General features: G+C 58.5%; 47 protein-coding genes and 6 tRNA genes (1 of these 53 running past the window's edge). 20 read left to right on the forward strand and 33 right to left on the reverse strand.

All coding sequences use genetic code 11. From position 1 onward, the window contains the following. Nucleotides 1-130: 130 nt before the first annotated feature. The 15 genes from ACQRAQ_RS04040 to rpsF all read right to left on the reverse strand — a co-directional run bounded on the left by ACQRAQ_RS04040 (nucleotide 131) and on the right by rpsF (nucleotide 17621). A complete protein-coding gene (locus tag ACQRAQ_RS04040; RefSeq protein WP_427794018.1) occupies nucleotides 131-547 on the reverse strand; it encodes a molybdenum cofactor biosynthesis protein MoaE in 417 nt (138 codons plus the stop codon). Nucleotides 548-690: 143 nt separating this feature from the next. Next, on the reverse strand, nucleotides 691-1383 hold the full coding sequence (locus tag ACQRAQ_RS04045; protein WP_427794019.1) for a class B sortase: 693 nt from the start codon (nucleotides 1381-1383) through the stop codon (nucleotides 691-693). Between the two features lie 354 nt (nucleotides 1384-1737). Then, a complete protein-coding gene (gene purE, locus ACQRAQ_RS04050) occupies nucleotides 1738-2202 on the reverse strand; it encodes a 5-(carboxyamino)imidazole ribonucleotide mutase (RefSeq protein ID WP_427794020.1) in 465 nt (154 codons plus the stop codon). Nucleotides 2203-2785: 583 nt separating this feature from the next. After that, nucleotides 2786-6100, reverse strand: a complete 3315-nt coding sequence (gene carB / locus ACQRAQ_RS04055; protein WP_427794021.1) for a carbamoyl-phosphate synthase large subunit — start codon at nucleotides 6098-6100, stop codon at nucleotides 2786-2788. A 1-nt stretch (nucleotide 6101) separates the two neighbouring features. Beyond that, nucleotides 6102-7547, reverse strand: coding sequence for a glutamine-hydrolyzing carbamoyl-phosphate synthase small subunit (carA, locus tag ACQRAQ_RS04060; protein ID WP_427794022.1), 1446 nt, complete (start codon nucleotides 7545-7547; stop codon nucleotides 6102-6104). Nucleotides 7548-7958: 411 nt separating this feature from the next. Continuing rightward, on the reverse strand, nucleotides 7959-8924 hold the full coding sequence (locus ACQRAQ_RS04065) for a hypothetical protein (protein WP_154516741.1): 966 nt from the start codon (nucleotides 8922-8924) through the stop codon (nucleotides 7959-7961). 19 nt (nucleotides 8925-8943) lie between these two features. Continuing rightward, nucleotides 8944-10713, reverse strand: a complete 1770-nt coding sequence (locus ACQRAQ_RS04070; RefSeq protein ID WP_427794023.1) for an ABC transporter ATP-binding protein — start codon at nucleotides 10711-10713, stop codon at nucleotides 8944-8946. Between the two features lie 82 nt (nucleotides 10714-10795). Next, on the reverse strand, nucleotides 10796-11491 hold the full coding sequence (locus ACQRAQ_RS04075; protein WP_427794024.1) for an NUDIX domain-containing protein: 696 nt from the start codon (nucleotides 11489-11491) through the stop codon (nucleotides 10796-10798). Between the two features lie 21 nt (nucleotides 11492-11512). Further along, on the reverse strand, nucleotides 11513-12817 hold the full coding sequence (gene purD, locus ACQRAQ_RS04080; protein WP_427794025.1) for a phosphoribosylamine--glycine ligase: 1305 nt from the start codon (nucleotides 12815-12817) through the stop codon (nucleotides 11513-11515). Between the two features lie 120 nt (nucleotides 12818-12937). Further along, a complete protein-coding gene (locus ACQRAQ_RS04085) occupies nucleotides 12938-14224 on the reverse strand; it encodes an adenylosuccinate synthase (protein WP_427794026.1) in 1287 nt (428 codons plus the stop codon). Nucleotides 14225-14316: 92 nt separating this feature from the next. Beyond that, entirely contained in the window at nucleotides 14317-15714 is a 1398-nt protein-coding gene (gene dnaB, locus ACQRAQ_RS04090; RefSeq protein ID WP_427718155.1) for a replicative DNA helicase, read from the reverse strand. A 218-nt stretch (nucleotides 15715-15932) separates the two neighbouring features. Beyond that, nucleotides 15933-16472, reverse strand: coding sequence for a 50S ribosomal protein L9 (gene rplI / locus ACQRAQ_RS04095; protein WP_427794027.1), 540 nt, complete (start codon nucleotides 16470-16472; stop codon nucleotides 15933-15935). 15 nt (nucleotides 16473-16487) lie between these two features. Continuing rightward, nucleotides 16488-16754 (reverse strand): 30S ribosomal protein S18, encoded by a 267-nt coding sequence (gene rpsR, locus ACQRAQ_RS04100; RefSeq protein WP_006235829.1) that lies wholly within the window; start codon nucleotides 16752-16754, stop codon nucleotides 16488-16490. A 72-nt stretch (nucleotides 16755-16826) separates the two neighbouring features. Further along, nucleotides 16827-17279, reverse strand: coding sequence for a single-stranded DNA-binding protein (locus ACQRAQ_RS04105; protein ID WP_006235830.1), 453 nt, complete (start codon nucleotides 17277-17279; stop codon nucleotides 16827-16829). 48 nt (nucleotides 17280-17327) lie between these two features. Continuing rightward, nucleotides 17328-17621, reverse strand: coding sequence for a 30S ribosomal protein S6 (rpsF, locus tag ACQRAQ_RS04110; RefSeq protein ID WP_006235831.1), 294 nt, complete (start codon nucleotides 17619-17621; stop codon nucleotides 17328-17330). Between the two features lie 493 nt (nucleotides 17622-18114). On the opposite strand from rpsF, the gene ACQRAQ_RS04115 reads away from it, so the two are divergent. The 4 genes from ACQRAQ_RS04115 to ACQRAQ_RS04130 all read left to right on the forward strand — a co-directional run bounded on the left by ACQRAQ_RS04115 (nucleotide 18115) and on the right by ACQRAQ_RS04130 (nucleotide 20661). Further along, nucleotides 18115-18205, forward strand: a tRNA-Ser gene (locus ACQRAQ_RS04115). Between the two features lie 48 nt (nucleotides 18206-18253). Continuing rightward, nucleotides 18254-18344, forward strand: a tRNA-Ser gene (locus tag ACQRAQ_RS04120). A 297-nt stretch (nucleotides 18345-18641) separates the two neighbouring features. Further along, nucleotides 18642-19331 carry a trimeric intracellular cation channel family protein gene (locus ACQRAQ_RS04125; protein ID WP_427794028.1) on the forward strand — a complete coding sequence of 230 codons (690 nt, stop codon included), beginning with the start codon at nucleotides 18642-18644 and terminating at the stop codon, nucleotides 19329-19331. 184 nt (nucleotides 19332-19515) lie between these two features. Further along, entirely contained in the window at nucleotides 19516-20661 is a 1146-nt protein-coding gene (locus tag ACQRAQ_RS04130) for a polymer-forming cytoskeletal protein (protein WP_427794029.1), read from the forward strand. A gap of 104 nt (nucleotides 20662-20765) precedes the next feature. Here the strand turns inward: ACQRAQ_RS04130 and typA are convergent, their stop codons facing one another. From typA to ACQRAQ_RS04200, 14 genes are all read right to left on the reverse strand, one after another. After that, nucleotides 20766-22604, reverse strand: coding sequence for a translational GTPase TypA (gene typA / locus ACQRAQ_RS04135; protein ID WP_427794030.1), 1839 nt, complete (start codon nucleotides 22602-22604; stop codon nucleotides 20766-20768). A 118-nt stretch (nucleotides 22605-22722) separates the two neighbouring features. Next, nucleotides 22723-23172 carry a hypothetical protein gene (locus ACQRAQ_RS04140; protein WP_154516767.1) on the reverse strand — a complete coding sequence of 150 codons (450 nt, stop codon included), beginning with the start codon at nucleotides 23170-23172 and terminating at the stop codon, nucleotides 22723-22725. 30 nt (nucleotides 23173-23202) lie between these two features. Continuing rightward, nucleotides 23203-23592: a hypothetical protein gene (locus ACQRAQ_RS04145; protein ID WP_427717929.1), complete on the reverse strand. Its 390-nt coding sequence runs from the start codon at nucleotides 23590-23592 to the stop codon at nucleotides 23203-23205. Further along, complete coding sequence (locus ACQRAQ_RS04150) at nucleotides 23593-24093, reverse strand: bifunctional nuclease family protein (protein ID WP_427794031.1); 501 nt, start codon at nucleotides 24091-24093, stop codon at nucleotides 23593-23595. A 258-nt stretch (nucleotides 24094-24351) separates the two neighbouring features. Further along, a tRNA-Ile gene (locus tag ACQRAQ_RS04155) sits at nucleotides 24352-24428 on the reverse strand. Between the two features lie 4 nt (nucleotides 24429-24432). Continuing rightward, nucleotides 24433-24508: transfer RNA gene (locus tag ACQRAQ_RS04160), tRNA-Ala, on the reverse strand. A 67-nt stretch (nucleotides 24509-24575) separates the two neighbouring features. Beyond that, a tRNA-Ile gene (locus ACQRAQ_RS04165) sits at nucleotides 24576-24652 on the reverse strand. Nucleotides 24653-24835: 183 nt separating this feature from the next. Then, entirely contained in the window at nucleotides 24836-27547 is a 2712-nt protein-coding gene (gene gyrA / locus ACQRAQ_RS04170; RefSeq protein ID WP_427794047.1) for a DNA gyrase subunit A, read from the reverse strand. Nucleotides 27548-27732: 185 nt separating this feature from the next. Beyond that, nucleotides 27733-29763, reverse strand: a complete 2031-nt coding sequence (gene gyrB, locus ACQRAQ_RS04175) for a DNA topoisomerase (ATP-hydrolyzing) subunit B (RefSeq protein WP_427794032.1) — start codon at nucleotides 29761-29763, stop codon at nucleotides 27733-27735. 104 nt (nucleotides 29764-29867) lie between these two features. Further along, entirely contained in the window at nucleotides 29868-30431 is a 564-nt protein-coding gene (locus tag ACQRAQ_RS04180; RefSeq protein WP_427794033.1) for a DciA family protein, read from the reverse strand. Beyond that, a complete protein-coding gene (gene recF / locus ACQRAQ_RS04185) occupies nucleotides 30418-31524 on the reverse strand; it encodes a DNA replication/repair protein RecF (protein WP_427794034.1) in 1107 nt (368 codons plus the stop codon). The genes ACQRAQ_RS04180 and recF overlap by 14 nt, the downstream gene beginning before the upstream one ends. A 9-nt stretch (nucleotides 31525-31533) precedes the next feature. Beyond that, nucleotides 31534-32637 (reverse strand): DNA polymerase III subunit beta, encoded by a 1104-nt coding sequence (gene dnaN / locus ACQRAQ_RS04190; RefSeq protein WP_427794035.1) that lies wholly within the window; start codon nucleotides 32635-32637, stop codon nucleotides 31534-31536. 238 nt (nucleotides 32638-32875) lie between these two features. After that, nucleotides 32876-34579: a DnaA ATPase domain-containing protein gene (locus ACQRAQ_RS04195; RefSeq protein WP_427794036.1), complete on the reverse strand. Its 1704-nt coding sequence runs from the start codon at nucleotides 34577-34579 to the stop codon at nucleotides 32876-32878. A 15-nt stretch (nucleotides 34580-34594) separates the two neighbouring features. Further along, nucleotides 34595-35971: an ATP-binding protein gene (locus tag ACQRAQ_RS04200; RefSeq protein WP_427794037.1), complete on the reverse strand. Its 1377-nt coding sequence runs from the start codon at nucleotides 35969-35971 to the stop codon at nucleotides 34595-34597. A gap of 345 nt (nucleotides 35972-36316) precedes the next feature. Here ACQRAQ_RS04200 and rpmH point away from each other — a divergent pair, with 345 nt between their 5' ends. From rpmH to ACQRAQ_RS04245, 9 genes are all read left to right on the forward strand, one after another. After that, nucleotides 36317-36451, forward strand: a complete 135-nt coding sequence (gene rpmH, locus ACQRAQ_RS04205) for a 50S ribosomal protein L34 (protein WP_019127408.1) — start codon at nucleotides 36317-36319, stop codon at nucleotides 36449-36451. Between the two features lie 20 nt (nucleotides 36452-36471). After that, the gene (gene rnpA, locus ACQRAQ_RS04210) at nucleotides 36472-36810 is read left to right on the forward strand and encodes a ribonuclease P protein component (RefSeq protein ID WP_154516785.1); all 339 of its coding nucleotides are present in this window, start codon (nucleotides 36472-36474) and stop codon (nucleotides 36808-36810) included. After that, nucleotides 36807-37031 carry a membrane protein insertion efficiency factor YidD gene (yidD, locus tag ACQRAQ_RS04215; protein WP_154516787.1) on the forward strand — a complete coding sequence of 75 codons (225 nt, stop codon included), beginning with the start codon at nucleotides 36807-36809 and terminating at the stop codon, nucleotides 37029-37031. Before rnpA ends, yidD begins: the two co-directional genes overlap by 4 nt. A gap of 29 nt (nucleotides 37032-37060) precedes the next feature. Next, nucleotides 37061-37831 (forward strand): YidC/Oxa1 family membrane protein insertase, encoded by a 771-nt coding sequence (locus tag ACQRAQ_RS04220; RefSeq protein WP_154516790.1) that lies wholly within the window; start codon nucleotides 37061-37063, stop codon nucleotides 37829-37831. Between the two features lie 44 nt (nucleotides 37832-37875). Beyond that, a complete protein-coding gene (locus ACQRAQ_RS04225; RefSeq protein WP_154516793.1) occupies nucleotides 37876-38445 on the forward strand; it encodes a protein jag in 570 nt (189 codons plus the stop codon). 96 nt (nucleotides 38446-38541) lie between these two features. Then, nucleotides 38542-39279 carry a 16S rRNA (guanine(527)-N(7))-methyltransferase RsmG gene (gene rsmG / locus ACQRAQ_RS04230; RefSeq protein ID WP_427794038.1) on the forward strand — a complete coding sequence of 246 codons (738 nt, stop codon included), beginning with the start codon at nucleotides 38542-38544 and terminating at the stop codon, nucleotides 39277-39279. A 130-nt stretch (nucleotides 39280-39409) separates the two neighbouring features. Next, complete coding sequence (locus ACQRAQ_RS04235) at nucleotides 39410-40210, forward strand: ParA family protein (protein WP_427729019.1); 801 nt, start codon at nucleotides 39410-39412, stop codon at nucleotides 40208-40210. 19 nt (nucleotides 40211-40229) lie between these two features. After that, nucleotides 40230-41108, forward strand: coding sequence for a ParB/RepB/Spo0J family partition protein (locus tag ACQRAQ_RS04240; protein ID WP_427794039.1), 879 nt, complete (start codon nucleotides 40230-40232; stop codon nucleotides 41106-41108). Beyond that, nucleotides 41098-41352, forward strand: a complete 255-nt coding sequence (locus ACQRAQ_RS04245; RefSeq protein WP_154516796.1) for a hypothetical protein — start codon at nucleotides 41098-41100, stop codon at nucleotides 41350-41352. The genes ACQRAQ_RS04240 and ACQRAQ_RS04245 overlap by 11 nt, the downstream gene beginning before the upstream one ends. A gap of 192 nt (nucleotides 41353-41544) precedes the next feature. Here ACQRAQ_RS04245 and rlmN read toward each other — a convergent pair whose 3' ends face one another. Further along, entirely contained in the window at nucleotides 41545-42597 is a 1053-nt protein-coding gene (gene rlmN, locus ACQRAQ_RS04250) for a 23S rRNA (adenine(2503)-C(2))-methyltransferase RlmN (protein ID WP_427794040.1), read from the reverse strand. A gap of 85 nt (nucleotides 42598-42682) precedes the next feature. Here rlmN and ACQRAQ_RS04255 point away from each other — a divergent pair, with 85 nt between their 5' ends. After that, entirely contained in the window at nucleotides 42683-43648 is a 966-nt protein-coding gene (locus tag ACQRAQ_RS04255; protein ID WP_427794041.1) for a D-alanine--D-alanine ligase family protein, read from the forward strand. After that, complete coding sequence (locus tag ACQRAQ_RS04260) at nucleotides 43642-46536, forward strand: helicase C-terminal domain-containing protein (protein ID WP_427794042.1); 2895 nt, start codon at nucleotides 43642-43644, stop codon at nucleotides 46534-46536. Before ACQRAQ_RS04255 ends, ACQRAQ_RS04260 begins: the two co-directional genes overlap by 7 nt. On the opposite strand, the gene ACQRAQ_RS04265 is transcribed toward ACQRAQ_RS04260, so the two are convergent. Continuing rightward, on the reverse strand, nucleotides 46533-47450 hold the full coding sequence (locus ACQRAQ_RS04265; RefSeq protein ID WP_427717887.1) for a helix-turn-helix transcriptional regulator: 918 nt from the start codon (nucleotides 47448-47450) through the stop codon (nucleotides 46533-46535). The genes ACQRAQ_RS04260 and ACQRAQ_RS04265 overlap by 4 nt on opposite strands. Then, nucleotides 47437-48459, reverse strand: coding sequence for a helix-turn-helix transcriptional regulator (locus ACQRAQ_RS04270; protein ID WP_154516810.1), 1023 nt, complete (start codon nucleotides 48457-48459; stop codon nucleotides 47437-47439). Before ACQRAQ_RS04270 ends, ACQRAQ_RS04265 begins: the two co-directional genes overlap by 14 nt. Before the next feature lie 198 nt (nucleotides 48460-48657). Here ACQRAQ_RS04270 and ACQRAQ_RS04275 point away from each other — a divergent pair, with 198 nt between their 5' ends. After that, complete coding sequence (locus ACQRAQ_RS04275) at nucleotides 48658-51768, forward strand: hypothetical protein (protein ID WP_427794043.1); 3111 nt, start codon at nucleotides 48658-48660, stop codon at nucleotides 51766-51768. A gap of 20 nt (nucleotides 51769-51788) precedes the next feature. Next, a complete protein-coding gene (locus ACQRAQ_RS04280; RefSeq protein WP_427717880.1) occupies nucleotides 51789-52007 on the forward strand; it encodes a hypothetical protein in 219 nt (72 codons plus the stop codon). Between the two features lie 62 nt (nucleotides 52008-52069). Here ACQRAQ_RS04280 and ACQRAQ_RS04285 read toward each other — a convergent pair whose 3' ends face one another. After that, on the reverse strand, nucleotides 52070-55501 hold the full coding sequence (locus tag ACQRAQ_RS04285; protein ID WP_427794044.1) for an MSCRAMM family protein: 3432 nt from the start codon (nucleotides 55499-55501) through the stop codon (nucleotides 52070-52072). A gap of 298 nt (nucleotides 55502-55799) precedes the next feature. Between ACQRAQ_RS04285 and ACQRAQ_RS04290 the strand changes: the two genes are divergently transcribed. The 3 genes from ACQRAQ_RS04290 to ACQRAQ_RS04300 all read left to right on the forward strand — a co-directional run. Further along, nucleotides 55800-55874: transfer RNA gene (locus tag ACQRAQ_RS04290), tRNA-Gly, on the forward strand. 194 nt (nucleotides 55875-56068) lie between these two features. Then, nucleotides 56069-57415, forward strand: a complete 1347-nt coding sequence (purB, locus tag ACQRAQ_RS04295; protein ID WP_154516820.1) for an adenylosuccinate lyase — start codon at nucleotides 56069-56071, stop codon at nucleotides 57413-57415. Nucleotides 57416-57544: 129 nt separating this feature from the next. Next, a protein-coding gene (locus ACQRAQ_RS04300) for a TIGR03905 family TSCPD domain-containing protein (protein WP_427794045.1) crosses the window boundary here: on the forward strand, nucleotides 57545-57671 show its 5' end (the start). The gene runs 137 nt beyond the window's last position; only the first 127 of its 264 coding nucleotides appear in the window; its start codon is at nucleotides 57545-57547; the stop codon falls past the right edge of the window.

The raw sequence follows: 57671 nt of genomic DNA on the forward strand, positions 1-57671 counted from the left end.
CCCAAGGACGCCACACGCGTGTAGCAAACGCCAGAGCAAAATAGCTCCAACACATCAAAGCCCGCTGGCAGATCTACATGAACTGCCGGCGGGCTTTCGCTATAGACAGACTCGGATTGCCGACGAGGCCTTACGCCTCGCGCTCGACCTCGCTCACGCACTCGTTCTTGATGGTGCCAACGAGCGACTGCAGCGCATCGACCACATGCGGGCGGATATCCCCTCCAATAAGTACAAGCATGATGTCATCGCCCACGGCAAGCTCACCGCTCGCCAGCCATACGCGCACATAGCCGATGCCGGGCATCGCACGCGTCGCTTCGATGGCAGACCGTACCTTGTCGGCGTCGTAGCCAAACACCATGCCGCTTACTTTATGACCCGGCGCCACGCCATCGGTCTTGACACCACGGGCCTCAGACTTGGGCGTTGCGCGCACCACGCCGTTATGCGTCAGGTACATACCGCACGCCGGTGCCGAGGCGTCGGCCTTGGCCTCGCGCAGCCACGCATCGACCGAAGGCATCAATTTGCCACTTTCAAGCATCGCTTCCCCTTTTTTCCGTCGTCGAGTAGCTAATTTGGGACGGGGCTCTTTTAGCTACCGCGGGCATGCAGAATGATTTTGCTGGGTTAGGTGACTGGGGTAGCTAAAAGAGCCCCGTCCCAAATTAGCTACTCTCGAACCACTTATTCCTCGACCGGTGTGAGCACCATGACGGCGCGCGTATTGCTAAATGACAGTGAGCGGCAGGTGATGAGCGTTACGGCCTTGGTTGCCGAAGACGCACGATCACTCGCATCATAGGCCTTCGCCGATGCTCCATCCAGCATTTCGGAAAGATAGTTCTTTAGACCGTCTTCGCCATCGAAGCTCGGTGTGCGCGCTTTGTTATACGTATCCTCGACAATCTTGGTCACGAGCGGCTTGAGTTTATACGTACCGTCGCGCGTAATGTAGTACACATACTCGATGCTATCGAACTTTGCCTGGTCGGTTGTGTCCGAAATAATGTTGAACATCGAGCCGTCGTTCATATGATGGCCATAGATCGTGGTCTGCTGGTCCACCATACCGGGGGCCGTATCGTCGCAGTCCAGGAAAATTGCACCGGAAGCGTTGGATGTACCGTCAAACAACGTGTTGAGGTACTTGGAGTTATTGTTGGCCTGAACCACCGGATAATTGATAGTAGTATCCGGAACGTAAATCCAGCCGACAATCTCGGGGTTCGTCTGCGCAAGGGCATCAAAATCAACGACGGGGATGCCGCTGCCATCCTTATCGCTCACATATTGTTTCTCGATCTTTGCATACGAGTCGCTTGCCTGTTTGTAGCCAATTTGCGCATTGATGTAGATAGCCGCTGCGGCAACAATCAATCCGATTCCGACAATGATGAGCAAGATAGGGAAAATCGACCGACGTTTTTTGCGCGGCTGTTGGACATGTCCCGCCGAGTCCTTATGGGCCGGTGGCGTAGTACGCTGCGGCGATTTCGCCGTGCTATACGCCGAAGGACGGTATGCGGCAGGCGTATTCTGGCGCTGGCGGCGCTGCCCTGTCGGCACCACGGGGCGTGGGGCACGGGCATGCTGGGGAGAGGATGCCCGACCCTGCTGAGGCGCACGACTGTCAGCGGGCTTTGAAGGGTCGGGGATTTGAGAGGACCTAAAACGTTTTCCCTGATAGTCGGACATAACTCTCCTTATGGCACAAAAGGAATGGTGGCGATCTTACGCGCCAGCCATCTCCTGTTTCATTTTCTCAATGACCGTACGATACTCGGGGTCGCAAGCGCCCAGAATCTGTGTGGCGTAGATAGCGGCGTTCTTGGCGCCGTTGATGGCAACACAGGCTACGGGCACGCCCGAAGGCATTTGCACCATCGACAACAGCGAATCCATGCCGCCCAGGTCACTCGTCTTCATAGGAACACCGATAACCGGCAGCGGCGTAAAGGCAGCCACGACACCGCCCAAGTGAGCGGCCTTGCCGGCGGCGGCGATAATCACCTTGATACCGCGATCGGCAGCAGTCGAAGCCCACTCGTGAACCTTCGCCGGCGTGCGGTGCGCGCTTGCGATCACGAGCTCATAGGGCACGCCCAGCGCCTCGAGCTCGGCGGTGCAGCCTTCCATAACGCCCAGATCGGACTTGGAGCCCATGATGATCCCGACAACCGGCTTCTGATCTGCCATAAATAAAGACCTCCTGTTGAGAGCGGTGACGCGGCCAATCCGCGACCCTTAACTACTGAGAGTAGTATAGCCGCTCCCGTCCCTGCGGTCTGTTGGTGCTCTGCGGCGGCCCGGTGTTTTCATCTTCACTCCGGTTGCTACGCAAAGTCGTTCAGATGAAAACACCGGGCCGCCGCAGAGCACCTTCGACCTACCGGGAATTGCCATGACGTACGTTGGCTGAAATAATGAGCTTCCCTTGCTTCGCAAAGTCGCTCAGCTAAATAACCCAGCCCGCCGCGGGGCACCCGGGGACCTACCGGATATTGCCATGACGTACGTTGGCTGATTTGGTTTGGAATGGGAGGTTGACGAGGCTGAAAGTCCCTCCTACATAACGTGGGCGCCGTCGTTCGAATGAACGACGGCGCCCACACTCAATTTTATTCAGCCCCAGTCATCGCGCAAAGCCCCTTCTGCAGCACACGGTGCAACCGAGTCACCGCAGGCCGGGGCGGGAGGCGGACCTTTCTCTCGGAAAACTTCGCGAAGCCCAGTTTCCGAGAGAAAGTGTCCGGCTGCCGCCCCGGCCGACCAGGTCACATTACACCGTGTACTGCGGCAGGTCCTGCAGGGCGATGACGTCCATGCCCATGTCGTTGGCGCTGCCGTGGCCCTGCTGGTCCTCGCGCACCGCCTCGATAGCGCTCACGTAGGTGTTGGCGGCAGACATCGCCGTCACGCAGGTCACGCCGCGGCGCACCGCCTCGGTGCGCAACAGATAGCCGTCGCCGCGCGAGCCCGGGCCGTACGGCGTATTGATGATCACCGCGATCTTGCCATCGGCGATAAGGTCACCGATGTTGGGACGTTCGCCGTCGTGCGGGCCGCTGATCTTTTCCACGACCTCGCACGTCACGTTGCCTCCACGCAGCACGCGCGCCGTACCCTCGGTAGAGCAGATGTCAAAGCCCAGATAGCGCAGGATACGGGCGACCGAAAGGATATGGCGCTTGTCGCGATCGCACACGCTAATGAACACCTTGCCAGCGCTCGGATCAGGCAGTTTGTAGTCAATCGCCAGCTGTGTCTTGGCGTATGCCTCGGGATAGCTCTTGGCGACACCCATGACCTCGCCCGTCGACTTCATCTCGGGCCCCAGGATAACGTCGGCTCCCGGGAAACGACCCCAGGGCATAACGGCTTCCTTCATGCAGAAGCAGTCCAGCTGGCGCTCGTCGCTCGGCAGGCCCAGGCTCGCGATGGAATCGCCCGCCATGATGCGCGCCGCGCACTTGGCCAGCGGCACGCCGGTGGCCTTGGAGATAAACGGCACGGTACGGCTGGCACGCGGGTTGGCCTCGATCACGTAGACGGTCTCGCCCTTGATGGCATACTGCACATTGACCAGGCCGCGAACTCCCAGCGCCATCGCGATGCGGCGCGTGGTCTCGCGGAGCTTCGCCTGCAGACTCTCACTAAAGCTAAACGGCGGAATGCAAGTCGCGGAGTCACCGGAGTGGATACCGGCCTCCTCGATATGCTCCAGAATACCGCCGATGTAGACCTCCTCGCCGTCGCACAGGGCATCGACATCGGACTCGATCGCGCCCTCCAGGAAGCGGTCGAGGTACACCGGGTAGTCGGGGCTAATGCGAGCAGCCTCGGCCATGTAATCGTGCAGATGCTCGGCATCGTAGGCGATCATCATGCCGCGGCCGCCCAACACATAGCTCGGACGAACCAGCAGCGGGTAGCCGATATGCGCGGCCACGGCCTCGGCCTCCTCAAACGAGGTGGCCTGACCCGCCGGCGGGTACATAATGCCCAGCTTATCGAGCAGGGCGGCAAAGCGCTCGCGGTCCTCGGCAAAATCGATGGCATCGGGCTTGGTACCCATGATGTTCACGCCGCTCTCCTCGAGCATGCGCGCCAGCTTAAGCGGGGTCTGGCCGCCGAGCGTCACCACGACGCCGTCGGGGCGCTCAACATCGATAACGTCCATGACGTCCTCGTAGGTGAGCGGCTCAAAGTACAGACGATCGGACGTGTCGTAGTCAGTCGAGACGGTCTCGGGGTTGCAGTTGACCATGATGGTCTCGAAGCCACGGGCCGCCAGCGCATAGCTCGCGTGCACGCAGCAGTAGTCAAACTCGATACCCTGGCCGATACGGTTGGGGCCGGCACCTAGAATCATCGCCTTGGGCTTATCTGCCGGCGTGGTCTCGTCGGGGGCAACGCACTTCTTGGCGACCGGTCTCGTGCGGTAGATGTTTTCGTAGGTCTTGTAGTGATACTCCGTGGCACTCGAGAACTCAGCAGCGCAGGTGTCGACCGTCTTCATGCTGGGAACCACGCCCAGGCCCTTACGGTAAGCGCGAACAAAGCGCTCGTCCGAGCCGGTCAGCGCGGCAATCTCGGCATCGCTCGTGCCATACTGCTTGAGCAGGCACATCGCGTCGGCGTCGATGTCCTCCACGCGCAGGCCGCGAATGCTCTCCTGGACCTGCACCATATCGTTGATACGGTTGAGATACCACGGATCGATGCCGCAGATGGCGTGGATGCGCGCGACATCCCAGCCACGACGCAGGGCCTCGACCACAAAGAAGATGCGGTGCTCAGTCGGGGTGCCCACGGCCTGAGCGAGCTCGTCGTCGCTCAGCTTATCGGCACCTTCCTTGCCACCAGCGCAAATGCCCTGATGTCCGTCCTCCAGCGAGCGCATGGCCTTGCCAAAGGCCTCCTCAAAGATACGGCCGATCGCCATGATCTCGCCCACGGCTTTCATGCGCGTTGTGAGCGTGGGGTCGGTACCCTTGAACTTCTCAAAGGCAAAGCGCGGCACCTTGACCACACAGTAGTCGATCGTGGGCTCAAAGCAGGCAGGCGTGGCTTTGGTGATGTCGTTGACGATCTCGTCGAGCGTGTAGCCCACGGCCAGGCGAGCGGCGGCCTTGGCGATGGGGAAGCCCGTGGCCTTGGAGGCCAGTGCGGACGAACGGCTCACGCGCGGGTTCATCTCGATGACGATCAGGCGACCGGTCTGCGGGTTCACGGCAAACTGCACGTTGGAGCCACCGGTCTCGACGCCGATCTTCTCCAGAATGGCGAGCGAGGCGACACGCATGCGCTGATACTCAAGGTCGGAGAGGGTCTGCGCCGGCGCCACGGTGATGGAGTCGCCGGTATGCACGCCCATGGGGTCGAGGTTCTCGATGGAGCACACGATGATGCCGTTGCCGGCGTGGTCGCGCATGACCTCCATCTCGTACTCTTTCCAACCCTCGATGGACTCCTCGACCAGTACCTCGTGGGCGGGCGAAAGCTCAAGGCCCTGGCTCACGATGGAGACGAGCTCCTCGTGGGTGTGCGCGATGCCGCCGCCGGCGCCGCCCAGGGTAAAGCTCGGGCGCAGCACGCAGGGATATCCCACGCGCTCGGCGATGGCCTCGGCGTCGGCCACGCTGTAGGCATGGCCCGAGCGCGCGACCTCCAGGCCGATCTCAGCCATGGCCTCGTTAAAGAGCTTGCGGTCCTCACCGCGCTCGATGGCGGCAAGGTCGCAGCCGATCATCTCGACGCCGTACTGGTCGAGCGTGCCGTCCTTTGCCAGCTCGACGGCGGCGTTCAGACCGGTCTGGCCGCCCAGCGTGGGCAGCAGCGCGTCCGGGCGCTCCTTCTTGATCACGCGCTCGATAAATTCGGCGGTGATGGGCTCGACATAGGTGCGGTCAGCCAGGCCCGGGTCGGTCATGATGGTCGCCGGGTTGGAGTTGACCAGGATGACCTCAAAGCCATCCTCCTTGAGCACCTTGCAGGCCTGGGCGCCGGAGTAATCGAACTCGCAGGCCTGGCCAATGACGATGGGGCCCGAGCCAATGACGAGGATGCGCTTGATGTCAGTACGTTTAGGCATGTTAGTTCTCCTCGGTCTCGGTCGTGGCGGAACCATTGTCGGCAAAGTTCCAGCCCTGCAGGCGGTCCTTCGCGGTGTCGATGTCCAGGTAGTTCTCCTCGCCGTCCATGAGTCGCGTAAAGGCGGTAAAGAGATAGTGGGCATCGGTGGGGCCGGGCGAGGCCTCGGGGTGGTACTGGACCGAGAAGCACGGGGCGTCGAGCAGCTGAATGCCCTCGGCGGTGCCGTCGTTGAGGTTCACGTGCGTCAGGCGAATGCGGCCAAAGCGCTCGTTCATCACGACGGGCGCGATACCACGGCGCACCCAGACGCGCAGATCGCCGTCGGCCGCATGCTCGGTCTCGCCGCCCGAAAGTTCGGGGACAAGCTTGCCCAAGCTGGGGAACAGCAGGCCAAAGCCATGGTTTTGCGCGGTAATTTCCACGCGGCGGCTGACCAGGTTCATAACCGGCTGGTTACCGCCACGGTGACCGAATTTGAGCTTTTCCATCTGGGCACCGCATGCCAAGCTGATCATCTGGTGACCCAGGCAAATGCCAAAGACGGGCACCTTGCCGATCAGCTGCTGCGCCTGCTCGTAGGTCTCTACCACGGCATCGGGGTCGCCGGGACCGTTGGACAAAAAGACGCCATCGGGATTCATGTCGAGTACCTGACGCGCGGGTGTATCCCACGGCACGACGGTGAGGTCGCAGCCAGCACGGACCAGACCCTCCAGGATGCCACGCTTGACACCGCAGTCGTACGCGACCACGTTGTGGCGGGCGGGAGCGGGGGCCGCAAGCGCAAAGCCATGCTCGGCAGGCAGATCGCTTCCGGCGAACGAATAGGGCGCAGGGCAGCTCACGGTCTTGACCAGGTTCTCCCCCACCAGCGTGGGAGCAGAGGCCAAGCGCTCGGCAAGCTCGTCGATATCGAGGACCTCGGTCGAGATAATGCCCATCTTGGAGCCATTGTCGCGCAGGTGGCGCACCAGGGCTCGGGTGTCGACGCCCTCGATAGCGACGATGCCGTGTGCGCGCAGGTATTCCGGCACGCTGACGGCCGAGCGCCAGTTAGAAGGCGTGGCACACATGTCGCGCACGATCATGCCGCGCATGGCGGGAGCACTCGCAGGGCGTACGTCATCGCCGGGGAAGGCGGACTGGATATCGGTCTCGTCGATGCCATAGTTGCCAATCTGCGGATAGGTCATGGTAACGATCTGGCCAGCATAGCTCGGGTCGGTCATAACCTCAAAGTAACCCTCGAGTGAGGTATTGAAGCAGACTTCGCCGGTCGCGGTGCCCTCGGCACCACATGCACGGCCATAAAAAATGGTCCCATCCTCAAGGTACAGGATGCAGGGACCGCAAGCACCCTTGCTGGTTTTGGCCAGCATGCGCTGGCACAGTTCGCTGGGCGCGATGGTGCGGGCGGCAGCGCCCGCAATATGGTTGTTCGCCATAGTTCTCCTTCCCGGTCTCTCGGGACCGGCTTAAAGGTGTGTAGTTAGGCCTCGCGGTATTCTAACCGTAAGTATGCCGTATGGCGTTAATTACATAGAATTGTTTACAAAATGATAATTATGACTTCTTATGCATAATGATTTTTCTGGGACGGGGATTAAAAAATCATTCTGAAAGCAGAGCTTTGTCGCTGAGTAGTCAATTTGGGACGGGGCTATTTTAGCTGCCCCGTCCGTCAATCAACCTAACCGTCGTGCCACCAGCCGGGGTAGCTAAAATAGCCCCGTCCCAAATTGACTACTCGCCAACCGCATACATGACAGAATGATTTTTTAATCCCCGTCCCAGAAAAATCATCCCGCGTGGGCTTGCGGCTCACGCGGGATGTCATCGTTCTATGTGGCTGCGGACTACTTTTGCTTGTCCTGCTCAAGTAATTCGGACGGGGTGCGGCCAAGCTTGCCGCCACGGAAAATCTCGCGGCCGTGCAGGCGGTGCTCCAGGTCACGTTCGGCCTTTTCCTCGTCAATCTTAGTCTGGCTCACCGCCGGGTCCTCGATGAGCGACGATACCGAGTTCACCTGTTTCTGAATACGCTCGGCAATGGTGTCATCCATGCTCACGATACGCATCTTCCAGTCGATATTGGTGGCGTTGGAAGAGCTCTTGGTCCAGACGAACGTCATGATGGCACTCTGGTGGCCCTGGGCGGGAAACATGCCAAAGAAGGAATCATGCTGAATCCTGCTGTCCTCGTCGATATAGGCGTGGACGTTATACACCACACGGTCAATCTTGTCGTTGAGCAGGGCATTGGTTGCGAGCGCCGCCGCCTGAATCTGACCGTTGGACAGCAACTCGAGTTCATTGGCAGAAGACGTGTCCAGCACCGTCACCTCAACCGTGCCCGTACCCTCGTCGGCCTCGTCGACGGTAAAATCGAGCGGGAACTGCGTAAAGCCGTTGCCCCATTCAAGTCCACCTTTGAGCGCGGTCGAGACGGTATCCACCGAAACGCTCTCGGAGAGGTTCGCGGTGTTCAGGCGTCGCATCACGCCGTAGCCGATCTGCATGCCCACAATCAGCACCAGGATGCCGATAACCACGGCCATGGCAGTTTTCGTAATGGTATGGCTCACCTGCGAACCCGAAGGATCGTCCTCGGACAGCGGGTCGATATGTTTTGCCTGGCTCGCGCGATCCTCGCTGCGCAGCCGCGCCAGTGTCGCCTTGTCACCGCGTTTGACGGCAGACTCTTTCTCGCGCATGCGCTCGGTACGCTTTTTGGCGAGTGTAGGATCCAAGACGCCGGATGCATCGATTTCGGAGAATAACTCCGTCACTTCTTCCGGAGTCAGATGGTTCTTATCAGCCATAACCTTCCTGTCATATCAATCAGTCGAGCTCGTGCGCACGCGCACCTTCGAACTGCATTCGATAGTAACGGGCATAAGTGCCGCCACGGGCGAGAAGCTCCTCGTGCGTGCCACGTTCCACAACGCGACCATGCTCAACGGTCGCAATCTCGTCGGCATGCTTAATGGTCGAGAGACGGTGAGCGATGATGATCGTGGTGCGGCCGCGCGCCAAGCGCTCGAGCGACTCCTGCACTGCCTCCTCGCTCTCGTTATCCAGAGCACTGGTCGCCTCATCCAAAATAAGGATCTTGGGATTTTTGAGAAACACGCGCGCGATGGCGACGCGCTGCTTTTGACCACCAGAAAGACGGCTGCCGCGCTCGCCCACCACGGTGTCATAGCCCTGCGGAAGCGACTCGATAAAAGCATCGATGTTGGCGCGATGGGCCGCCTCGGCGATTTCTTCTGCCGTGGCGCCCGGCTTGCCATAGGCGATGTTCTCGCCAATCGTTCCGTCGAACAGATAGACATCTTGCTGCACCAGGCCGATGGATTGGCGCAGGCTACGCTGCGTCACGTCGCGCACATCCTGGCCGTCAATGCTAATGGAGCCGGCGGCAACGTCGTAAAAGCGCGGCAACAGCGAACAAGTCGTTGATTTGCCGCCGCCCGAGGGACCAACCAAAGCGATGGTTTGACCGGGCTTAATGGACAGATCCATATGGTCGATAACGGGACGCGTCCCGTCGCCCGCGCCCAGCTCGACATCCTCGTAGCTAAAGCACACGTCGCGATACTCAACAGCGCCGGCCGTCACCTGCAGATCCGCAGCACCCGGCTTATCCTGAATATCGGGGACAGTCGAGAGCACCTCGTCCATGCGCTTAAAGCCGGCGATGGCTTTCTGATACGTCTCGGCCGAATTGACGAGCGTCTCAAGCGGCGTGCAGAACAGCGAAATGTAGAGCGCGAAGGTTGCCATATCGACCGCCTGCAGCTGGCCTTGGGCAACGAGCCAACCGCCCAGCAGCACCACGATCACATAGAGCACGCCCGAGAGCAGACCATACGTCGCGGTGTAGACGCCCATGGCGTGATACATGTTTTCCTTGGACGAAAGGTAGCGATCGTTAGAGGCACGGAACTTAGAGCGTTCGGTCTGCTCATTGGCAAAGCTTTTGACCACACGCATGCCCGCCAGCGAATCCTGCAGCTGCGCATTGATGCCGCTGATCTTTTTGCGGTTATCGCTAAAGACCTCGCGCATGCGCATATTCTGCCAAAACATAATGACCGCGAACACCGCCGTCACCACGGCCATGACGAGTGCGAGCACCGGCGCAATGGTAAACAGAATCACAAACGAGCCAATGATCTCGATACCGCAAATAATGATCCATTCAGGCACGTGGTGCGCCGCCTCGCAGATATCGAACAGGTCGTTGACCACGCGGCTCATCATGTCACCCGAGCTGTTGCGATCAAAGTACGCAAAGCTAAAACGCTCATACTGATCGAACAAGTCCTCGCGCATCTTGGACTCCATGCGCGCGCCCATCACGTGGCCCCAATAGCTCACAAAGTAGCGGCAGGCGCAGCGGGTGGCATACATCAGTACCAGTCCCACCGCGATCATACCGAGCGCCTGCATAATGGCAGTCTGGCCCTGGGTAAACAGCCCGCCGCACAGATTGCGCAGGATAATGGGAAACGCCAGGTCAATGGCGGCGAGCACCAGGGCGCAAATGGTATCGGCAACAAAAAGCCCCATCTGGGGCTTGTAGTAAGACAGAAAACGCTTCAGCATGTGATCCTCAAAGAAATATCAGCAACGTAAGACCCTGGGACAAAGCAATCAGTAGTACTTGTCCCAGGGCTATCCCAACTCGTTACAGCTCAGAACCACCAAGGCGGTGTGCGATGCTGTCGCAGGCGAGCGCGCCCACGACGGTCTTGGCATCCTCGATCTTGCCGTCGAGCACGGCATCGATCAGCTCGTGCAGCGGCACCAGGTCAACGTTGACAAACTCGTCATCGTCGGGGTTGGGCGCATCGAACTCGAGCTTGGTGGCCAGGTAGATGTGAATAATCTCGTCGCAAAAACCGCAGGTCGTGACAATAGACGTTAAAAAGCGAATGCGCCCGGCCTTAAAGCCCGTCTCCTCATGCAGCTCGCGCCTGGCACAATCGAGCGGGTCCTCGCCTGGGTCGAGCTTGCCAGCGGGAATCTCAACCGTCACGCGGTCGATGGCGGTGCGGTACTGACGCACCAGTACGATCTTGCCGCTCTCGGTCAGCGCCACAACGGCCGCCGCACCCGGATGGCGAACGATATCGCGGGCGCTGCGGTGACCGTTGGGCAGCTCAACCTCAAGACGGTGGACGTCGAGGATCTTGCCCTTCCAGGCGCACTCCTCCGAAAGAATCTTCTCGTGCAGCTCGGCATCGTGCGGGTCGTCGTCGCCCAGCACCAGCGCCGGCTCGTCAGCGACCTCGCCACCAGGCTCGCCCTCGGCGTGCCCATACATTTGGCTGTCCTCTTCGACGATCTGCGCGTCCACGAGCTCTTCGTTCTTCTCGTCCATCCGTCTCATTCCTCTCGGATTTTAGGCATCCCAGGCGTCGCGGCCGCGCAGCGCGCGCAGGCCAATGTCGTGACGCAGGGTCTTGCCCTCAAAATCGATCTTCTCGCAAGCCTCGTAGGCAAGGTTGCGAGCGTTCTCAAACGTGTCGCCCAGCGCGGTCACGGCGAGCACACGGCCGCCGATGGTCACGAGCTGGCCGTCCACCACGGCGGTGCCGGCGTGATACACGGTCACGTTCTCCATGGCCTCGGCATCCTCGATGCCGGTGATGACCTTGCCCTTCTCGTAGCTGCCGGGATAACCCGCGCTCGTCAGGACAACGGCCACCGCCCACTCGTCACGCCAATCGAGCTCAATCTGGTCGAGCTCGCAGTTAGCGCAGGCAAGCATGACCTCGACCAGGTCGTTCTTAAGGCGCGGCAGCACGACCTGCGTCTCGGGGTCGCCAAAGCGGGCGTTAAACTCCAGCACCTTGGGGCCGGCGGGGGTAAGCATAAAGCCGCCGTACAGGCAGCCACGGTAATCGATGCCCTCGGCGGCGAGCTCGGCCACGGTCTGCTCCATGACCTTCACCATGGTGGCGTGCTCCTCGTCGGTCACGATGGGCACCGGGCTGTAGACGCCCATGCCGCCCGTGTTGGGACCAAGGTCACCCTCAAGCGCGCGCTTGTGGTCCTGCGAGGTGGCCATGGGGCGCACGGTCTTGCCGTCGGTAAAGGCCAGCAGCGAGCACTCGGGGCCAACGAGCATCTCCTCGATAACCACGGTGTTGCCGGCGTCGCCAAAGGTGCCGCCAAAGCACTCGCGCACGGCCTCTTCGGCCTGCGAAAGCTCGGTTGCCACAATAACGCCCTTGCCCGCGGCAAGACCGTCGGCCTTCACGACCAGCGGAGCGCCCTGCTCGCGCACATAGGCGAGAGCCGAAGCCTCGTCGGTAAACGAGCCGTAGGCGGCCGTCGGAATGCCCGCGCGCTCCATGAGCTGCTTGGAGAACAGCTTAGAGCCCTCCATCTGAGCGCCTTCGGCACCCGGGCCAAAGCAGGGAATACCCACCGCGCGCACGGCGTCGGCCACGCCCGCCACGAGCGGAGCCTCGGGGCCAATCACCACGAGTCCGCATCCGTGGCTCTGTGCAAACGCCGCCACGGCAGCAGGATCGCAATCGTCGAGAACCACGTTCTCGCCGCAGCTCGCGGTGCCGCCGTTGCCCGGGGCGATGTAGAGCTTGCCGGCGCGCGGTGATGCCGCGAGCTTGGCTGCCAAAGCATGCTCGCGGCCGCCGCTGCCCAACAACAGGATGTCGATGGTTTGAGTGTCCGCCTTCAAGGGTGCCTCCTCTATGGATTAACGGCCCGTCAACCATGCGGGCCCATTACAAGCAAATATACCCCTCGGCCGCCCGTCCGGGCTGCGAAGGGGTATATCGCAATAACCAAATAACGCCGATTACTTCCAGAATCGGTTGATGATCTGCTCGCGGCCGGCGCCAACACCGACAAACGTCACGCGCGTGTGCGCCAGATCCTCGACAAATGCCACGTAGTCCTGAGCCTCCTGCGGCAGCTCCTCAAAGCTGCGGCAGCCGGTAATATCGCACTTCCAGCCGGGAAGCTCCTCGTAGATGGGCTTGGCATGCTCAAAGCGCACCTGGTGCTCGGGCACGCTGGTGTAGCGCTCGCCGTCGACGTCATAGGCCACGCACACCTTAATGGTGTCGAAGACCGAAAGCACGTCGAGCTTGGTCAGGGCGATGTCGGTAAGACCGTTGACGCGCGAGGCGTAGTTGGCGATGGGACCGTCAAACCAGCCGCAGCGACGACGGCGACCGGTGGTCACGCCGTACTCATAGCCCTCCTCGGTCAGCGTATGGCCGGCCTCGGACTCGTAGGAAAGCTCGGTGGGCATGGGGCCCGCACCGACGCGGGTGACGTAGGCCTTCATGACGCCCAGCACGCGATCGACGTTTTTCATGCCAACACCAGAACCGGTGATCGCGCCGCCGGCGGTGCAGTTAGAAGATGTGACAAACGGATAGGTGCCATGGTCGATATCGAGCAATGTTGCCTGGGCGCCCTCAAAGAGCAGGGTCTTGCCCTCATCGATCATGTTGTTGAGCAGCAGGCTCGTCTCGGTGATGTACGGGCGCAGGCGCTCGGCCATGGGCAGGTACTCTTCACAGATCTGGTCCACGGTGTAGGTGGGCAGGCCGTAAAGCAGCTCGAGCTCGGGATTCACGCGGGCAAGAGCGGTTTCCAGCTTGTCGCGGAAGAGCTCCTCGTCCAGCATGTCCTGCATACGAAGACCAATACGAGCCATCTTGTCCTGATAGCACGGGCCAATGCCGCGCTTGGTGGTACCGATGCTCTTCTTGCCGAGCTTCTGCTCAAAGGCGCCGTCCAGGTCGACGTGATACGGCATGATCACGTGTGCGTTGCCGCTGATCTTGAGGTTCTTGGTGGTGATGCCATCGGCCTCGAACATGTCGATCTCCTCAAGGACAACCTTGGGGTTGACGACGCAGCCGTTGCCAATCACCGACACGTGGTCGGCGTACATGATGCCGGAGGGCACCTGGTGCAGGCCGTACTTCTTGCCGTTGACAACGATGGTGTGGCCGGCGTTGTTGCCGCCCGAATAGCGCACGACGGCATCGAAGTCGCCGGCGATCAGGTCGCAGATCTTACCCTTGCCCTCATCGCCCCACTGGGCACCGACCAAAACGGTTGACGGCATGTTTACTCCTTACATACATGGACTGTCTGCGCGCCACACGGCGGGCAGAAGCACAAAACATTCCCAGTATACCCGTGCAACGGGCGCCTGTCCTACTCCTCGGTATGCACCCCATCAAGCTCATAGAACTTGGTAGATGCCGGCAGGAACATCAGGTCGACGTCGCCGATCGGACCCGAACGGTTCTTGGCCACGACAATACGCGTGACGCCCTCGTCGGGTCGGTCGTCGCGCGAGGCCTCGGCCTCGTCGGCGGAACGGTCCAGGAACATGACGATATCGGCGTCCTGCTCGATGGAGCCCGATTCGCGCAGGTCGGAAAGCTGCGGGCGCTTGCCGGTACGGGATTCGACCTGACGCGACAGCTGAGACAGCGCGATCAGCGGAATCTTGAGTTCCTTGGCCATAATCTTTAAGCCACGAGACATCTCGGAGACCTCGACGGTGCGGCTCTCGGAACGGCGTCCCGGCGGAGGACTCACCAGCTGCAGGTAGTCCAAGATAATGATGGCCTTCTCCTTGTTGTGGAGCATGCGGCGGCTCTTGGCGCGAATCTCGGTCACCGTGGTGCCGGGCGTATCGTCAATCAGAATATCGAGCTTGGACAAGGTCTGCGTGGCCTCGTTGATATTGGCCCACTGCTCGGGGCTAATGCGACCCATGCGAAAATCACTGATCGAAATCATGGCATAGGCGCAAATCAGGCGCTGGGCAATTTCCTTGCCCGACATCTCCAGCGAGAAAAAGCCGACGGTGTAGCCCGCAGCGGCGGCATTGAGCGCCAGGTTTAGAGCGAACGAGGTCTTACCCACGGCGGGGCGGGCGCCGATAATGATGAGCTGGCCCTCGCGGAAGCCCATAAGCATGCGGTCGAGTGACGGGAAGCCCGTGGGAACGCCCGCTGCCTGGCCACCGGCCTGGCACACTTCCTCGGCCTCGTTATAGGCCTCGACCATAAACTCGGTCAGTGTCTTGTAGCTTGACTTAACCTCGCGCGCCGTAACCTTGAGCAGCTTGCTCTCGGCCAGCTCAACGACCTCTTTGGTATCGGTGGGGGCGTTATAGGCCAGCGCGTTAATCTCGTTGGTGGCGCCAATCAGCTCACGCAGCATCGAGTCGCGACGAACGATGGCGGCATGGTGCTGCCAGTTGACGAGCGACAGGGTCTGACCCATCAGCTCCAAAATGTACGCCTCGCCGCCCACGGCATCGAGCTTGTTGATGCTTCGCAGGTAATCGATCAGCGAGATGGAGTCGATGGGGATGCGACTGTTGTACATATCGACCATCGCGGTATAGATGGTCTTATGAATGGGCCGGTAGAAATCATCGGGCTGCAGCTCGACCTGGGCTTCTTCGACCACTTCGGGCGATAGCAGCATGGCGGCCAGTACGTTGGCCTCTGCATCTTGGTTTTGGGGGAGACCCAACTTGGATCCGCGGTCCTCGACCGTCAGCCATGTCTCCCTATCGTCATATGCCATGAGCATCCTCATTCATATCGCTTTCGAGCATCCATAGTATCAGCCACAGCTTTAAATCGAGGCGCGCCTTAACAATCATCACCGAACCAAACGGATGAACGGTCCCTTATGTGGGACTACATCTCCATGTATGACGTGACGCCCACTCAGCGCAAAAAATAAAAGGGCGCCCCGGTCTCCCAGAGCGCCCTTCTTAGAACAAGATTGTTGCGTTGCAGCAAATGCTACTCGGCAGCAGCCTCGGTCTCGACCTCGGCGGTCTCGGCCTCGGCGACCTCAGCGGCCTCCTCGACCTCAGCCTCGGCAGCGAGCTCCTCGGCGGTAACGCCGACGAGAACGACAACCTCGGCCTTGATCTCGCGGTACAGCGAGATGGCAACGGTGTGGGCACCGGCAACCTTGATGGGCTTACCGAGCTCGACGCGCTTGCGGTCGATGTCCATACCGAGCTGATCCTTGATGGCGTCAGCGATCATAGCGGCGGTGACGGAGCCAAAGAGGATGCCCTCGTCGCCGACCTTGACGTCGACGGTGACCCGCTTGCCCTCGAGGGCAGCCTTGGTCTCGTTGGCGGTAGCCAGACGGACGGCCTCACGCTTGGCGATGTTGTTGCGACGCTCGTCAAGCTGCTTGAGGTTGCCCTTGGTGGCGGCAACAGCGAGCTTCTTGGGGAACAGGAAGTTCTCAGCGTAACCCTGAGCGACCTCTACGACGTCACCCTCGCCGCCCTTGCCCTTGATCTCATCGAGAAGAATAACCTTCATGATGCGTCTCCCTTCTTAGCCGCGGTCGCGGTTGCCACGGGAGGAAACCACGGGGACGGTGTACGGCAGGAGAGCCATCTCGCGGGCACGCTTGATGGCGTTGGCGATGTCATGCTGATGCTGCGTGCAAGCGCCAGTGACGCGACGGGGCTTGATCTTGCCACGGTCGGTCATGTACTTACGGAGAAGCTGAGTGTCCTTATAGTCGATGAACTCAGTGTTCTCCTTGCAGAACTGGCAGTACTTACGACGCGGCTGACGTGCAGAAAAATCATTAGCCATGTCAAAATACCTTTCATTTGGCAACTTCGGCGAACCGAAGCCGCCTCTCACTCAAAAATAGGTGAACAACCCTTAAAACGGGATGTCCTCATCGTAGACGTCGACCGCGGGCGGCGTAGCCACCGGTGCGGCAGGACGTGCTGCGGGCGCGGGAGCTGCGGGGGCGTAACCGCCCTGATCGTAGCCACCCTGGCCACCACGGGAGCTCATAAACTCGATCTCATCGACGATGACCTCAAGCTTGCTCCTGCGCTGACCGTCGCGCTCCCAAGAGCTGTAGCGCAGCTTGCCCTCGATCGCGACCTTGTTTCCCTTTGCCAGGAAACGGCTCACGGCCTCGGCGCGGGTGCCGAACATAGTGCAGTCGACAAAGTTGGGATAGTCCTCCCACTCGCCAGTCTGCGCATTGCGGCGGCGATCGTTCACGGCGACGCCAAAGGACAGAACCTGGGTTCCGCCGGCAGTGGCGCGCAGCTCGGGATCGCGGGTGAGGTTACCGGTGATGTTCACTCGATTGATGCTCATTACTCACTACTTCCTCTTGGGGCACAAGCCCAGTCCAAAACGACAGTCTTACTCCTGGTCGTCGCGACGGACGATCATGTGGCGGACCACAGCGTCGGTGATGCGCAGGACGCGATCAAGCTCGGCGATCTGGGTAGGATCTGCGTGGAAGTTGATGAGGGTGTAGTCACCATCGGTGAGGTCGTTGATCTCGTAGGCGAGCTTGCGCTTGCCCCACTCGTCAACGGAGTCGACCTTGCCAGCGCCCTCAGCGATCGTGGTATCGATACGCTTCATAACAGCGAGACGAGTCTCGGGGTCGAGCGACGGGTCAACAAAGAACAGCAGTTCATAAGCCTTCATATTGTCACCTCCTCTGGACAAATGTGGCTTCAGGTCGTGAAGGTGCGCCTGAAGCAGGAAAAGACTTGGTAATAGTATCTTTCAACCTCCCAGGCTGCAAGAATATGCAGCTACAACCTCATGACCTCCACATATGTCCATACTCGCACGGCCTTTCTTGCATATTCCAACCAAATGCTGTCCAAGAGCTTGACGGATTTGAGGACAAGGGCGGGTACATACCGACTTTCTGCCAGATAACCGCAAGTCGCTCGCAGCACGGCTGCGGTCGCAAAATGCATACCAGCGGTACAACGCGACATTTTGAATTATTAAACTTGATTCCCGACCGTCCGTAACTACCTCATTTGAACAGTTCGTCTGGTCAGATTACGCAGGTCATCGATTGGTTTCGGCACGGTTGGGCAAACGACGGAGCGATGCAATTTAAAAAATGCCAAGTTTTTGGTTTGCACTTTGCGATTCCTCGTGTATACTGACTTTCGCATTTAACGGAGAGTTGTCCGAGTGGCCGAAGGAGCACGATTGGAAATCGTGTAGGCGTCAAAAGCGTCTCCAGGGTTCAAATCCCTGACTCTCCGCCAGTTAATTCCAAAGCAGGCCTTTGTGCCTGCTTTGTTTTTACCCCACGCGGAGGGGTGGCAGAGTGGTTGAATGCGGCGGTCTCGAAAACCGTTTGGCCTGTATAAGGTCACGAGGGTTCGAATCCCTCCTCCTCCGCCATTTTGGTTGAGAAAGCTCCCAACAAAGGGAGCTTTTTTGTTTTGAGTCCCTTACAAACAAATACGGCGGAGGAGGGGTTCGAACCCGCCAGGGCGTTCAACACCAACCCAGATCTCCAAACATGTACATCACCCTCCAAAGATGTCAAAAAATGTCGTTTTTGGATGCTGATGTACATGTTTGGAACCTGTGACCGCGCCCAGTTCCGACCGTTTACCGAGCAATGGGGTCACGACCTCCCACAACCATGTACTATGTACGGGCATTTTCCAATCCAACTACCCAAAGGAACCCACCTTGCCCGTCATCGCCACTGTAATCGTTACCGCACACGCCTCGGATGCCATGGTTGCCATCCCGTTTTGGCTCGAGATGTTCGCTGTCGTCGCGGCGTCGATTTCGGGTGTACTGGTTGCGCGCGAGCACAAACTCGATCTGGTGGGCGCCGTCGCGCTCGCCGTGGTCTGCGGTCTGGGCGGCGGTCTTTTGCGCGATATGACGCTCCAGGTGGGCAACGTCTACATCCTTAACCAGCCCATGGCGCTGCCGCTGTCCATCGCCACGGCGGCCATCATCTACATCTTCCCTGCCATCGTCGACAAGCCCGACAAGCTCATCCCCCTGCTCGACATCATCTCGGTGGGTATTTATGCGGCAACCGGCGCAGATAAGGCGCTCGTGTACGGATTTGCACCGGTCGTGTGCATCATGATGGGCTTTTTTACCGCGGTAGGCGGCGGCATGCTGCGCGATGGTTTTATGGGCGTGGTGCCGGGTATTTTCCAGCGCACCAACTTCTATGCCATCGCGGCTATCGCTGGATCGGCAAGCTATGTTTGCCTTGTCATGAGCGGCTTAGTCAGCAATGTCGTCGCGCTGGTCGTTTGCGTCGCAGTGACCATGGGCCTTCGCTGGCTCTCGCTGCGCTTTGACATCAAAAGCCCCACCGAGGAAGACATCGCACGTTTCCTACATCGTAAAAAATAGATAGCACGGCCCGGCCCATCGCAAGGTGACAGCCTGTCTACAACCGGCCGCAAGCCCGATATCCCGCGACACCTTACGTAGGCAATTGCCCATGCAGAATACTGCAACCGCGAGTTTCTTTTAGAGCGAAGGCGCAATGGGTACCCTATTGGGTGTATGCAAATCACCAAGCAAAGGATTCACCATGCCTCATAACCAACCCGCGGCGGCGCAACGTCACAACATGCGCGGACACCTCATTATGGCCTTCGCGCTTATCGCGCTGGCGTTTACCGCACTTCCTTCCATGGCATTCGCCGGTACCGACACCGCGGGCAATGTTTTCGTGTCTGACGGGGATTCCAGTCCATCCGGCGTCGGGGGCGATCTGTACTGGGCCGGTCAAAGCCTTAGCCTGGACGACGCGTCCATCGACCGCGATGTCATCGCCGCCGGCGAAAGCCTGTCGATTCGCGACTGCACCGTAGGCGGCGCCGTTCGCCTGGCGGCGCGCACCATCGATATCGCCAAGACCACCATTGATGGAAGCGTGACAGTTGCCGCTCAGCACGTCGTACTTAACTCCGGCAGTACCGCCAATTGCTTCTATGCCGCAGGTGAGACGGTTGCCCTGCGCGGCTCCGCCAAGTCGGCAGCGCTCGCGGGCAGTACGGTAACCATCGACGGCACTGTCGATGGCGATGTTGAGGTCTGGGCCGACAAGCTGGTGCTCGGCAAAAACGCCAACATCACCGGTACCGTAAACGCTCATGTCTCACAGGACCCCGAACGCGCCGACGGCGCCAAAGTGGGAGCCCTCAAGATCGACCGCACCGAGAACGAGGACACCTCCACCGTCAACGACGTCATCGGCGGCATCGTTGCCGCAGCTCTTTCCACCTGCTTTGTCGCGATTCTCCTTGAGCTCGTCTTTCCGCGTGCAACAGCCAGCGCGGCCGGCATGCTTCACCAGCACCCCGCCCCGCTGTGGGTGAGCGGTCTTTTGGGCACGGTAGCCGCCGTTCCCGCCATCTTGCTGCTCATCATCTCTATTGCCGGCCTGTCGCTCGCCGGAGCCCTGATGTGCGGCGTCATCGGCATCGCCCTGGTCTCGGCCGCCTTTGCGGGCACCGCGGTCGCACGCATGGTCGGGCACAGCCAGAACCGCTACGCCATGGCCGCCGTGGGCGGCGCCATCGCCGACGCCCTTACAGCACTTCCCCTTATGGGCAACTTTATCAGCGGCGTAGCCTTCGTCTTTATGCTGGGCTATCTCATGCAGATCATCTGGCGCAACGCCCACGTCAAGCCGCAACAGGCCCCCAACACCCCGGGCCTTCCCTCCGCCTAACCGAGAACCGCCGCAAAGGTGTCCTTCCTCTTTGTGGTGGTACAAAAAGGGCGCCGGCCGCGATGGTCGACGCCCTTTCTTGTGAATGCTACAGAGCTCAGCGCTTATTTGTTGACCTGACCGGCGCGAACGGCAGCCTTCTTGCGATCGGTGGCGTTGAGCAGACGCTTGCGCAGACGGATGTTCTTGGGGGTGATCTCCACCAGTTCGTCATCGGCGATGTACTCCAGCGCCTCCTCCAGCGAGAAGGTGCGAGGCGGCACCAGCTGCACGGAGATATCGGAGGTCGAGGAACGCTGGTTGCCCAGGTTCTTGGTACGGGCGATGTTGACGACCATGTCGCCGGCCTTGCTGCGCTCACCCACGATCATGCCCTCGTAGCACTCGACACCCGGCTCAACAAACAGCTGGCCGCGCTCCTGCAGCGTGCCCAGAGCGTAGGCAACGGCCTTCTCGGTGGTCATGGAGATCATGGCGCCGTTCTGACGGTTGCCGATCTCGCCGGCGTAAGGACCGTACTCCAGGAAGGTGTGATAGAACACGCCCTCGCCGTGAGTGACGTTCATGATGCGGTTCTTAAGGCCCATGATGCCGCGGGTCGGGATCTTAAACTCAAGGTGCGTCACGATGCCCGAGGTGTCCATGCTGGTCATAATGCCGCCAGAGGTGCCAAAGACCTCGACGACCTTGCCCGAGTACTCGTCCGGGCACTCGACGACGGCCTGCTCGACGGGCTCCATCTTGTTGCCGTTCTCATCCTTCTTAAACAGAACGCGGGGACGGCCGACCTGGAACTCAAAGCCCTCGCGACGCATGGACTCCATCAGGACGGACAGGTGCAGAATGCCGCGGCCCGAGACCTCGACGCCACTCTTGTCCTCGAGCTCCTCAATCTTCATGGTCACATTGTTCTCGGCCTCATTGAACAGGCGCTCCTTGAGCTGACGGGCGCCCACAATGTCGCCATCGCGGCCGACGAGCGGAGAGGTCGAAGCCTCGAAGACGATGGACAGGGTCGGCGGATCGATCTCGATAGGCTCGAGCTCGACGGGGTTCTCGGGATCAGTGTAGACATCGCCGATGTCGGTGCGCTCGATACCCACGACGGCGGCAATGTCGCCGGCGCCGACTTCCTGGCACTCGGTGCGGCCCAGGTAGTCGAAGGTAAAGAGCTGCTTGACGGTAGCGGTGGCGCTGGAACCGTCGTTCTTGACGACCAGGATCTGATCGCCCTGGCGAATGATGCCGGAGTACACACGGCCAATGCCGATGCGGCCGACAAAGTTGGAGTGGTCGATGGTCACGCACTGCATAGCGAGCGGCGCGGTCTCGTCAACCTCGGGCGCGGGCATGTCGTCGATGATCATGTCGAGCAGCGGGTACATGTCCATGTTGCCGTCGTTGGGGTCAAGGCGGGCAAAGCCATTCATGGCGCTGGCATAGACCACGTGCTCCATGGCAAACTCGAGCTGGTCGTCGGTGGCGCCCAGGTCGGCCATAAGGTCCAGACAGTCGTTGTAGGCCTTCTCGGGGTTGGCGCCCGGACGGTCGATCTTGTTGATGACGATCATGATCTTAAGGCCGGTGTCGATGGCGTGACGTAGGACAAAGCGGGTCTGGGGCATGGGGCCCTCAAAGGCGTCGACCAGCAACAGGGCACCGTCGGCCATGCGCAGCACGCGCTCGACCTCACCACCAAAGTCGGCGTGGCCCGGGGTGTCGATGACGTTGATCTTAACGTCCTTGTACTCGATAGAGATGTTCTTGGCGAGAATCGTGATGCCGCGCTCGCGCTCCTGGTCGTTGGAGTCCAGGACGCGATCCTCGACCTGCTGGTTGGCACGGAAGGCGTCCGTGGCACGCAGGAGCTTATCGACCATCGTCGTCTTACCGTGGTCGACGTGGGCGATAATGGCGATGTTCCTCAGATTGTCTACGCGCATGTAGTTCCCCTATCTTCTATCTATATACAAACGGCACGCGTATGTGACCCGTCCAGCAACACAACGCTCGGCGGGAATATTGAGCCTTTTACCGAAAAACTCGTTTATTTTAGCGATTCTAGATGAGAGGGGTTTCCTCACCTGCAGGTTCAGGGTCGCTCCACATAAAACCATCGCCGGCGCCCATGCCCTCGTACAGCACATATGCCGAAAAACCGCTCTCGAGCGTGGTCTCGAAGAAGCTAACGAGCAAAGCGTCGTGATATCCGCCCTCAATCTCCACACAGCCGGTGTAGCCGATGGCATAGCGGGCGATGCGGCCCAGGCCTTCGTCCTTGAGACCCATCTTGTGCTCGGAGATAAAGTTGGTGGCAGCCTCCAGGCATGCCTCCTCACCGTCCTCGTCGAGAGCCGCAAGATAGCGGTTGGAGGCGGCATCCTCGATCGCCACGACAACGCCCGGGTTTTCACCGGCGGCAAGGTCGTCCAAAAACGCACCGATCAGATCGCACACCATGGCGTCGAGCTCGGCGGAGACGTTACCGGCGTCCTGCATATCCTGTGCCATCTTTTGACCTTCCCATCGCATTCGGCGTCGTTATAACTCCTGTGCCTCGGCCGCGATTCTGGCGGCAGCGTCACGGGCGCGAACCATATCCGCCGCGCGCTTGTCGAGCACCTTGATCTGGTTGGTCAGCATTACCGCATCGACCACGCCCCAGATCACCAGGCCCGTCGAAATCGAAAACCCAAGCGCACCAACTGTACCACGAAGCCGCGACAAGATTACCGCGGCAAGCGCGGAGACAACAACCATCTTGATATAGGAGTCACGGCGTTCGCGAAGGGTGCGAGCCTGCGTCACATACGCAATGCGCGCGGCCTCAAATGCCTCGGCGCGCATATGGGCCTCACGCGCGATAGCGGCTGCTTCGGTCGACACACTGGTGCCCATCAGCGCTCGCCGTGCATCGTGCTCAACCGACATTTAGAAATCATCGGGCGAGAGCGTGTGGACAAACTCGTCAAACTTCTCGAACTCACTCTCGTCGTCAACCTCGTCGGCAAGCGGAGAGACGGTGCCCAAGCGATTCATGATGTCGTCCTCCACAAACATGGGGGCATTGCTGCGCACGGCAAGGGCGATAGCGTCGCTCGGTCGTGCGTCAAGCATATGCTCGCCCCTATCGGTGTGCACGACGACCGTCGCGTAGAACACCGGCGGCTCGGCGCGCACGATCTCGATACGCTCGATCTTCGCTCCCACCACTTCGATGGTATCGAGCAAAAGATCGTGGGTGATGGGGCGATCGGTGCGGCCGGTATCGATACCGCAGCTGATGGCCGCTGCCTCGTAGGAACCGGTCTGGATGGAAAGAGAGCGCAGCGGCGCGGACGAATCCGACTTACGGCAACGCTCGCGCAAGACGATCAGCGATGGCACGGGACCGGCGGCCATGACGATGGTCTCTATGTCGACACGAACCATGGAACACCTCCGGTACGTTGTGATTGGCATGAGCGGCAGCTCCGCCGCATTGAATAGCTATACTACCCAAACTTTCGCACCGCACACAAAATCAAAGTAGTTAATTTGGGACGGGGCTTTTTTAGCTACCCAGCGGCAGGTCTAGAAACTGAGGCTGCGCAGAACAGGGTAGCCAAAAAAGCCCCGTCCCAAATTAACTGCTCCAACGGGTAAGAAAAAAGCCCCGAGGCAATGCCCCAGGGCTCTTTACGTTTTAGATGGTGGACCTGACAAGATTCGAACTTGTGACCTCCCGGTTATCAGCCGGACGCTCTAACCAACTGAGCTACAGGTCCATCATGGTGGAGGTTAGGGGGATCGAACCCCTGACCTCAGGCTTGCAAAGCCCGCGCTCTCCCAGCTGAGCTAAACCCCCACGGAGACAGTAATAAACACCCCAGCGGCGACTCGGCTCTCGCTGGGGTGTTTATTGCGAAAGAAAGTGGTGGACCTGACAAGATTCGAACTTGTGACCTCCCGGTTATCAGCCGGACGCTCTAACCAACTGAGCTACAGGTCCATCGCGCAAGGGATATATTAGACGAGTCGTTACGCACGCGTCAACAACTTTTTTGAAAATCTTCGCATGCCGCCGGGCAGCCGGGGCCGACGTGGGGTTCAAAGATTGTCAAAAAAGCGGTCGGCGCACTGCGCGCCGACCGCCGATATATGGGGTCTGATGATTTTTACCAGCTAGGGCCTCTTACTCGTCTAGGAGATCCTCTGGTATGTCGTTGCCGTTGCTTGGGTCGACTGGGGCCTCTTCGGTGACGTCTGCGGTCTCGGCACTTTCGCCCTCGGGCTTCTCTTCGGCGGCCGTCATGCGGGCAACGGCGCACACGCGGTCGTCATCGCTTACGGTCATCATCTTGACACCCTGCGTGGTTCGACCGGTCTGGCTGATCTCGTCGGTCTTGACGCGAATGACCGTCGCGCCCTCCGTCACGATAAACAGCTCATGCTGCGGGCCGACCGCCTTCATGGCCGCAAGGTTGCCCTTGCGCTCGGTCATTTGGATGGTGTAGACACCCTGGCCGCCGCGGTTTTGCTCCGGATAATCCGAGACCGGCGTGCGCTTGCCGTAGCCGCACTCGGTAATGACAAACAGGTCGCCCTCGCCGTTGGTGACCTCCATGCCCAAGACACTCACGCCGTCCTTCATGCCAATGCCGCGGACACCGCTGGTGTCGCGGCCGGTAGCGCGAACCTGGTCCTCGGGGAACATGATCGCCTTGCCCGCAGTGGTGGCCATGATGATCTTGTCGCCCTCGCGCACGCGGCGCACGGCGAGCAGCGCGTCGTCGTCCCTCAGGTTGATGGCGATTAGGCCATCGCGGCGGCTGCGATCATAGGCGCTCATCACGGTCTTCTTGACCATGCCGTTCTTGGTGGCAAACATCAGGTACTCATCGGCGGGGAACTCACGACAGCTAATGACGCTCGCGATCTTCTCGCCCTCCTCAAAGGGAAGCAGGTTGACGATTGCGGTGCCGCGCGCCTGGCGCGTACCAACCGGCAGCTCGTGCACCTTCAGACGGTAGACCTTGCCCTTGCTCGAGAAGAACAGCACATACTCGTGGGTGGACGCAATAAACATCTCGTCGATAACGTCGTCCTCTTTAAGGTTGACGCCCGACACGCCCTTGCCGCCGCGCTTCTGGGCGCGGTAAGCGGCCACCGGGATACGCTTCACATAGCCGGTGTGGGTGATGGTCACGACCATGTCCTCGTCGGCGATGAGGTCCTCGACGTCCAGATCCTTCTCGACCTGGCTGATCTCGGTACGGCGCTTGTCGCCAAACTTCTTGGAGATCTCGCGCATCTCTTCCTTGATGACGCCCAGAATCTTCTCCTCGTGCGTCAGCAGGTCCTCGTAGTAGGCGATAGCACGGCGCAGGCCGTCCAGCTCTTCCTGGATCTTGTCGCGCTCCAGGCCGGTCAGGCGACGCAGCTTCATCTCGAGGATGGCCGTGGTCTGCTCGGGCGTAAAGCCAAAACGCTCAATCAGGCGGCTGCTGGCCTCGGCATCGGTCTGCGAGGAGCGGATGATGCTAATGACCTCGTCGATATGATCGAGGGCCATAAGGTAGCCCTCAAGGATATGTGCACGGGCCTGGGCCTTTTTAAGGTCAAAGTGGGTGCGGCGGGTGACTACGTCGACCTGGTGGTCGATGTAGTGTTGCAGTATCTCGCGCAGGCTCAGGCATTTAGGAACGCCATTGACGAGCGCCAGATTGTTGGCGCCAAAGGTGGTCTGCAGCGAGGTGTACTTATACAGGTTGTTAAGTACGACCTGCGGGATAACGCCCTTCTTGAGCTCAATGACCAGACGGATGCCCTTTTGGTTGGACTCGTCGCGCATGTCCGAGATGCCCTCGATGCGCTTGTCGTTTACGAGCTGGGCGATTTTCTCCTGCAGGGTGCCCTTGTTGACCATGTAGGGAATCTCGGTAAAGACCAGGCGGCTGCGGCCGGTCTTGGTGGACTCCACATGGGCCTTGGCGCGCACGGTGATGGAACCGCGGCCGGTCTCGTAGCTCTGCCTAATGCCGGCGCTACCCATGATGATGGCACCGGTGGGAAAGTCCGGGCCGGGCATAATCTGCATGAGCTCGTCGACGGTGGCGTCGGGGTTGTCGATCAGGTAGCAGGTGGCCTCGATCGCCTCGGTGAGGTTATGCGGGGCGATATTGGTGGCCATGCCTACAGCGATGCCTTGGCTGCCGTTAACCAGCAGGTTGGGGAAGCGTGCGGGCAGTACCACGGGCTCGGCGAGAGACTCGTCGTAGTTGGGCTGCCAGTCGACGGTATCCTTCTGCAGGTCGCGGAGCAGCTCCATGGCGGGCTTTGCCAGACGGCTCTCGGTGTAACGCATAGCTGCGGCACCGTCGCCGTCGATGTTGCCAAAGTTGCCGTGGCCGTCGATAAGCGGCGTGCGCATGGAGAACCACTGCGCCAGACGAACCATGGTCTCATAGACCGCGGAGTCGCCGTGGGGGTGGTACTTACCGATAACTTCGCCGACCGTCCAGGCCGACTTCTTGTGCGGGCGGTTGGGGTAGATGCCGCTCTCGTTCATGGCGTACAGGATGCGGCGGTGCACCGGCTTTAAGCCGTCGCGCACGTCCGGCAGGGCGCGTGCCGTAATGACCGACATCGAATATTCGATAAACGACTGCTTCATCTCGCGGCCAAACTCCGAAATCTGGAGCTGGCCGCCGTTGATGTCCTCGCCGGCCGAGGCGCCGCGATCGACCGCGCCAAAGCTCTCCTCGAGCTCGGCGTCGTCATCCTCTTCCTCTTCATCCTCGACATCGGGGTTGTAGGAATCCGGATCGCCGTCCTCGCCCTGCTCGGCGCGGGCGAGCAGGCGCTTCAGATCATCGGGCATACCGGCGTCGCCGGCCTCGTCCATACCCTCGTTGTTGTTGATATCGTCTGCCACGTTACCTCCTCATGGTTTGCGTGGTCCATTAGTTCCCTACCACGGAGACGGCTTTTCCAGGTGCCGCAGATTCGCCCGAAAGAGGAGGGAAGCGTACTTGGGTACGCAACCGACGATTGAGGGCGAAGGTGCGGTGGCTGGGAAAGCCGAACAGGTTAGGCATCTAAGAAGCGTGCATCATGCGCGTGTTTTTCAATGTACTCGCGGCGATAGCCCACCTCGGAACCCATGAGCTCGCGTACGGCACGGTCCGCCACCACGGCATCCTCGATCGTCACGCGCTGCAAAATGCGGGTCTTGGGGTCCATCGTCGTCGAGGCAAGCTGCTTGGGGTCCATCTCACCCAGGCCCTTGTAACGCTGGACGGTATAGCCCTTGCGCTTCTTGGTGATCTTGCTATCCTTGGCCTTGCCGTCCTCGTCGTTGTCGTCGGGGTTCAGGCCCAGGCTCTGAATGGTGTCGCGCAGAATCTCGTCTTCGGGCTGTCGGCCGTTGGGATACACGTAGTGGATCTTGTTGCGCACCTTAATGCCAAAGATGGGCGGGCAGGCAACATAGACATAGCCGGCATCGATCAGCGGACGCATGTACTTGTAGAAGAACGTCAGCAGCAGGATGCGGATATGCGCACCGTCGACATCTGCATCGGTCATGATGATGATCTTGTGATAGCGCGCCTTGGTGATATCGAAGTCGCCGCCGTCGCCGGCGCTCGTCGTGACGCCGCAACCGATCGCGGTGATCAGCGACTGGATGGTGTCGCTCGAGAACGCACGATGGTCGCCCACGCGCTCGACGTTCAGAATCTTGCCGCGCAGGGGCAGAATCGCCTGGATGTCTCGGCGACGGCCGTCCTTGGCCGAACCGCCTGCCGAGTCGCCCTCTACGATGAAGAGCTCGGTCAGCTCGGCATCGCGCACCGAGCAGTCGGCGAGTTTGCCGGGCAGCGACGCCGTCTCGAGCAGGCTCTTGCGACGGGTCGCCTCGCGCGCCTTGCGGGCGGCGTTGCGGGCCTTGCAGGCCTGCTGCGCCTTCTTGACGATCTCGCGGGCGGGCTTGGGGTGCTCCTCAAGGTAGTCGGCAAGACCGTCGGTCACGATCTTGAGCGTAAGCGCGCGCATGTAGGAACTACCGAGCTTGGCCTTGGTCTGGCCCTCAAACTGCGGATCGGGCAGCTTGACCGAGATGACGGCCGAGAGACCCTCGCGCACGTCGTCACCGCTCAGGTTGGCCTCTTTCTCCTTAAGCAGGTTCTGCTTGCGGGCGTAATCGTTAATCACGCGGGTGAGGGCGGTGCGGAAGCCCTCGAGGTGCATGCCGCCCTCGGGGGTGTAGATGTCGTTGGCAAACGACATGACGTTCTCGCCATAACCGGCGTTCCACTGCAGGGACACCTCGACCTCGCCCATCTTGGCCACGGGCGCATCCGGGTCCGATTTACCCTCAATGTAGATGGGCTCCTTAAAGGCCTCGGGGACGTCCTTGCCGTCGTTGAGGAACTTGACGAAGTCGATGATGCCGCCCTCGTAGCAAAACTCCTCCACGCGGGGAGCCGCCTCACGCTCGTCAGTCAGCACGATCTTGAGGTTCTTATTGAGAAACGCCGTCTCTTGCAGACGATTGTGCAGTGTATCGAAATCGTAGACGCAGGTCTCGAAGATCTCGTCGTCGGGCCAGAAGGAGACGGTGGTGCCCGTCGAATCCGAGGTGCCCACGACCTCCATCTTCTTGACGGTCTTGCCGCGCGAGAATTCCATCTCGTAGATATTGCCGTCGCGGCGCACCTGCACGACCACGCGCTTGGACAGGGCGTTGACAACGGAGATGCCCACGCCGTGCAGACCGCCGGAAACCTTATAGGCCGAGTTATCGAACTTACCGCCGGCGTGAAGGATCGTCATGACGACCTCGAGCGTCGGAATCTTTTTGACAGGGTGCTCGTCGACGGGGATGCCGCGCCCGTTATCGACGACCGTAATGGAGTTGTCGGCGTGGACCGTCACCTGAATCTCGGTGCAGAAACCGGCCATGGCCTCGTCGACGGAGTTGTCAACGATCTCCCACACCAGGTGGTGCAGACCGCTGGCGCTCGTCGAGCCGATATACATGCCCGGGCGCTTACGGACGGCTTCGAGACCCTCGAGGATCTTAATTTCGCCGCCATCGTAATCGTTTTCGTTTGCCACACGTCCTCCTTCGGTTAAGAAAATCTGTATAGCCTTACTATTTTATCGTAAAAAATACCCTCGGGGACGAGGGTATTTGCCTATACAAGGCCACCAGATGCGATTTAAGACTCTTTTTTGCTTTGCACGCCCTTGGCCCACTCGGCACTGGCCCTCATGGCGTTCTGGAGGGCCTCACGCAGTTTTTGGTCTTCGATGGGCGATACCTGGCGCTCGATCTCGGCGCGCTCGGCTTCATTCAGGTCGGCATGCGGCGCGGGCGGGCGCGGGGGCGCGACCGGGCGCAGGCGCTCTTTTGCCGCGGGCGGCGTGTGGCCGGGGCGGGTCGTCTTAAATACCAGGCCATCCACATGCACGCCGGCACGCTCCATGCGCGCGCGGATTATCTCGCGCAAAAGTGTCATCTCCTGTGTCCACGAGGGCGAATCGAGATACACCAGAAGCTCGTTGGACTCGGGAAGATAACGCAGCCCCGTCACGTGCCGGCCCTCGCGCGTGCCCGAGCACACCGCGTTCCAAGCACGGTAGACCGCGCGCGATTCCTCGGCGGCCTCCATTTGCGCACGACGATCGGGCGTGGCCGACGCCAAGATGCGCTGGCGCTCGGCACCCAAAAAGTCACTGAAGGCAGCCGTGCCGTTCTCACGCTCGTAATTAGCACGCCTCACCCATGCTCACCACCTTGGCTCGATCAAGTAACTCATCGGTAAAGTATCCCAAATTGGTGGTGGTTATGACTGTCTGGATGTCGTCGCCGATCAGCTGCAAAAAAGCGGCGCGGCGATCGCCGTCGAGCTCGCTCATCACGTCATCCAAAAGCAGCAGCGGGGCGGTACCCAGAATATCGCGGGCTACGGCCACCTCGGCCACCTTCCAAGCCAGAACCAACGTACGTTGCTGACCCTGACTGGCAAACGAGCGCGCCGAGCGGCCGGCGACCGAAAACTCAATCTCGTCGCGGTGCGGACCCACGAGTGTCACGCCGCGGCGGATTTCCTCGTCGGCGCGCTCGTCGAGCGCCGCGAGCATGTGCTCGTATGCCCAGCCCCTCAGCTCCTCGCGGTCATCGGTCTGGGGCAGCTCTCCCAACGTGGACGCATAGGCCACATCGGCCTCCTCCCCGGACGCAACCAGCCCGTAGGCATTGCGCACGTGAGCGGCCAAGCGATCGAGTAAGGCCAAGCGGTGCACCAGCAGGGCCGATCCGGCGCGGGCAATCGACTCATTCCACGCACCGAGCATCTCACGGCAGCACCATGTCTCTTTGAGCAGGGCGTTGCGCTGCGTCACGCAGCGGCCATAGGCGCTTGCCAGATCGGCATAGCGGGCGCTCAGCTGCACACCAAAGTCGTCGAGCGCGGCGCGACGCACGCTGGCACCGCGCTTAACCATATCCAGATGATCGGGGCAGAACAAAACACTCGGCAGCACGCCGCGCACACCAGAGGCGGCACATCGCTTGCCGTTGCGGCTAAACGAACGCTTACCGTCCTCCACGCATAGGCCCATGTCCAGCACGCGGCCATCGCCCTCGAGCCTAAGCTCGGCCTTGCACAAACCCGTGCCGTCGTGCACAAGCTCGACGGCAGTGGAATGCCTAAACGAGGCGCCGCTCGTTAGCAGCTGCAGTGCCTCTATGAGGTTGGTCTTTCCCGCCGCGTTGGGCCCCGCGAGCACCGTCACGCCATCGCTCAGCGCCAGGCGATAGCTATCGAAGCTGCGGTAGCGCGCGACGGAAAGGTCGCGGGCGAACATAGCCATAGGGCGCCGCTAGATGCGCACCGGCATGACCAGGTACAGATAGTTGATCTTGTCGTAGGACTTAAAGATGCCGGCCTGCGAGTAGCTCTTGAGCTCCAGCGTGATCTCCTTCTCCTTGGACAGGGCGTTGAGACAGCCAAAGATGTAGTGGTAGTTAAAGGCAATGGTGCCCGACTCTCCCTCGGCCTCGACATCGATCGTCTCCTGCGCCAGATCCTGGTCATTGGAGATGGAGGACAGGCCCATCTGGCCGTTCTCGACATCGATCTCAAACTTGACGGCGGGGTTGGCGCTCGCGATGACCGCCACGCGCTTGAGGGCGGCATTAAAAGCCGCCACGTCGATCTTGACGCTCGTTACGCACGAATCGGGGATGAGCTGCTTGTAGTTGGGATACACACCCTCTATGCGGCGCGACACGTAGGTGGTGTTGCCGGCTTCAAAGACAACCTGGGTGTCGGTGGCACCGATCATAATGGTCGCCTGGCTCGCCATGATGCTCAGGGCGTCGTTGAAGGCATCGGCCGGCACGTTGAGCTCAAAGGAGCCCTCGAGCGTCGAGGTCTCCACCTGCGTATCGCACACGGCCAGACGGAAGGAGTCGGTCGCCACCAGGCGCACGGTGTTGTTTTCGACTCTCATATGCACACCGCCCAGGATGGGGCGGGCCTTGTCGGTCGAGGTGACGCGCCACACGCGGCCGACCATTTCGGACAGAATGTCGGTCGGGAGCTCAACGGCGCTCTCGATGGCATAGGCCGGGAACTCGGGGAAATCGTTGGCATCGAGCGTATTCAGGCGGAAGGAACTCTTCTCGCAACCGATCAGCACCTGGCGCTCCGAAAGCTCAAAGGTAACTGGGGCATCGGGAAGGGTCTTGGTGATGTTGGAGAGCATCTTGCAGGGGATTACCATCTCACCTTCCTCTTCCACATGTGCCGCGATGCGGTGACGAATCGAGATAGTGTAGTTAGAGGTCTGGAATTCCAAGATGCCGTCTTGTGCCTTGATGAGCACGCCTGACAGAATGGGGAGGGTGGATGCCGAAGCGACACCCTTCATGACGACGCCGATTGCTTGCGTAAGCGAGCTCTGGCTGACGGTGAACTTCATCTTTTAATACCTTTCTATAGATATAAATATCTCAATAATAGTAATAGTACTGACGAAACTGTTGATTACTCCCAAACATGCAGGTCAAACCCAAAAAGAGAATCGACAGTTCCCTGTGTGCAACAGGGGTCGTTTTCCACGTTCAAAACCTGCGCAAAACTTTTCATCGGAGCGGGCTGGGTTTTAGACACCTTATGCCCGCGGTTTCGACAAGTTTTCAACAGGTGTGCCTATTTCCCTACGAGCGCAGTGTAATTTTGTCTCGTAGCGATTTGAGGTCCTCGGTCACGGTCCGGTCTTCCTGAATCATCTTCTGGACTTTTTTGTAGCTCGTGCTGACGGTCGAGTGGTTGCGGTTGCCAAACTCCGCACCCACGGCGGTGGTTGTCATCTCGCACATCTCGATCGCTAGGTAAATGGCGATATGGCGAGCCTTGGCGATATTGGCATTGCGTCGCGGACCAATGAGCTCCTCATGCGTCACGCCGTACTGCTCCTCGATAACAGACTGAACTGTCTGCACGTTGATCTTTTTGGCCGACGTGTCGAAGTACTGGCTGGCGATGGCATCGATGTCGTCGAAGCTCAGCTCGCTACCCTCGCGCTCGCGGTCGCCCGCCTCCCCGGCGCAGCGCTCGCAGAAGCTCTCGAGCTCACGGATGTTGGTGCCCGATACCTCCGCCATGTGTTTAAAGTGCTCGTCAGTCAGATGTCCGCTGTCGCCACCGTAGGCCGCCAGCAGCGAGTCGTCGCCCGCCTCGGGCGCCGCCGCGATCGTGTTCTCGTAATAGCGCTGCAGAATCTTGTACTTCATCTCGTAGCTGGGCTCTGCTACCAAGCAGAGCATGCCGGCGTTAAAGCGGCTGGTCAGGCGCTCGTCCATGTTCAGATCCTTGGGCGCACGGTCTGCGGCAATCACGACCTTCTTGTTGTTGCGGATAAACTCGTCCATGAGCTGGAAAAAGTAATCCACGCTCGCGCGCTTGCCGATGATGTTTTGGATGTCATCGATGATGAGCACGTCCACGCCGTGGTATGCCTGCATGATGGGAGCGTTACTCTTCTTTTGGCGGTCGAATTCTGTCATCAGATCATCGATGTATGCCTGTGAGTTGGCGTATTTCACTTTGATCTCGGGCGACTTCTCGGCGAGCTCGTTTTTGATAGCGAGCAGCAGGTGGGTCTTGCCTAAGCCCGATTTGCCATAGATGAACAGGGATGTGCAAGTACCGCGTTCGTCTGCGAGTGCGGCGAATTTAAGCGCCGAACGATAGGCGTGGCTGTTTTCGGGGCCGTAGACAAAGTTTTCGAAGGTGAATTTTGAGTTGGCCACGAGGGGCGCGCCATCGGCGTTCTGCTCGCCCGGCGCCGCAGCCACAGGCACGCTCACAGGCGATGTCGAGACTGGTTTTGCGCTCTTGGCGGGTGTCACGCCCTTCATCTGATTCATCATGCGGCGGAAATCGTCGGCCGACAGCGTGTTTTTAATCGCGACGCCCGGTTCTTCGCCCGGCGCCGCGTCGTGCGCGACGGGCATGTGTGAAACGCTGGGGGCGGTTGCTACCGGCGCGGCTGTTGCGTGGGGCATGGTTTCACGGGAAACATCGCTCGCATTGGTCTCCGGAGCCGCCACGGGGGCGACGGTCGTCAAAGGGGGAGTGACGGGTGCCGCCCCCGTGGCGCCTGTCGTGGGACCCTGCGGGGCCACGATGTTGAGCGCGATCGGCGCAAAGGCAATCTCTTCTAGGTAGTGCTCGATAGTCGGCTGGTGCTTTTTGAGCTGCGCAATGGCAAAGCGCGACGGTGCCTCGATGGTCAAGGTGTCCTCGGTTAGGCTCACGGCACGCGATTGCCCCAACATGTTGATGAGGCGCGCATCTTGGCCGTCGCGCTGGCAAAAGGCGATGGCATCCTCCAGGATGATGCTTGCTTCCTCGTCCACTGTCTCTCCCGTTCCTTAACTTTGGGCACGCACGCGAGCGCTGCCGAGTTCGGTCAGATGGTATTTCTGACCGTGTTTGATTACCAAGCCGGCCTGCGCCAAGTCATTGAGTGTGCGTGACCACGTGGGCGCGGAGTTTCCAAATGCTCGCGCCAGGTCGGTGGCGCCGCACTCTTGGTTTTGAGCCAGATATCCCAGCGCCGCGTTGCCGCGCTCGCTCACAAATACGTCCCGTTGCGGCTGTGCGTATTGATTCGCCGCATTAGGATACATCATTTGAGCTGCTGGTTGTTGAGAACTCTGCATGGTTGGCATCGGCTGTTGAAAACTTTGCGGCCACTGTTGGTATGGCTGCGGCGGCATCTGCTGGGCCCAGGGATGGTACGGCTGCGGCATCTGCTGATACGGCTGCTGATAGCCCTGGGGATACTGCTGCATATATTGCTGGGAGTATCCCTGCTGCGGCATATATTGTCCCGGATATGCCTGCGGGTACGGTTGGAAGCCCATCTGCCGCGCTCCTTGCATGTCCGTCACCTGCTGCATCGCGGCTGCATCCAAATCGGCCGGGACCATGGACTCTGCCGAGCCTTGAGTTGTCGTCTGTCCCGCGGGCTGGGGGTCCTGCATGGGCGGCATGCCGGGTTGATGCATCTGCTGCGAAGCCATGGGCTGTTGTAGTGGGGACGCGGCCATGGTTTGCTGCGGAGCCATCATTGCTTGCTGTGGAAATGCTCCCGGCAGTGGGTATTCCGACCCCTGGGCCTCGGGGCGCACGGCTGCCCCGCGCCCTCCCGCGCGCTCAATTTCCTGCACGCGCTTGGGGTCGAGGCTCACCGTGACGACGGTGCCGTTGCCCATGTTATCTTCGATGGAGACTGCCCCGCCGGCGTTTTCCAGGTATTCCTGCACCATGGGAAAACCTGCCCCGGTGCCGCGTATATACCGCTTCATCTTGCTGTTTGCGCTGGTGACGCCAAAGTCGAAGGCGCGCTCTTTGTCGTCGATGCCCGGACCTTGGTCGGCAAAGCGGATAGTTTCCCCGCCGTCCAGGATCGAGATAATGGGCTCGGCAAAGTGGGCGTGGATAAAGTTTTCGACAATCTCGCGGATAACCATGAGTGAGATGTGTCCGCCTTGCTCTTTCATGCACTGGTAGACGGTGTTAGTCGTCTCTTCCAGATACGTGCGGATGTCTTGCGGCTCGATGACGATCACGCGCGGGGTCGAAAGCATGTCGTCATAGACGGCGATGCGCGCCGCATACATGGTTTTCGGTGTCTGTTTCGATGTCTGCTCGCCCTCTTCGCGCTCTTCGCGTACGCCGTTGATGTGCTCGTTGTCGGGTGCCGGGTCACCGGAATCGACCATGGTGTAAAAGTCGTCAGACATGCCGCTCGCAATCTTTCAAAAGGTTTCGGATAAATAGTAGCTCACCGCGCAATGTTTCTCATCTTTCGACAAGTTTTCAAAACATGTTGAAAACTTTGGAAAATGGGCGAAAAGTTCTCAACATTGCCAACATGACCTGTCGAAAACTCGGTGAAATATCGTGAAAAGTTGGAGTCATACTCAAAAACTCATCCGGCTTATGGCGGAACCGTGTGAACTGCGCAACCTTTTACCTTTGATTTCTTGACATTTGAACATTGATTTCCCTACAATCTTCAAGCTCACGTGTCTATATCTGCGTCCGCGCCCTCGCGGACACTCGAAATGCAGCAGGAGGAACTTAAGATGAAGCGTACGTATCAGCCTAATAAGCGTAAGCGTGCCAAGACCCATGGCTTCCGTGCCCGTATGGCCACCAAGGGTGGTCGTGCCGTGCTCGCCCGTCGCCGCGCCAAGGGCCGCAAGCGTCTCACTGTCTAGCAGCGATACACACATCTCGCATGAAGACTATTAAGTCTCGGCAAGATTTCGAGCATGTGTTCAGTCAGGGGCGTCGTTTCAATCATCCTCTGATTCGAATGACCATATGTGAATCGGTTGGCGAAGGCGACTCTGGAAGGGTCGCCTTCGTTGGTGCTAAACGACTCGGTTGCGCAGTTGTGCGCAATCGTTCTAAGCGTGTGATGCGCGAGGCCGCCCGCAGCTGCGGATTTCCCGTTGCGGGTTATGACATCATCTTGTTCGCGACCCCTAAGACGAGGATCTCGTCGCCGGAGGAGATGAACGAGGCATTGCGTTCGCTTGTGATACGCGCCGGCGTTGCCGGGGAGGAGCGATGAGCAATCACGTTTTGCGACGTGTTGCCATCGCTCCTATTCGCATATATCAACAGGTTATTTCGCCCTTATTGCCTGACGCCTGCATTTATTATCCAACGTGTTCTCATTACGCCGTCCAGGCTATCGAGAAATACGGTGTTTGTAGAGGCTGCTGGCTTGCCGTGAGGCGCATCGCTCGCTGCAATCCCCTGCACGTCGGCGGTTATGACCCTGTGCCCTAGCGGGCACTCGCTATCGGAGGAAAAATTACATGTGGGATTGGATCGTTAACATCCTTTTCGAGCTGCTCAAGCTCATCCAGACCTTTGCGGTCGACTGGGGCCTGTCCATCATTATTCTGGTGGTCATCGTCCGTCTGCTGCTGACGCCGCTCATGCTCAAGTCGACCAAGTCGACGGCCCGTATGCAGGTGCTGCAGCCCAAGATGCTCGAGATCCAGGAGCGCTACGCTGACGACCCCCAGCGTCAGGCCGAGGAGATGCAGAAGTTCTACAGCGAGAACAAGTTCAATCCGCTGTCCGGCTGCCTGCCGCTTCTGATTCAGATGCCTATCCTCATCGCCCTGTTTACGCTTCTGCAAAACCTGCCTCATTACTTTAACGAGGGCACCTTCTCGTTCTTCAACATTCTGCCCGATCTGACCACCACGCCGAGTGCCTCTTTTGCCGATGGCTTTATGGTCGCACTGCCTGCGCTGGTTTGCCTGATTCTGTTTGCTGTCCTGACCCTGATTCCGCAGCTGTACATGTCGCGCAATCAGACTGGCCAGCAGGCCCAGAGCATGCGCATGATGGCCGTCGTCATGACCGTCATGATGCTCTGGATGGGTTGGAGCCTGCCCGTTGGTGTTCTTTTGTACTACGACGTGTCTTCTGCCTGGCAGGTCATCCAGCAGATCTTTGTGACGCAGAAGGTTATCGAGAAGGCTAAGGCCGAAGAGGAGGAGCGTCTTAAGAACGCCCCGCTGCAGGTTGAGGTCACGCGTCGCGAGAAGAAGCCGCGCCCGCACAAGAAGAAGTAGCGGTATAGTAATCTTATTTAGGTACCTAACTTTTGGAGTACGTTATGTCTGAAGAGATCGTCGAGGATATGCTTGAGGAGGTTGCCCCGCAGGCTGCGGGCGATTATCTCGAGATTGCACAGCGCTACAAGGCTGGTGAAGAGCTTACGGACGAAGAACTCGACACCATTGCCGATGTTGCGATTTCTATTCTTCGTTCCATCCTTTCGCATTTCGACGCCGCCAACTCTCCTATCGATGAGTATGAGGGCGACGAGGGCGAACTGATTCTTGATGTAACGGCTCCCGACCTTGCCGTCCTAATTGGTCGTCATGGTCGCACCCTCGATGCCCTTCAGGTTATGTTCTCGCTGTTGGTGAGCCGCAAGCTTGGCTTTAGGTATCCGGTTGTCGTCGACGTCGAGGGATATAAGAGCCGCCGCCAGGACAAGGTTGCCTCTATGGCTCAGTCTGCTGCCGAGCGGGCAGTTCGCACTCACAAAAGCGTTTCGCTTCCTCCCATGAATGCCTACGAGCGCCGTCTGGTTCATATTGCTCTTCGCGGCAACGATGCCGTCGATACGCATTCTGAGGGTTCTGACCCCGATCGTCATGTTGTGATTGTTGCTCGATAACCTAAACGAGCTTATCTTAAGGGGGCGTGGTTTCCACGTCCCCTTTTTTTGTCAAAAGTTCTTGATACACTGATTTTTGTCAGATAGGAGTTTGTCTTGTTTGTACTAACCGATGAGCAGGCAAGCCAGATGCTTAGTCGTCTAATTTCGTATTGCGAAGACTATTCTTTGAAGGTCTCCCATGATGCCCTACGCTCCTGTATTGAGCATCTTGATCTTGTTTTGGAGGTTAATAAGACCACCAATCTTACGCGCATCCTAAATATCGAAGATGCGGCTGTTCTTCATATTCTTGATTCCCTTGTGTTGCTTCCCTATATAGACATAGCTCCAGAAGGCGCTTTGTTAGACATGGGTACTGGTGCTGGGTTTCCTGGTATCCCTTTGACAATTGCTAGCGGACGTAAGGCTACCTATATTGATTCGGTTGGCAAGAAGGTTGATGCCGTTAACTCATTTGTTGAGGCTCTCAGTCTCAAGTATGCTCACGCGGTTCATGATCGTCTTGAAGAATATGCCCGAAGCCATAAGAAACAGTTTGCTGTTGTTACTGCTCGTGCGCTTGCACCGTTACCAGTTCTCGTCGAGTACGCTTCACCATTTCTAATAGATAGTGGTCTCTTTGTTATCACTAAGGGAAACCCGTCAGACGTCGAACTTCAGTCTGGTCTAACTGCCGCTAGCATATGCGGGTTCACCACACTTATGACAGATGATTTAGATTTGCCAAATGGCTTGGGTCATCGCGAGTTTATCATTCTAAAAAAATCTCGTCCGGCAGCTATTTCGCTTCCACGTGCTAATGGCATGGCGAAGAAGAATCCGCTTGCCTAGATGTTTCACGTGAAACATAATGGATGGTAATTACTTGTTATGTTTCACGTGAAACATAACAGATGATGAATCGGAATGTTTCACGTGAAACATCCTCCGTTTAACAGCTTAAAATACACCAGGAGGGACCGTGGGATTTCGCGACGTTAAGCGTTCAAAGAGCGCAAAAGACACGCGTATCATTGCAATCATCAATCAAAAGGGTGGTGTGGGTAAGTCCACCACAGCTGTAAACCTTGCAGCAGCACTGGGTGAACAGGGTCGAAAGACGCTGATTGTCGATTTTGATCCACAGGGTAATAGCACGAGCGGCTTTGGAATCGAAAAAGAAGAACTCGATAACTGCATCTATGATGCATTGCTGAATGATGTTCCGGCAGAATCGCTTGTTCTGGATACAAATTGCAGTAAGGTATTTGTAATTCCGGCTACTATCCAGCTTGCAGGTGCCGAAATTGAGCTTGTAAGCGCGATTGCACGAGAAACGCGCTTAAAGGATCTGCTTGAGCCTGTTAAGGATGAGTTTGACTTTATATTTATTGACTGTCCGCCTTCACTTGGCTTGTTGACCATTAATGCGTTGACGGCGGCGGACAGTGTTCTGATTCCGATTCAGTGTGAGTATTACGCACTCGAAGGTGTCACCAAGCTGCTTGAGTCGATGAAGATGGTCAAAACACGCCTAAATAAGAGCCTTGATACCTATGGCGTGCTTATGACGATGTATGATTCGCGAACATCGCTCTCAAATCAGGTTGTCGAAGAAGTGCAGTCGTACTTTGGCGATAAGGCATTTAAGACCTTGATTCCGCGTACGGTTAAAATATCAGAAGCACCGTCGTTCGGTGAGCCGGTAATTACATATGCGCCGCAAAATAAGGGTGCAAAGGCGTATATGAACCTTGCCAAAGAGGTGATCAAGCGTGCCTAGTCCTAGGAAGCGTGGCGGTTTGGGTCGCGGACTCAATGCATTGGTCTCAGAAGCAGAATATGAGACCGGTGGATCTGCGACGTCCGCATCCAATACTGCTTCGGAAACTAAACTTCCAATCGAAGATATCGTTCCGAATCCCAACCAACCCAGAATTCATTTTAATGAGACCGAGCTTCGAGAGTTGAGTGAGTCGATTCAGGAGCATGGTGTTCTTCAGCCACTTCTTGTACGCAAGCACGGTAATGGCTATGAGATTATCGCGGGTGAGCGCCGTTATCAGGCTTCTAAGCTCGCTGGACTTGAGGAAGTTCCTGTCATCATAAAAGATGTTGATGATGAAAAGATGCTTGCGCTTGCATTGATTGAAAATCTGCAACGCTCTGATCTCAATCCCGTCGAAGAGGCTAAGGGATATCGACAGCTCATCGATGCGAGTGGTATGACTCAAGAGGCCTTGTCGAAGGCTGTTAGCAAGTCTCGCTCTGCAATCACCAATTCGCTGCGCCTACTTGATCTTCCAGAGGTTGTTCAGCAGATGATCTTTGAAGGTAAGCTGACTGCTGGCCATGCTCGTGCAATTCTTGCAGTTCCATACGAAGATGCACGCATTAAGTTAGCTGAGAAGGTTGTTGCAGAAGGATTGTCCGTCCGTGCGACAGAAAATCTTGCCCCGTTGTTTTCTGCCGGAGAGACACCAAAAACGCCTCGAACCGCAACGCCTCAGTCTTTTAAGAAGGCGGCACGCGTTCTGCGTCAGGTGTTTAACACGAACGTTCGCGTAAAGAGCTCGCGCGGCAAGAACAAGATCGAGATTGAATTTAAGGATGAAGAGGAACTCTCTCGCATTCTTGGCGAAATCATTCAGTTTGATCAAGGAGGTCAGGATGAGGAATAAAGTTCTGACTGCTGTCGCTTTGGCTGCTACTGTTGCAGTTGGCGCTTTTGCCGGTTATAAGATTGCGACAGATGATGAATTGCGTGGTCGTTTACTTCGCGGAGCGCAGGATATCGTTGATACCTCAAAAAAGAAAATGGATGTTATGACCGAGGACGTTGCCATGCGTACGGCCCAGATGACTAAGAATCCCAAGATCAACCAAGATTGGGTTAATCATCAATGGGAAAATGTAGGCTTTTAGGTACCTAACAATGACTCATCTATTCTGAAGGGTTCCTTGTCTGATCACCAGTACAGGGATCCCTAATATCGTCCTAAATAATGCTGGATAATCGTATGATGCAGATAATCGATGAATATGAAACAGCCCCGGTTGCAATTAAGCAACCGGGGCTTTCTGATGTTTCACATGAAACGTTTAGGCTGGTCTCCCCTACGCGTTCTTCTGAACTTTGAAACGCTGCTTGAGTTGCCCACAAGCCGCATCGATATCGTTGCCACGAGAGTTGCGGATCGTGGTCTCGATACCACGGGACTCAAGACGGCGTTGAAGGTCTTCTACCTTATGGATCGGTGACGGCTTGAGCGGGCTGCCCTCAATATCGTTGAGCTGAATCAGGTTGACGTGGCACAGCGTGCCCTCGCAGAAGTCGCAGAGCGCCTGCATTTCGGGGTTGGTGTCGTTGACGCCCTCGATCATGGCATATTCGTACGTCGGACGGCGGCCGGTCTTCTCGGTGTAGAGCTGCAGTGCCTCGTGAAGGCGCAGGAGTGTGTATTTCTTGACACCGGGCATGAGCTTATTGCGTGTGGACTGGATAGCGGAGTGCAGCGAGACAGCTAGGGTGAACTGCTCGGGAATGTCGGCAAACTTACGGATGCCAGGAATAACACCGCTGGTAGACACGGTGAGATGGCGCGCTCCAATACCGATACCGTCGGGGTCATTAAGGATGCGCAGCGCCTTAAGAACCTCATCGTAGTTGGCAAAAGGTTCGCCCTGGCCCATGAACACTACGCTTGACGCGCGCTCGCCAAAGTCATTGGAAACGTGAAGTACCTGGTCGACGATTTCCTGGGCGGTCAGCGAGCGCCTGAGGCCGTTGAGGCCGGTAGCGCAAAAAGCGCAGCCCATTCCGCAGCCGGCCTGGGTGGATACGCAGACAGAGAGCTTGTTGCGACGGGGCATGCCGACGGTCTCGACAGAAATGCCATCGTGGTACTCGAGTAGGTATTTACGAGAGCCGTCCTTGGACACCTGCTTGGTGAGCTCGGTCGGCGTGTCGAAGGCAAATGCCTCCTTTAACTGCTCGCGGAAAGCCTTGGGAAGGTTGGTCATATCGTCAAACGAACAAACGTTCTTCTCAAAAACCCATTCAATGAGCTGCTTCGCGCGGAAAGCGGGCTGGCCGAGTTCGGCCACGAGCTCGCGAATATCGTTTTGGCTCAAGTCGCGAATGTCCTGAGATTTAGTCCTGGGATTCATGGAAGCCTTTCGATTTTGGGGAAATGTAAGGGGTATCGCTACAATATGGTATCAGCTGCAGAAATCATAGAGGAGGAGTCTGCCCATGCCGGGTAAAAGCCTAGAGAACATGCACGTAGCGGTCTTGGCGGGCGGCCATTCCGCCGAGCGCGAGATTTCGCTCAATTCGGGAAAGAACGTCGTGGTGGCCCTAAAGGAGGCTGGCTACACTTCGGTGGAGCTGCTCGATACGGCTGCCGATGATTTTATGGTGACTATGGCAACTGGCGATTTTGACGTGGCGTTTATCGCCATGCACGGCGCCGGCGGCGAGGATGGCGCCATGCAGGGAGCCATGGAGACGCTGGGTATCCCCTATACGGCGTCGGGTGTGCTCGCCAGCGCGTGTGGCGCCGATAAAGAGGTTTCAAAGCTTCTGTATGCCAAGGCGGGCATCCCCATTGCCCCCGGTTTGGCGCTTGAGGCGGGCGACGAGGTCGATATCGATCGCATCGTTGAGATTTGCGGCGAGCGTTGCTTTGTAAAGCCCGCCGTCAACGGCTCCAGCTACGGCATCTCCCTGGTACACGACCCCTCTGAGCTGCCCGCCGCCATCGCCAAGGCCTTTGAGTACGGCGATAAGGTGCTGGTCGAAAAGTGCATCGAGGGAACTGAGATTACCGTAGGCGTCTACGGCGAGGATGACGTGCGCGCCCTGCCGATCGTCGAGATTCGCAAGCCTGAGGACTGTGAGTTCTACGACCTGGATGTGAAGTACGTCGATCCCACGGATATCCACCGTATTCCGGCGCAGATTTCGCCCGAAAACTATGCTCGTGCCCAGGAACTAGCCTGTGCGGCCCACAAAGCCCTCGGCTGTCTGGGCATTTCGCGCAGCGATTTTATCGTGAGCGAGGACGGCCCCGTCATCCTCGAGACCAATACGATTCCCGGTATGACCGATACGTCGCTGTATCCGGACGAGATTCGTCATACCAAAGACATGACCTTCCCGCAGGTCTGTGACAGTCTGATTCGCATGGGTCTCCGTCGAGCGGGCATTGCATGCTAATCGAGGATGCTGTATCTCCTGGAACGCCGCAGTTTGTCATTGATTCCTATGCAACGCTTGCCGAGCGTGCCCGCACACAATCGTTTGGCCTTATCGAGGAGGATGTTATCGTCCTCGATACCGAGACCACGGGTCTTTCGGTCCAGGACAACGAGCTTATCGAGATTTCCGCGGCCCGTCTTTCGGGCCGCGAGGTCGTTGAACGCTTTGACACGTTTGTGCATCCCAAGCAGCTGATCCCCGCCGAAATCACTGAGCTCACAAGCATCACAAACGCCGATGTGGCCGATGCCCCCTCGGCTGTAGAGGCCGTGGCTGCGCTCGCCGATTTTGTGGGCGGGTGCCCGGTTATCGCGCACAATGCCACGTTTGACCGATCGTTCATCGAATCGGTCAAGGGCGGTGTCAACGTCAGCGACATCTGGATCGATTCGCTGGCGCTGTCCCGTATCGCGTTGCCGCGCCTGGCATCGCACAAGTTGTCCTTTATGGCCGATCTGTTTGGCTGCGACTCCGTGTCGCACCGCGCAAACGCCGATGTCGATGCCCTGTGTGGGGTGTGGCGCGTGCTGCTGGTTGCCCTTACGGACTTGCCGCAGGGCCTTATGGCGTGTCTGGCGGATATGCACGCGGATGTTCCTTGGTCCTATCGTCCCATTTTCTCGTTTTTGGCAGGTCAAAACCCCGGCTCGATTTTCTCGCTTGCCGCCGCCCGCGCCGACGTGCTCAAGGCCGATCGCGCCGATGATCGCGTGGATGCCGACGAGCTGCCGGTTCTTAACATGCCGAGCCGCGAAGAGATCGAGGCGGATTATGCCCCCGGTGGCCTGGTCAATCGCATGTATCCCACTTATGAGCCGCGCGACGAGCAGATTGCCATGGCGCTCGAGGTGCGCGACGCGTTGGTTACGGATACGCATCGCGTGATAGAGGCCGGTACGGGCGTCGGTAAATCGATGGCGTATCTCGTGCCCTTTGCCGAGGCCGCCCGCCGAAACAACATTACCGTTGGCATTGCGACCAAATCGAATAATCTTGCCGATCAGCTTATGTACCACGAGCTGCCAAAACTCGCCGATCAGCTGGACGGAGGCTTGTCATTCTGTGCGCTCAAGGGATATGACCACTATCCGTGCCTGCGCAAACTCGAGCGCATGAGCCGAAGTCAGGCCGAGATTACCACCAAGCGCGATCCTGCCGACACGCTCACAGCGGTTGCGGTGATCATGGCGTATGTGTGCCAATCTGCCGACGGTGACCTCGATTCGCTCGGTATTCGCTGGCGCAGCGTCAACCGTCCCGACTTTACGACGGCCTCGCGCGAATGCGCTCGCCGCCTGTGTCCGTTCTTCCCCGATAAATGCCTCGTCCACGGTGCCCGTCGTCGCGCGGCGCATGCCGATGTCGTGGTCACAAATCATTCCCTGCTGTTTCGCAACGTTGCGGCCGAAGGGAGAATTTTGCCTCCCATCCGCCACTGGGTAATCGACGAGGCCCATTCCATCGAGCGCGAGGCGCGCCGCCAGTGGGCGCGCGTGGTCTCGGCAGACGAATCTCGTGTGCTATTTGAGCGCCTTGGCGGGTCGAGCTCCGGTGCATTGAGCCAGGTATCTCGTGATTTGGCGACATCCGAAGGCTCCACGCTTTATCTGGGGCTCACCGCGAAGGCGACGTCTACGGTCGCACGCGCGAGCATGGCACTCGCCGAGGTGTTTGACGGCGTGCGTGAGCTCGGCCGTCGCGCCCGCGGTGGCTACGACAGCGCAAATCTGTGGATTGGCCCCGAGTTGCGCGAGTCGGATGACTGGCATGACTTCTTGCAGTCTGCCAGCGCTGCTATCGATGCCCTGGAGCAGGCGGATAAAAATGTTGCCGCGCTGGTGCAGGCTGTCGCTGCCGATAAACCCGAGGTCGTCGTCGACCTGGGCGATATTTCGCGCCGTCTGCACGAGCTGGCCGAGAACCTCAAGCTCATCATTGACGGCACCGACGAGCATTATGTGTACTCGCTGCAGGTCAACCGCCGCCTACGTGCGGGCGGAGAATCCATGACCGCCGAGCGCATCGACATCGGCGAGGCCCTGGCGAACGAGTGGCTGCCCGAGGTGCATACGGCCATCTTTGCCTCGGCAACCATGACGGTGTCCAAGAGCTTTGAGCACTTTAACCATGCCGTAGGCCTCGATCGCATTGGCGCTTCGGCATCCTCGTCACTGCACCTGGATTCGAGCTATGACTTCGATTCGAACATGGCCGTAGTCGTGGCGGGGGACATTCCCGACCCTCGCGACCGCGAGGGCTATCTGTCCGCGCTCGAGCGCGTATTGGTCGATGCCCATCTTGCCATGGGCGGGTCGGTACTCACGCTGTTCACCAATCGCCGCGATATGGAAGACCTGTACGCTCGGGTTGAGCCCAAGCTGGCGCGTGCCGGCCTGGAACTCAATTGCCAGCAGCGCAATTCGTCTCCCCGTCGCTTGCGCGATCGCTTTATCAACGAGTCGACCTCGTCGCTCTTTGCTCTCAAGGCATTTTGGGAGGGCTTCGATGCCGGCGGCGAGACGCTGAGATGCGTCATTATCCCCAAGCTGCCATTCTCGAGCCCCACCGATCCTCTCTCGTGCGAGCGCAATCTGCGCGAGGACCGCGCCTGGGTACGCTACTCGCTGCCCGAGGCGGTTCTCGAGGTCAAGCAGGCGGCCGGTCGCCTGATTCGTTCATCGACCGATTGCGGCGTGTTGATTTTGGCCGACCCGCGTCTGGTGACGAAGGGTTACGGCAAGAAATTTCTGACATCGCTGCCTACCAGCTCGTATCAGCGCATCGAAACGGCGCAGATCGGCCACTATCTTCAGTTATGGCGCCAAGCGCACGAACGCCATCGCTAAGAACGGAAGGCCATTGCCTCGGCGGCATCACATAGACGCTTTGAAAGGGCGGGGTCGTCTGCGATGCGGATGGCTCCGCCCGCTGCGATAATCTGGCTAAACAGCCAGTTTTCGGAGCTATAGGAAACGGTCACGCTTGCCGTACCCTCCCCATCGGCTTTAATTGACCTGATACCTGCCCACCTCACGCGTTCTGCCATATCGAGCGGCATCAGGAGCTTAACGCTCTGGCTTGCCTGTGCAAGGGAATCGTGCAGGGACGTGGTTTCGGTCGTGTGACGCACGACGGAGTCTTCCGTCAGCAGAAGCTCCTCGATCTTGTCCATACGGTAGGAGCGCTGCCCGTCTGCCTCGACATCCCAGGCAATCAGGTACGTTTGGTCGCCGTTGGTCGTAATCTTTAGGGGGTCGATCAATCGCCTGCGTGGATGCTGGTCGTCCAGGGAGCGGTAGGTGACGAGGCATCGCACGCCATCCTGAATTGCACAGCAGAGTTGCTGCCAATAAGATCCGCGGGCGACGGTATCGTCAACGCGTTGGTTGTATCCGAGTTCCGCCGGAAGGAGTGCGCGCCGGATGCGCGCCGCCGCGCACTCCTCGATTCCGAGTGACTCCAATTCATGATTGAGTACGGCGCCCTCGGCGGCACTCAGGCGAAGCGGCAGCACACGGCCCGCATCGCCGATGAGAACCACACGTTCATCGTGGCATTCGCAAATGATGCGCGCGCCCGATTCGCGGTCTGCGAGCGTCGAGATGATGCCGATGATCTCGTCGAGCGAAGCTCCGGAGATATCGAAGCGACTGCAGATTTCGTCTCGCGTCATGCCCGCCTCGCCGGCGGCATAGAGTGCCTCCATAATGTCGATGGAGCGCGAGAGCCTTTGTTCGCTGGTGAGCTTACGCACGGCCATGAGCGCTCACTGTCCTTTCGATGAGGCGGTTCCACGCCTGCTTGAGTTCGTTGGGCGCTACGGGCCTCATACCGTCAACGCTGTGTTCCATGCAAAATGACGCCGCCGCATTCAGGTCGCGAACGTCAACGGTCCAGGTCCAGCCGTCTTTGGCGTGCTCGAGCCTTCCTCGCCCACGTGTGAGGCCGTGGACCATGTCGGATTGAGCCTGCGGAGCAAACGAGAAAGTTGCCGTGACGGGCTGGCAATCGGAGAAATCGAATTCAAAGAAGAGGTAATCGTTGAGATTGAAGTCTGCGGGAATGGCGTAGGCCCGCGATGGACGCCACGCACGAACGATGCGATCGCAGCGAAAGGTTCTGATTTTTCCGGTGGCGTCATCTAGGCCGCAAAAGTAGGCTGTTCCTTCGCGCTCGAACATGCCGTAGACGCAAACAGTGCGTTGTCGTTGCTCACCCCGTCCGTTTTGATACAAAAAACGCAGCGCGCATCGGTCGGCAAACGCGCTCCATACCGCATCGACCGTCGGCGAGTGAACAACGGGGGGTTCGGCCGTATTCGTCTCGCCGGTAAGATAGGCAATTTTGGAGCGTATGTCGGCGAGCGGGGTCGCAAAGGCCGAAGAGCCCGTGGTGAGGGTCTGATCGATAGCGTTTAGCAGAATGTCGGCATCGTCTGCGGTGATCAAGCCGCCCGCGGCAAACGTATGCTCACGGTCGATTGTCCAGGCGCTCTCCTCGGTCTCCTGGGCACCCGCGGCGCGAACTTCCTTGATCACAATGCCCCGCTCGAGCAGCTTGTCGCGGTCGCGGCGAAATTTTCGCTTATCCGAGTCGACGTTGCCCGATCCGTAGCCTAGGTCAGAATCCAGCACGATCTGCTCGGTAGTTAAGGGCTCGGGGGAACTGTTGAGGACAAAGAAAAGGTTGAGGATACGCTGGGCGGTTTTGTCGAAACCGGGTTCTGGCGCATTTGTTTTGTTTGTCGCGGTCATATCGCTTACCGTCATAGAATCCTCGCATGGGAAGGTTATTTGATGCCATGATTTTAATCCGATATGGAGATTAGGCTATATCCTTGTCCGCTCAGTGCGTTAAGATGCCCAGATTTCGGCCGATTGCGTTCGCTCGGGGTATACTTTCGACTATATACGGTTCTAATGTGCAAGCATTGGGCCTATTTGTCGGATTATGGATGTGGAGCGCACATGGCGAACACCCAGAACTATATCAATCATCTGCTACAGGGCACGGGCATCACGCCGGCGTGCAGCGAAGAAGAGCGTTTGGCTGCCGAGGATATCGCCCAGATCTTCCGCAATCATGGCTTTGATCCCGAAGTCCAGGAATTTAACGCTCCTGCACCCAGCAGGCTGGCATTTGCCGTCACAGGCATTCTGTCTTTTGCCGGTGCCCTGCTTATGGGTATTGGCGGCAGTATCGGCTTAATCGGTGTTCTGCTGGCCATCGCCGGTGCCGTGTTGTATGTGCTCGAGCGTACCGGTCGCCCTGTTATCTCTCGCCTGGGCAAGACGGGCGTGAGTCAAAATGTCATTGCCTATCACAAGGCCACAGGTCCGCTTGCATCTCCGCGCAACCGTCCGGTGGTTGTTGTCGCCCATTACGATTCTCCGCGTGCCGAGCTCCTCGCTCGCGAACCGTACGCGCCGTATCGCGCGCTCATCGCCAAGATGCTGCCGGTCGCCACGATTGTCCCCGCTGCCGTCGCCATTCTGCGTATACTGCCGCTCCCCGGCGCTCTGAAGGTTCTGCTTTGGATCGTTGCGATCCTCGCCTCTCTTGTGGCGCTCGCCAACGCGGCCAATATCATTGCCAACCGTTTTGTTCTTCCCTATACGTCCGGTGCGGTCTGCAATAAGTCTTCTGTAGCCGCGATGCTCGGTGTCATGGATAACGTTGCTCCTTACCAAGGCGAAAACGAGTTCCCCAACGACATTCCGTTTGATGACTATTTTGGTGAGCAAAAGCGTCGTGCCGAGGAGATGGCGCGCGCGGCGGCTGAGTATGCCGCTGTCCAGCAGCAAAACGACTACGGCAACACGATCGAGTACGAAGAACCCTCCTACACCGAGGACGAGTTTGGCCAGCCGATCGCTCCCGAATCCGAGCAGGGTGAAGTTTTTGACGAACAGATCGATGGCTTTGAGGGTGCCTCAGCTGACGAAACCCTGATTGGTGTCATTGCTCCCGAGGCTCAGGCTGAAGCCGAGGTTGCTGCCGAGCCGGTCTCGGATGAGGATGTCGTCGAGTCGATTGGTGCGCCCGCTGTCGCCGAGCCGAGCGAGCCCGAGCCCAAGCTGTATCGCAATGCTGCCGGTAATATTCGCTTTGGTTCTGATGCCATTCGTGCCTTGGGGATGCTTCCCGAGTCGTGCACGCTTGATTACGAAGAGGGCGAGGAGCCGACGATCGATCCCGAGCCTGCTTCGGTTGAACCTGTCGCCGCGCCTGCCGACGAGCCCGTCGTCGATACCGAGCCCGAGACGGAACCCGAGCCCTGCCCTGCACCCGAGCCGGACACCGCTGCACCCGCTCCGGTGGTTCAGGATGTGTACGACGATTCCGCCAGCGATTACGATGAGTATCCGCAGCGCGTTTCCTATGAGAGCGATACCGATTTTTCGGCCGATCTACCGGTCGCGACGCCCCATGCCGATATAGCATCTGCGTTCTCTTCGATTGGAGCCAGCGCTTCAAGCTTCTTTAAGGGCGCACTCGCTAAGGGTAAAAAACTTGTCGACGACCTTGAGGAAAAGCGTGCCGCTGCGCGCGAGGTGGCAGAGCAGGAGGCTATTGCCCACCAGCAGGCTGCCGAGGCCGAGCGTGAGCGTGCGGCGCGGGAATTTGAACAGCATGAGGCTGAGCAGCCTGCCGCGACGGAGGTCGCCGAGGCTACGACGTCCTTTGAGGCCCAGCAGCCAATCGACGCCACCGAGACGCTCGATGCCGCGAAGCTCGATGCCACGATAACGTTCGAGAAGCAGGGTACTGCCATCGCCGATCCCCTTTCTGTTTCCGATGAGTCCCAGGATGCTGCAGATGAGATCGAGGCGCCCGAAGCCGAGCCGGCTGAGAGTGTCGATGCCGAGCAGGTTGAGAACGTTGACGCCGAGACGAACACCGCCGACGAGATTGAAGCCGACGCGACGGTCGTCGTTGAGCAAGAAGAGACCCCGGTGATTTCTAACGCCGATGAGTCCAGGCCGTACTCTACGCAGATCTTTACCATGCCTGCCCCGAGCGATCCCGGCTCCACGGTTGCCAACCCCGCATCGGCGCAGGTCGAGACGGTTGATTCGCTCATGGCACAGATTTCGTCCAAGGCCGCACCGCGTCCGCAGATGAATATCCCCGATCCCGCTTCTGCTCCGGTGCTCACACCTTCTTCTTCGCCGCTTGCCTCGTTCCCCGATCCGTCGCTGCCCTCGATGCAGCAGGCAAACGTCGCATCCCGCACATCCCTCTTCGATCTCCCCGACCCCTCGGCTCAGGCCGACGATCCTTTCGCGACGGCTCAGGGGCCCGAGCCCACGTCGGCGCCGGTTGCCCCCTCCATGCCCGTTTCTTCGGGCGCTCAGCCCATCGAAACCATCTCGGCTCCCGTCGTCAAGGAGGCAAAGCCTCAGAAGCGCGGTCTGGGCGGCTTGTTCGGACGCAAAAAGAAGAATGAGCAGAACAGCATGAGCGACTGGCTGGGCGTCGAGGATGACTACGATGCCAAGAAGTCTGGCCGCGGTATCGGCTCTTGGGATAACTTTGAGGACGATGATAACGGCTGGAAGGGCGGTGCCACCTCTTCTGACGGCGCTTCTGCCGAGGACATGCTTTCGGCTGTTGCCTCCATGGGTGATGACGAGCTGCTTGGTCACGATATCTGGTTTGTGGCAACGGGTGCCTCGGATTGTGACGGCGCCGGTATAAAGGCGTTCCTCGAAGCCCATCGCGATAAGCTGCGTGGTGTGTTCTTTATCAATCTTGAGTCCATTGGAGCCGGTAGGCTTTCGGTCGTGACGGTCGAAGGCGAGCAGCAGTTGCTCAAGGGTGATCGCCGCATCATGAATCTGGTCATCAAGGTGTGCAAGTCGTTCCACGTTGATTGTGGCGCGTTTGAGATGCCCTATGCCAAGACCGATGCCTATGCCGCGCTCGAGGCGAGCCGTCGCGCCCTCACAATTGCCGGTGTCGATGGCCCGCGTCTTGCCTGCGCGCGCACCGAAGACGATTTGCCGTACAACGTCAACCCGACGAACATCGCTACGGTGTCCGAGGTTGTCACCGAGGTCATCCGCCGTTCGTAGCGGACCTCTAAGGAGTTAGCGTGTTTTCATACATCAAACGCCATTGGCCCGTCTATGTGGTTCTGTTTTTGATCGCCATCGCTATGGGTCTGGGGGCCGCATATATCGTGGGCGCTAAGGGGTCGACGCCCAGGTCCACGATGAGCGAAGAGGTGGAGCAAGAGCAGAGTTTGGGTGCCGACGGTATTTTGGATGGCGATCTGGAACTTGTTGACGGCGGGTCTGCGTCTACGGAATAGCCTTTGGTTACATACGCCAGATAACGGGCGAGCCGGCATATCGGCTCGCCCGTTATTTCTACCTACTCCTCTTTTGATGCCGAGCTTAGCCAAGTGAGCCAAATTGCTGTGCCACCGGCGGTCAATAATGCGGTGAGAAAAGAGATGATGGGTGCATTGCCCGTATTTGGAAGATCCTGCGGAATGGCGCATTTTTGAACAACACGATCTTTATCGTGCGACTCGAGTTTTTCGCCTCCTCCGTTGCGGCAAAGGTCAACACGGGCACTGTTGGCGAGTGCGGTTTGGGGCGTATAGGATGAGGTTGCACACATCCGGATGATTGCTCCGTGTAAATCCGATTTGAGGGATGCCGCCGCGTCGTCAAGGTCGTCATGCTCGTCTTTAAGCCCATTGCGATTCCAAGAATCGTTGTCGCGCCGGGTCGTAAAGTCTGCGGAAACCGAGCCATACTCAAAGCGAATCCCCGTGATAACAGTGTCGTCCGAAAGCGTAAGGTTCTTTACTTCGAGGGTGGAAGACTCCGTGGTCGAGACATCGGCTTTCCAAAGACTCCAGCCATCGTAATCGACAATCCGCACATCCTCGCCCAGCCGCTCTTTGACCTCGGCTGTCTCGAGCCACGGGTTGGTGTGTTCATCGTCAAGTGTGGCGTTGGCCTTTTCCTTTATGCCCAACTTGTCTGCCGGTGACGTTCGATACCAAACATTGCAGAGCCCGTTTAAGTCGCCGACGGCGATCGGGGTTTTAATGGCGACAAGTTTGGCCGTGCCGTCTTTGGCACATTCGAGATCGTCGGTGACGGTGAACTCGTCGACCCAGGTGCTCGATTCGTTTTGAGCGTCGATGGTGTAGGAATAGGAGCCCTTTCTGTCGGGTTGCGTCGCCGCCCGGTTTTTACCGTCGCCGTTCGCCACTGTTCCCTTTGCGGTTGGCCGCGCGATTTCTTGTCGCTTGTCGACGCTCCCCTTAATCTCAATCGGTGCATCCTTCATGGTTACGGCCTGGATCTTCCCCGTATCCTCGACTTCAAAGGATACGTCTTCAGCGAGGTCATAGGAGCGCGGGGACATTGTTTCGCGTAGGGTATAAGAACCGGGTTCAAGGTGCTCCACGCGATGGGGCTGCTCGGATGATATCCAAGAATCAATTTCTGTTCCATCGGCGTCGCATAAGACCAGTCGGGCGCCTTTAACTTCATGCTTGCCTGTCATATCGACCTTGGAGAAATCGACCTTGGTGTAATCATTGGGCAATTCGATCTGCGACTCGACCACGGGGACCTTCTGGTCGATATAAGTAAGCTCAACGATATGTGCTGTCCGATCAAGTAGATAGCCGTCGGGAGACTGGGTTTCAACGACTTCGTATCGTGCCGTTCCGCAACCCAGCGAAAGGTTGTCTACGCGAGCTTTACCTTGTTCATCGGTTGTGACGGAGGCAACGGCTTCACCGGCAAGGGCGGCAATGTGGCCATCGGGGCAAACGATATCGTCGGCAGCGCGAATTTCAAACTTGGCACCAGATAGGGCACTGCCGTCTACTGCGTCAGCCTTCACGATCTCGATGCTTCCGGTTGCCGCGCTGTTGAAATACGAGACGGCGGCGATAGGTGTGAGATCTGCATCGGCAGGAATCGTCACCTTCATTTCGTCGCCCACAAGGTAGGGCGCTTTGGCTGCGACTTCTCGTACGTAATATGTGCCCGGCTTGAGCGATTCTGGCAACGTGACGGTGCCGGTCGCATTGGTGGTAAAGGTGTTCATAACGTTGTGCGTCGGATACCAGCATGTTTGAGAGATGGGTTCACGGTTGCTGTTGAGCAGCTGAAAACTAAAGCCGGCAAGGGGGACGGAAGCTCCCGTCCGGGCATCGCGTTTGATGATTTGGAGATGTGTCGAAAGGGCGTGATTGTCCACTATGTACTGAAGCTTGGCTCCGTCGGCGATTTGCTCGGGCGCGATGGTCCAATCTTCTGCCCGCTTGAAGCCTGCGGGAACAGTTTCCGGGACCTCGCGAACGGTATAGCCCGCACGATCGTAGGGGATGGCTCCGTGGACGCCGTCCGGTCGTGTGCCCGCGCCAAACCAGGCCTTGGGCTGGTCTTTGGTGGATGCGAAGCCATAGATATTTGTCGTCAATGTGCCTACGACCTGCTTAGAGCTGTTGCTGACAATTTCAAAGACGACGCCTTCCGCTGGCTGTTCTAATCCCGATTGCTCGCCGTTCCCGTAATCCTTGAACTTGGAAATCTCGAGGTCAAACGCAACATGAGTATTGGGGATGCGGCGTTCGAGCTCAACGACACCCATGTCGTTTAATTGATTGGGACCGACCGTATAGGTCCAGCTGTCATGGGGGAGCAGGTAGCCCTCTGGTGCTTTCGATTCGTAGAGGGTAAAGGTTCCCAGGGGAATGTCGCTTAAGGTCGCCTGGCCATCGCCTTCGGTCGTGAAGGTGCGCGTCCACCCAGGGGTAGATTGCGAGACACAGGTAAATTCGGCTTTGGCGAGCGAGGTTCCCGCCTGCGCTCCGGCACTCGTTGCGGCATCGGTTTTGACGACACGCAGCGTGATAGAACCTGGCTGCTCGTTGATTGTGACATGTCCGCCGCTTTTTCCGGTGGTAAAGACGATGCGATCGCGTCGGGGCAGATAGCCTGTCGGCGCTTTGGTTTCGATTAGGTAGTATGCCGTGTTGGGCAAAAGTGTTGCCCGTGCACGACCGTTGCCGTCCATTTTGATGCTGCCGACGTGTTTGTCCGTGTTTTTCTCAAAGATGTTAAACGTCGCCCCACCTAACTGATACGTATCGTTCCCGCTGGTAATGACAGTGTTAGCAGACCTTTTTTCAAAGGATACGGTGATGGTGGGCAAAACGTAGAGCATATCCTGGTGCCGGCCTTCGTTAGAGACGGGTCCGTGATAGCGTCTGGCGCGATGCGGGTCGGCCTTAATATTTCCGGCTTTTGCGTTGTCGTAGAGCCAGCGCGCCGCCGCGACAACCTCGGCGTCTTGATCGAACTTGCCGCTTTTGGCAACGCCGGCGTTGTTTGTATACGCAAAAGAGCCATCGGGGCGCGTGGTTCCTTTGAGCATCCACACGGCAATCTGGGTCGCGGCGCGAGCGCGTTCGGCCGTTAGGTTATGGCCGCCAAATGATGTGGCGGAGGGGTATCCATGGCAGATGACGGCGGCAAACTCGTTGTCGAGCCATGTCCAACCCTGATTGTAGGTCCGCCAGGGTCCTCCCGGGCTGCTGGGGCCGGGGCAGTCTTGGTTCATGCAGTAAGAAATCGAGGCGTCTTGTGCCTCGTACTTGCCAATGCCAAACGGTCCGCACATATCGCTGATGGTGCGAAAACTAAGCGTATCGTTTCCATCGACGGCGCAGGCGGTACCAGGCGTGGCGCAGGCTAGAAACAACAAGAGGAATAGGAGCAGCGGTGCTGTTGCGATTGCGCTGTGGACAGAGTGCGTGGGTGCATTGGACATGGCTGCTCCTTATCCTTTGTGCGCCGCGCTGGGAGATTGCGGCGCGTGGGATGAGATTAGCGCCGGGGGTCATACGGGTAAGTACCGCGAGCTGACCAAGAACTTGCCAAGTTCCCAACAAATGGAGACCGGTTTTAGATAATCAAACAAAAGAGCAGGTAGAAGACGGTGTAAAACAGGTTACTCGAGTCCCTGTTTTCGCAATTCGAGCAACAAGAAGATGTTTTTCCATGCGTAAAACATGGGTTGGCGCCCTTGTATCAAACAAGACAACCGCGTTATACTATCCCCCACATATGCGGGCATCGCCAAGTGGTAAGGCATCAGCTTCCCAAGCTGACACTCGCGGGTTCGAGTCCCGTTGCCCGCTCCAGTTAAAAGTACAAGCACGGCACCATCACGGTGTCGTGCTTTTTTCAATAAAGTGCCGGGACTCGAACCCGACAGGGTGTGAACGTTAGGCAAATGGCAAAATGTTAGGTTAATACCTGCTGCCTATACTTGCACCTGCGCACGGTACAATGGTTGAGTTACGACCAACGTGCCAATAACCAAAAAGGAGCCGCTATGATCGATCGCTATACCCGCCCGGAGATGGGACACATCTTCTCCCTCGAGAACAAGTACGCCATTTGGCAGGAGATTGAGGTTCTGGCCTGCGAGGCCCAGGCGGAGCTCGGCAAGATCGGTATTTCTAAAGAAGAAGCTCAGTGGATCCGCGACCACGCCAACTTTGAGAAGGCGAAGGTCGACGAGATCGAAGAAGTCACGCGCCATGACGTCATTGCCTTCCTGACCAATATGAAGGAGTATATCGACGCCGATGTTCCCGAGGGCGAGCCTAAGCCCAGCCGTTGGGTTCACTATGGCATGACCAGCTCTGACTTGGGCGATACGGCCCTGTGCTATCAGCTCACCCAGGCCTGCGACCTAATTATCGAGGACGTCAAGAAACTCGGCGAGATCTGCAAACGTCGCGCTTTCGAGGAGCGTAACACGCTCTGCGCCGGTCGCACTCACGGCATCCACGCCGAGCCTATGACCTTTGGTATGAAGTTTGGCTCTTGGGCCTGGGAGCTCAAGCGCGATCTGGATCGCCTTGAGGACGCTCGCAAGAACGTCGCCTTCGGTGCCATCTCGGGTGCCGTTGGCACCTACAGCTCCATCGAGCCGTTTGTCGAGGAGTATGTCTGCGAGCACCTGGGTTTGGTTCACGACCCGCTGTCCACGCAGGTTATCAGCCGCGACCATCATGCCTACCTCGCTGGCGTCCTCGCCACCACGGCGGCCACCTGCGAGCGTATCGCTACCGAGGTTCGCAATCTGCAGAAGACCGATACGCTCGAGGCCGAGGAGCCGTTCCGCAAGGGTCAAAAGGGCAGCTCCGCCATGCCGCACAAGCGTAACCCGATCACCATGGAGAAGGTCTGCGGCCTGTCGCGCGTCGTGAAGTCCAACGCCCAGGTCGCCTTCGACAACGTCGCCCTGTGGCATGAGCGTGACATTTCGCACTCTTCTGCCGAGCGCGTCGCCCAGGCCGATAGCTTTATCGCGCTTGACCACATGTTCCAGTGCCTTATCCGCGTTATCGATGGCCTCCAGCTGTATCCGGCTCGCATGATGGCCAACCTCAACAAGACCCGCGGTCTCATCTTCTCCTCCAAGGTTCTGTTGGCCCTCGTCGATACGGGCATTACCCGTGAGGACGCCTACGCAATCGTGCAGGAAAACGCCATGGCGACCTGGCATGAGGTGCAGGACTGCGTTTCCGGCCCCACCTTCAAGGAGCGCCTCGAGGCCGATCCGCGCTGCACCGTCAGCCAGGAGAAGCTCGACGAGATCTTTGATCCGTGGGACTTCCTCACCCGCATCGATACGGTCTTCGATCGTCTGGAGCAGCTGAGCTTCGAGTAGGTTCGGGCATAACGTTAGCTTTTTAGGGCGCTTTGCTGGTAATGTGTGTTGCCGGTAAAGCGCCTCGTTGCATTCATGGAAAGACGGGGATAATAGTCGTCTCGAATGACATTCTGAGAAGGAGATCGCATGATTTCGTTTGATTACAAGCCCCAGGGCGTGTGTACTCGCAATATTCACCTCAATCTTTCCGATGACGGCAGCAAAGTGCTGGGCGTTGAGTTTACCGGCGGCTGCAACGGCAACCTCAAGGCCA

Origin of the sequence: Collinsella sp. SGI.178, assembly GCF_050313495.1 — a bacterium.
GTDB lineage: Bacteria > Actinomycetota > Coriobacteriia > Coriobacteriales > Coriobacteriaceae > Collinsella.

Excerpts from the sequence above, each read along its gene's own strand:
- ACQRAQ_RS04040 (WP_427794018.1), bottom strand. The coding sequence starts at position 547 with ATGCTTGAAAGTGGCAAATTGATGCCTTCGGTCGATGCGTGGCTGCGC.
- dnaN (WP_427794035.1), bottom strand. The coding sequence starts at position 32,637 with ATGAAGTTCACCGTCAGCCAGAGCTCGCTTACGCAAGCAATCGGCGTC.
- ACQRAQ_RS04200 (WP_427794037.1), bottom strand. The coding sequence starts at position 35,971 with ATGTCTGACGACTTTTACACCATGGTCGATTCCGGTGACCCGGCACCC.
- rplI (WP_427794027.1), bottom strand. The coding sequence starts at position 16,472 with ATGAAGGTTATTCTTCTCGATGAGATCAAGGGCAAGGGCGGCGAGGGT.
- purB (WP_154516820.1), top strand. The coding sequence starts at position 56,069 with ATGATCGATCGCTATACCCGCCCGGAGATGGGACACATCTTCTCCCTC.
- ACQRAQ_RS04130 (WP_427794029.1), top strand. The coding sequence starts at position 19,516 with ATGCCTCATAACCAACCCGCGGCGGCGCAACGTCACAACATGCGCGGA.
- dnaB (WP_427718155.1), bottom strand. The coding sequence starts at position 15,714 with ATGCTCATGGCATATGACGATAGGGAGACATGGCTGACGGTCGAGGAC.
- typA (WP_427794030.1), bottom strand. The coding sequence starts at position 22,604 with ATGCGCGTAGACAATCTGAGGAACATCGCCATTATCGCCCACGTCGAC.
- ACQRAQ_RS04085 (WP_427794026.1), bottom strand. The coding sequence starts at position 14,224 with ATGCCGTCAACCGTTTTGGTCGGTGCCCAGTGGGGCGATGAGGGCAAG.
- ACQRAQ_RS04270 (WP_154516810.1), bottom strand. The coding sequence starts at position 48,459 with ATGACGGTAAGCGATATGACCGCGACAAACAAAACAAATGCGCCAGAA.
- recF (WP_427794034.1), bottom strand. The coding sequence starts at position 31,524 with ATGGCTATGTTCGCCCGCGACCTTTCCGTCGCGCGCTACCGCAGCTTC.
- ACQRAQ_RS04225 (WP_154516793.1), top strand. The coding sequence starts at position 37,876 with ATGTCTGAAGAGATCGTCGAGGATATGCTTGAGGAGGTTGCCCCGCAG.
- rpsR (WP_006235829.1), bottom strand. The coding sequence starts at position 16,754 with ATGGCTAATGATTTTTCTGCACGTCAGCCGCGTCGTAAGTACTGCCAG.
- ACQRAQ_RS04065 (WP_154516741.1), bottom strand. The coding sequence starts at position 8,924 with ATGGCTGATAAGAACCATCTGACTCCGGAAGAAGTGACGGAGTTATTC.
- ACQRAQ_RS04245 (WP_154516796.1), top strand. The coding sequence starts at position 41,098 with ATGAGGAATAAAGTTCTGACTGCTGTCGCTTTGGCTGCTACTGTTGCA.
- rlmN (WP_427794040.1), bottom strand. The coding sequence starts at position 42,597 with ATGAATCCCAGGACTAAATCTCAGGACATTCGCGACTTGAGCCAAAAC.
- carB (WP_427794021.1), bottom strand. The coding sequence starts at position 6,100 with ATGCCTAAACGTACTGACATCAAGCGCATCCTCGTCATTGGCTCGGGC.
- purE (WP_427794020.1), bottom strand. The coding sequence starts at position 2,202 with ATGGCAGATCAGAAGCCGGTTGTCGGGATCATCATGGGCTCCAAGTCC.
- ACQRAQ_RS04150 (WP_427794031.1), bottom strand. The coding sequence starts at position 24,093 with ATGGTTCGTGTCGACATAGAGACCATCGTCATGGCCGCCGGTCCCGTG.
- ACQRAQ_RS04260 (WP_427794042.1), top strand. The coding sequence starts at position 43,642 with ATGCTAATCGAGGATGCTGTATCTCCTGGAACGCCGCAGTTTGTCATT.
- ACQRAQ_RS04075 (WP_427794024.1), bottom strand. The coding sequence starts at position 11,491 with ATGGACGAGAAGAACGAAGAGCTCGTGGACGCGCAGATCGTCGAAGAG.
- ACQRAQ_RS04265 (WP_427717887.1), bottom strand. The coding sequence starts at position 47,450 with ATGGCCGTGCGTAAGCTCACCAGCGAACAAAGGCTCTCGCGCTCCATC.
- ACQRAQ_RS04275 (WP_427794043.1), top strand. The coding sequence starts at position 48,658 with ATGGCGAACACCCAGAACTATATCAATCATCTGCTACAGGGCACGGGC.
- rnpA (WP_154516785.1), top strand. The coding sequence starts at position 36,472 with ATGAAGACTATTAAGTCTCGGCAAGATTTCGAGCATGTGTTCAGTCAG.
- rpsF (WP_006235831.1), bottom strand. The coding sequence starts at position 17,621 with ATGAAGGCTTATGAACTGCTGTTCTTTGTTGACCCGTCGCTCGACCCC.
- ACQRAQ_RS04220 (WP_154516790.1), top strand. The coding sequence starts at position 37,061 with ATGTGGGATTGGATCGTTAACATCCTTTTCGAGCTGCTCAAGCTCATC.
- ACQRAQ_RS04255 (WP_427794041.1), top strand. The coding sequence starts at position 42,683 with ATGCCGGGTAAAAGCCTAGAGAACATGCACGTAGCGGTCTTGGCGGGC.
- carA (WP_427794022.1), bottom strand. The coding sequence starts at position 7,547 with ATGGCGAACAACCATATTGCGGGCGCTGCCGCCCGCACCATCGCGCCC.
- ACQRAQ_RS04140 (WP_154516767.1), bottom strand. The coding sequence starts at position 23,172 with ATGGCACAGGATATGCAGGACGCCGGTAACGTCTCCGCCGAGCTCGAC.
- ACQRAQ_RS04145 (WP_427717929.1), bottom strand. The coding sequence starts at position 23,592 with ATGTCGGTTGAGCACGATGCACGGCGAGCGCTGATGGGCACCAGTGTG.
- ACQRAQ_RS04285 (WP_427794044.1), bottom strand. The coding sequence starts at position 55,501 with ATGTCCAATGCACCCACGCACTCTGTCCACAGCGCAATCGCAACAGCA.
- yidD (WP_154516787.1), top strand. The coding sequence starts at position 36,807 with ATGAGCAATCACGTTTTGCGACGTGTTGCCATCGCTCCTATTCGCATA.
- gyrA (WP_427794047.1), bottom strand. The coding sequence starts at position 27,547 with ATGGACGAGGCCGGCGACGCCGGTATGCCCGATGATCTGAAGCGCCTG.
- ACQRAQ_RS04105 (WP_006235830.1), bottom strand. The coding sequence starts at position 17,279 with ATGAGCATCAATCGAGTGAACATCACCGGTAACCTCACCCGCGATCCC.
- ACQRAQ_RS04070 (WP_427794023.1), bottom strand. The coding sequence starts at position 10,713 with ATGCTGAAGCGTTTTCTGTCTTACTACAAGCCCCAGATGGGGCTTTTT.
- rpmH (WP_019127408.1), top strand. The coding sequence starts at position 36,317 with ATGAAGCGTACGTATCAGCCTAATAAGCGTAAGCGTGCCAAGACCCAT.